The sequence below is a fragment of the Gordonia sp. G4 genome (genome assembly GCF_057770005.1).
The window spans coordinates 1,898,492-1,955,955 of the sequence record NZ_CM173442.1 but is presented as its reverse complement, the minus strand read 5'-3'; the positions used below and the strand labels follow the sequence as shown (position 1 = coordinate 1,955,955).

At 66.8% G+C, this 57,464-nt stretch carries 52 protein-coding genes and 3 tRNA genes (2 of these 55 running past the window's edge); 27 read left to right on the top strand and 28 right to left on the bottom strand.

What is annotated here, in order from left to right:
- Positions 1–1,464 carry the 3' portion of an RNA polymerase recycling motor ATPase HelR gene (gene helR, locus AC3B5T_RS08590; RefSeq protein WP_488358520.1) on the top strand. Its footprint begins 684 nt before the window's first position, so 1,464 of the gene's 2,148 nt are visible here — the last part of the coding sequence; its start codon lies off the left edge, out of view; the stop codon is at positions 1,462–1,464.
- 223 nt (positions 1,465–1,687) lie between these two features.
- On the opposite strand, the gene AC3B5T_RS08585 is transcribed toward helR, so the two are convergent.
- Positions 1,688–1,763, bottom strand: a tRNA-Arg gene (locus tag AC3B5T_RS08585).
- A 53-nt stretch (positions 1,764–1,816) separates the two neighbouring features.
- Positions 1,817–1,908, bottom strand: a tRNA-Ser gene (locus AC3B5T_RS08580).
- A 118-nt stretch (positions 1,909–2,026) separates the two neighbouring features.
- On the opposite strand from AC3B5T_RS08580, the gene hisC reads away from it, so the two are divergent.
- Positions 2,027–3,094, top strand: a complete 1,068-nt coding sequence (hisC, locus tag AC3B5T_RS08575) for a histidinol-phosphate transaminase (protein ID WP_488358519.1) — start codon at positions 2,027–2,029, stop codon at positions 3,092–3,094.
- A 31-nt stretch (positions 3,095–3,125) separates the two neighbouring features.
- Here hisC and AC3B5T_RS08570 read toward each other — a convergent pair whose 3' ends face one another.
- Positions 3,126–4,103 carry an alpha/beta hydrolase gene (locus AC3B5T_RS08570; protein WP_488358518.1) on the bottom strand — a complete coding sequence of 326 codons (978 nt, stop codon included), beginning with the start codon at positions 4,101–4,103 and terminating at the stop codon, positions 3,126–3,128.
- 190 nt (positions 4,104–4,293) lie between these two features.
- Here AC3B5T_RS08570 and AC3B5T_RS08565 point away from each other — a divergent pair, with 190 nt between their 5' ends.
- Positions 4,294–4,803 (top strand): acyl-CoA thioesterase, encoded by a 510-nt coding sequence (locus AC3B5T_RS08565; RefSeq protein WP_014925037.1) that lies wholly within the window; start codon positions 4,294–4,296, stop codon positions 4,801–4,803.
- Here AC3B5T_RS08565 and AC3B5T_RS08560 read toward each other — a convergent pair.
- Positions 4,777–6,024: a hypothetical protein gene (locus AC3B5T_RS08560; RefSeq protein ID WP_488358517.1), complete on the bottom strand. Its 1,248-nt coding sequence runs from the start codon at positions 6,022–6,024 to the stop codon at positions 4,777–4,779. The genes AC3B5T_RS08565 and AC3B5T_RS08560 overlap by 27 nt on opposite strands.
- A gap of 152 nt (positions 6,025–6,176) precedes the next feature.
- On the opposite strand from AC3B5T_RS08560, the gene AC3B5T_RS08555 reads away from it, so the two are divergent.
- From AC3B5T_RS08555 to AC3B5T_RS08545, 3 genes are all read left to right on the top strand, one after another.
- Positions 6,177–7,274: a magnesium transporter CorA family protein gene (locus AC3B5T_RS08555; RefSeq protein ID WP_488358516.1), complete on the top strand. Its 1,098-nt coding sequence runs from the start codon at positions 6,177–6,179 to the stop codon at positions 7,272–7,274.
- Between the two features lie 122 nt (positions 7,275–7,396).
- A complete protein-coding gene (locus AC3B5T_RS08550; RefSeq protein WP_055476095.1) occupies positions 7,397–8,365 on the top strand; it encodes an ABC transporter ATP-binding protein in 969 nt (322 codons plus the stop codon).
- Entirely contained in the window at positions 8,362–9,162 is an 801-nt protein-coding gene (locus AC3B5T_RS08545) for an ABC transporter permease subunit (RefSeq protein WP_055476096.1), read from the top strand. The genes AC3B5T_RS08550 and AC3B5T_RS08545 overlap by 4 nt, the downstream gene beginning before the upstream one ends.
- A gap of 15 nt (positions 9,163–9,177) precedes the next feature.
- On the opposite strand, the gene AC3B5T_RS08540 is transcribed toward AC3B5T_RS08545, so the two are convergent.
- The gene (locus AC3B5T_RS08540) at positions 9,178–9,852 is read right to left on the bottom strand and encodes a winged helix-turn-helix transcriptional regulator (protein WP_055476097.1); all 675 of its coding nucleotides are present in this window, start codon (positions 9,850–9,852) and stop codon (positions 9,178–9,180) included.
- Positions 9,853–10,113: 261 nt separating this feature from the next.
- On the opposite strand from AC3B5T_RS08540, the gene AC3B5T_RS08535 reads away from it, so the two are divergent.
- Positions 10,114–10,929, top strand: coding sequence for a class I SAM-dependent methyltransferase (locus tag AC3B5T_RS08535; protein ID WP_055476098.1), 816 nt, complete (start codon positions 10,114–10,116; stop codon positions 10,927–10,929).
- A gap of 266 nt (positions 10,930–11,195) precedes the next feature.
- Here the strand turns inward: AC3B5T_RS08535 and AC3B5T_RS08530 are convergent, their stop codons facing one another.
- Complete coding sequence (locus AC3B5T_RS08530; RefSeq protein ID WP_488358515.1) at positions 11,196–12,068, bottom strand: exodeoxyribonuclease III; 873 nt, start codon at positions 12,066–12,068, stop codon at positions 11,196–11,198.
- A 69-nt stretch (positions 12,069–12,137) separates the two neighbouring features.
- Positions 12,138–12,225 (bottom strand) — tRNA-Ser (locus AC3B5T_RS08525).
- 78 nt (positions 12,226–12,303) lie between these two features.
- Between AC3B5T_RS08525 and AC3B5T_RS08520 the strand changes: the two genes are divergently transcribed.
- Positions 12,304–13,275 (top strand): NAD(P)H-quinone oxidoreductase, encoded by a 972-nt coding sequence (locus AC3B5T_RS08520; protein ID WP_055476107.1) that lies wholly within the window; start codon positions 12,304–12,306, stop codon positions 13,273–13,275.
- Positions 13,276–13,286: 11 nt separating this feature from the next.
- On the opposite strand, the gene AC3B5T_RS08515 is transcribed toward AC3B5T_RS08520, so the two are convergent.
- Together AC3B5T_RS08515 and AC3B5T_RS08510 are read right to left on the bottom strand one after the other, a co-directional pair.
- Positions 13,287–13,709 (bottom strand): MarR family winged helix-turn-helix transcriptional regulator, encoded by a 423-nt coding sequence (locus tag AC3B5T_RS08515; RefSeq protein WP_055476100.1) that lies wholly within the window; start codon positions 13,707–13,709, stop codon positions 13,287–13,289.
- A 146-nt stretch (positions 13,710–13,855) separates the two neighbouring features.
- Positions 13,856–15,052, bottom strand: coding sequence for a cysteine desulfurase-like protein (locus AC3B5T_RS08510; RefSeq protein WP_044505679.1), 1,197 nt, complete (start codon positions 15,050–15,052; stop codon positions 13,856–13,858).
- Between the two features lie 60 nt (positions 15,053–15,112).
- On the opposite strand from AC3B5T_RS08510, the gene AC3B5T_RS08505 reads away from it, so the two are divergent.
- From AC3B5T_RS08505 to glfT1, 4 genes are all read left to right on the top strand, one after another.
- Positions 15,113–15,676, top strand: a complete 564-nt coding sequence (locus AC3B5T_RS08505; protein ID WP_035717639.1) for a bacterial proteasome activator family protein — start codon at positions 15,113–15,115, stop codon at positions 15,674–15,676.
- Positions 15,677–15,799: 123 nt separating this feature from the next.
- On the top strand, positions 15,800–16,663 hold the full coding sequence (gene wzm / locus AC3B5T_RS08500) for a galactan export ABC transporter permease subunit Wzm/RfbD (RefSeq protein ID WP_010843223.1): 864 nt from the start codon (positions 15,800–15,802) through the stop codon (positions 16,661–16,663).
- Between the two features lie 11 nt (positions 16,664–16,674).
- Positions 16,675–17,529 (top strand): galactan export ABC transporter ATP-binding subunit Wzt/RfbE, encoded by an 855-nt coding sequence (gene wzt, locus AC3B5T_RS08495; protein WP_010843222.1) that lies wholly within the window; start codon positions 16,675–16,677, stop codon positions 17,527–17,529.
- A complete protein-coding gene (gene glfT1, locus AC3B5T_RS08490) occupies positions 17,526–18,482 on the top strand; it encodes a galactofuranosyltransferase GlfT1 (RefSeq protein WP_055476101.1) in 957 nt (318 codons plus the stop codon). Before wzt ends, glfT1 begins: the two co-directional genes overlap by 4 nt.
- Before the next feature lie 469 nt (positions 18,483–18,951).
- Here the strand turns inward: glfT1 and AC3B5T_RS08485 are convergent, their stop codons facing one another.
- On the bottom strand, positions 18,952–20,037 hold the full coding sequence (locus tag AC3B5T_RS08485) for an IS110 family RNA-guided transposase (RefSeq protein ID WP_014924910.1): 1,086 nt from the start codon (positions 20,035–20,037) through the stop codon (positions 18,952–18,954).
- 241 nt (positions 20,038–20,278) lie between these two features.
- Between AC3B5T_RS08485 and AC3B5T_RS08480 the strand changes: the two genes are divergently transcribed.
- The gene (locus AC3B5T_RS08480) at positions 20,279–21,667 is read left to right on the top strand and encodes an IS1380 family transposase (protein WP_488357638.1); all 1,389 of its coding nucleotides are present in this window, start codon (positions 20,279–20,281) and stop codon (positions 21,665–21,667) included.
- A 208-nt stretch (positions 21,668–21,875) separates the two neighbouring features.
- Here AC3B5T_RS08480 and AC3B5T_RS08475 read toward each other — a convergent pair whose 3' ends face one another.
- On the bottom strand, positions 21,876–23,306 hold the full coding sequence (locus AC3B5T_RS08475; RefSeq protein WP_055476804.1) for a DHA2 family efflux MFS transporter permease subunit: 1,431 nt from the start codon (positions 23,304–23,306) through the stop codon (positions 21,876–21,878).
- Positions 23,294–24,118 (bottom strand): acyl-CoA thioesterase, encoded by an 825-nt coding sequence (locus AC3B5T_RS08470; protein WP_055476805.1) that lies wholly within the window; start codon positions 24,116–24,118, stop codon positions 23,294–23,296. Before AC3B5T_RS08470 ends, AC3B5T_RS08475 begins: the two co-directional genes overlap by 13 nt.
- 53 nt (positions 24,119–24,171) lie before the next feature.
- Here AC3B5T_RS08470 and AC3B5T_RS08465 point away from each other — a divergent pair, with 53 nt between their 5' ends.
- The 6 genes from AC3B5T_RS08465 to AC3B5T_RS08440 all read left to right on the top strand — a co-directional run bounded on the left by AC3B5T_RS08465 (position 24,172) and on the right by AC3B5T_RS08440 (position 31,587).
- A complete protein-coding gene (locus AC3B5T_RS08465; protein WP_055476806.1) occupies positions 24,172–24,645 on the top strand; it encodes a winged helix-turn-helix transcriptional regulator in 474 nt (157 codons plus the stop codon).
- Between the two features lie 103 nt (positions 24,646–24,748).
- Positions 24,749–25,627 (top strand): TIGR03619 family F420-dependent LLM class oxidoreductase, encoded by an 879-nt coding sequence (locus AC3B5T_RS08460; protein ID WP_055476831.1) that lies wholly within the window; start codon positions 24,749–24,751, stop codon positions 25,625–25,627.
- A 151-nt stretch (positions 25,628–25,778) separates the two neighbouring features.
- Complete coding sequence (locus AC3B5T_RS08455; RefSeq protein ID WP_055476807.1) at positions 25,779–27,344, top strand: ABC transporter substrate-binding protein; 1,566 nt, start codon at positions 25,779–25,781, stop codon at positions 27,342–27,344.
- Between the two features lies 1 nt (position 27,345).
- Positions 27,346–28,311, top strand: coding sequence for an ABC transporter permease (locus AC3B5T_RS08450; RefSeq protein WP_055476808.1), 966 nt, complete (start codon positions 27,346–27,348; stop codon positions 28,309–28,311).
- The gene (locus tag AC3B5T_RS08445) at positions 28,308–30,926 is read left to right on the top strand and encodes an ABC transporter ATP-binding protein/permease (protein WP_055476809.1); all 2,619 of its coding nucleotides are present in this window, start codon (positions 28,308–28,310) and stop codon (positions 30,924–30,926) included. The genes AC3B5T_RS08450 and AC3B5T_RS08445 overlap by 4 nt, the downstream gene beginning before the upstream one ends.
- Before the next feature lie 148 nt (positions 30,927–31,074).
- Entirely contained in the window at positions 31,075–31,587 is a 513-nt protein-coding gene (locus tag AC3B5T_RS08440) for a GtrA family protein (RefSeq protein WP_083888925.1), read from the top strand.
- A 69-nt stretch (positions 31,588–31,656) separates the two neighbouring features.
- Here the strand turns inward: AC3B5T_RS08440 and AC3B5T_RS08435 are convergent, their stop codons facing one another.
- On the bottom strand, positions 31,657–32,487 hold the full coding sequence (locus AC3B5T_RS08435) for an aldo/keto reductase (RefSeq protein WP_010843212.1): 831 nt from the start codon (positions 32,485–32,487) through the stop codon (positions 31,657–31,659).
- 61 nt (positions 32,488–32,548) lie between these two features.
- Here AC3B5T_RS08435 and AC3B5T_RS08430 point away from each other — a divergent pair, with 61 nt between their 5' ends.
- Positions 32,549–34,138 (top strand): phytoene desaturase family protein, encoded by a 1,590-nt coding sequence (locus tag AC3B5T_RS08430; protein WP_055476832.1) that lies wholly within the window; start codon positions 32,549–32,551, stop codon positions 34,136–34,138.
- 33 nt (positions 34,139–34,171) lie between these two features.
- Here the strand turns inward: AC3B5T_RS08430 and AC3B5T_RS08425 are convergent, their stop codons facing one another.
- The 9 genes from AC3B5T_RS08425 to AC3B5T_RS08385 form a co-directional block, all read right to left on the bottom strand.
- Positions 34,172–34,978, bottom strand: coding sequence for an ABC transporter ATP-binding protein (locus AC3B5T_RS08425; protein ID WP_231632797.1), 807 nt, complete (start codon positions 34,976–34,978; stop codon positions 34,172–34,174).
- Positions 34,979–35,012: 34 nt separating this feature from the next.
- On the bottom strand, positions 35,013–35,957 hold the full coding sequence (locus AC3B5T_RS08420; RefSeq protein ID WP_055476811.1) for an ATP-binding cassette domain-containing protein: 945 nt from the start codon (positions 35,955–35,957) through the stop codon (positions 35,013–35,015).
- A gap of 5 nt (positions 35,958–35,962) precedes the next feature.
- A complete protein-coding gene (locus AC3B5T_RS08415) occupies positions 35,963–36,844 on the bottom strand; it encodes an ABC transporter permease (RefSeq protein ID WP_014925010.1) in 882 nt (293 codons plus the stop codon).
- Position 36,845: 1 nt separating this feature from the next.
- On the bottom strand, positions 36,846–37,901 hold the full coding sequence (locus AC3B5T_RS08410; RefSeq protein WP_055476813.1) for an ABC transporter permease: 1,056 nt from the start codon (positions 37,899–37,901) through the stop codon (positions 36,846–36,848).
- A gap of 22 nt (positions 37,902–37,923) precedes the next feature.
- On the bottom strand, positions 37,924–38,961 hold the full coding sequence (locus AC3B5T_RS08405) for an LLM class flavin-dependent oxidoreductase (RefSeq protein ID WP_055476814.1): 1,038 nt from the start codon (positions 38,959–38,961) through the stop codon (positions 37,924–37,926).
- A gap of 50 nt (positions 38,962–39,011) precedes the next feature.
- Positions 39,012–40,550, bottom strand: coding sequence for an ABC transporter substrate-binding protein (locus tag AC3B5T_RS08400; protein WP_055476815.1), 1,539 nt, complete (start codon positions 40,548–40,550; stop codon positions 39,012–39,014).
- 58 nt (positions 40,551–40,608) lie between these two features.
- The gene (locus AC3B5T_RS08395) at positions 40,609–41,994 is read right to left on the bottom strand and encodes an LLM class flavin-dependent oxidoreductase (RefSeq protein ID WP_055476816.1); all 1,386 of its coding nucleotides are present in this window, start codon (positions 41,992–41,994) and stop codon (positions 40,609–40,611) included.
- A gap of 147 nt (positions 41,995–42,141) precedes the next feature.
- The gene (locus AC3B5T_RS08390; protein ID WP_055476817.1) at positions 42,142–43,506 is read right to left on the bottom strand and encodes an aminotransferase class I/II-fold pyridoxal phosphate-dependent enzyme; all 1,365 of its coding nucleotides are present in this window, start codon (positions 43,504–43,506) and stop codon (positions 42,142–42,144) included.
- Between the two features lie 49 nt (positions 43,507–43,555).
- Positions 43,556–44,254, bottom strand: a complete 699-nt coding sequence (locus AC3B5T_RS08385; protein WP_055476833.1) for an alpha/beta hydrolase — start codon at positions 44,252–44,254, stop codon at positions 43,556–43,558.
- Positions 44,255–44,429: 175 nt separating this feature from the next.
- Between AC3B5T_RS08385 and AC3B5T_RS08380 the strand changes: the two genes are divergently transcribed.
- Both AC3B5T_RS08380 and AC3B5T_RS08375 read left to right on the top strand, forming a co-directional pair.
- Positions 44,430–45,728 (top strand): O-acetylhomoserine aminocarboxypropyltransferase/cysteine synthase family protein, encoded by a 1,299-nt coding sequence (locus AC3B5T_RS08380; RefSeq protein ID WP_055476818.1) that lies wholly within the window; start codon positions 44,430–44,432, stop codon positions 45,726–45,728.
- Between the two features lies 1 nt (position 45,729).
- A complete protein-coding gene (locus AC3B5T_RS08375) occupies positions 45,730–46,797 on the top strand; it encodes an LLM class flavin-dependent oxidoreductase (protein ID WP_014925002.1) in 1,068 nt (355 codons plus the stop codon).
- Positions 46,798–46,827: 30 nt separating this feature from the next.
- Here the strand turns inward: AC3B5T_RS08375 and AC3B5T_RS08370 are convergent, their stop codons facing one another.
- From AC3B5T_RS08370 to AC3B5T_RS08355, 4 genes are all read right to left on the bottom strand, one after another.
- Entirely contained in the window at positions 46,828–47,727 is a 900-nt protein-coding gene (locus AC3B5T_RS08370; RefSeq protein WP_055476819.1) for an arginase family protein, read from the bottom strand.
- Positions 47,728–47,902: 175 nt separating this feature from the next.
- Positions 47,903–50,770 (bottom strand): MMPL/RND family transporter, encoded by a 2,868-nt coding sequence (locus AC3B5T_RS08365; protein ID WP_442902730.1) that lies wholly within the window; start codon positions 50,768–50,770, stop codon positions 47,903–47,905.
- A gap of 108 nt (positions 50,771–50,878) precedes the next feature.
- Complete coding sequence (locus AC3B5T_RS08360; protein ID WP_055476821.1) at positions 50,879–51,322, bottom strand: MmpS family transport accessory protein; 444 nt, start codon at positions 51,320–51,322, stop codon at positions 50,879–50,881.
- A gap of 210 nt (positions 51,323–51,532) precedes the next feature.
- A complete protein-coding gene (locus AC3B5T_RS08355; protein ID WP_010843208.1) occupies positions 51,533–52,279 on the bottom strand; it encodes a glucose 1-dehydrogenase in 747 nt (248 codons plus the stop codon).
- A 178-nt stretch (positions 52,280–52,457) separates the two neighbouring features.
- Here AC3B5T_RS08355 and AC3B5T_RS08350 point away from each other — a divergent pair, with 178 nt between their 5' ends.
- The gene (locus AC3B5T_RS08350) at positions 52,458–53,063 is read left to right on the top strand and encodes an acyl-CoA-like ligand-binding transcription factor (protein WP_055476822.1); all 606 of its coding nucleotides are present in this window, start codon (positions 52,458–52,460) and stop codon (positions 53,061–53,063) included.
- Positions 53,064–53,090: 27 nt separating this feature from the next.
- Here the strand turns inward: AC3B5T_RS08350 and AC3B5T_RS08345 are convergent, their stop codons facing one another.
- The gene (locus AC3B5T_RS08345; RefSeq protein ID WP_055476823.1) at positions 53,091–53,408 is read right to left on the bottom strand and encodes a hypothetical protein; all 318 of its coding nucleotides are present in this window, start codon (positions 53,406–53,408) and stop codon (positions 53,091–53,093) included.
- Between the two features lie 122 nt (positions 53,409–53,530).
- Between AC3B5T_RS08345 and AC3B5T_RS08340 the strand changes: the two genes are divergently transcribed.
- Positions 53,531–54,157, top strand: coding sequence for a TetR/AcrR family transcriptional regulator (locus AC3B5T_RS08340; protein ID WP_010843200.1), 627 nt, complete (start codon positions 53,531–53,533; stop codon positions 54,155–54,157).
- A 26-nt stretch (positions 54,158–54,183) separates the two neighbouring features.
- Here the strand turns inward: AC3B5T_RS08340 and AC3B5T_RS08335 are convergent, their stop codons facing one another.
- Positions 54,184–55,095 carry an AurF N-oxygenase family protein gene (locus AC3B5T_RS08335; protein ID WP_055476824.1) on the bottom strand — a complete coding sequence of 304 codons (912 nt, stop codon included), beginning with the start codon at positions 55,093–55,095 and terminating at the stop codon, positions 54,184–54,186.
- 549 nt (positions 55,096–55,644) lie between these two features.
- On the opposite strand from AC3B5T_RS08335, the gene AC3B5T_RS08330 reads away from it, so the two are divergent.
- The 3 genes from AC3B5T_RS08330 to dprE2 form a co-directional block, all read left to right on the top strand.
- Positions 55,645–55,767 (top strand): hypothetical protein, encoded by a 123-nt coding sequence (locus AC3B5T_RS08330; protein WP_269432852.1) that lies wholly within the window; start codon positions 55,645–55,647, stop codon positions 55,765–55,767.
- Between the two features lie 136 nt (positions 55,768–55,903).
- Positions 55,904–57,328: a decaprenylphosphoryl-beta-D-ribose oxidase gene (gene dprE1 / locus AC3B5T_RS08325; protein WP_055476825.1), complete on the top strand. Its 1,425-nt coding sequence runs from the start codon at positions 55,904–55,906 to the stop codon at positions 57,326–57,328.
- 81 nt (positions 57,329–57,409) lie between these two features.
- Positions 57,410–57,464, top strand: partial view of a decaprenylphospho-beta-D-erythro-pentofuranosid-2-ulose 2-reductase gene (gene dprE2 / locus AC3B5T_RS08320; protein ID WP_010843197.1) — the 5' portion only. The gene runs 707 nt beyond the window's last position; 55 of the gene's 762 nt are visible here — the first part of the coding sequence; the start codon lies at positions 57,410–57,412; the stop codon falls past the right edge of the window.

Below are 57,464 nucleotides of genomic sequence, written 5' to 3'. Positions count from 1 at the left end.
CATCGTGCCGCCTACCTCGTCTACGCCGATCCGCGCCTTGCGGGCAATCGCGGCGGGCTGCTCGTCGTCGGACCCCACCGGCCCTACCTCTCCTATGTCGCCGATGTGCTGCCGAGTCTCGGCGAGGAGAGTGTCCAGACATGCACTCTCACCGATTTCGTCGTCGAAGGTGGTTCGGCGACAACCGAAACCGACGTCGACGTGGCGCGATTGAAGTCATCGGTTCGGATGGTCGAGGCGGTCGAACCGGCGGTGAGATTCTACGAGCAACCGCCCACGACGCCCTTGGTGGTCGAGACTCCGTGGGCGGAGACGACTCTGACACCGACCGATTGGGCGGACGCCTTCGACGTGCCGGAACACGGTACAGCGCACAACGATGCCCGCGACGAGGTGTGGGAGGAACTGGTGTCCATCATCGCCTCGCGACACGACGACGACGTGCCCCACCACGCGCTGCGTCGTGCGTTGGCGGCGAACGCCGAACTCGTGACGGCATTCTCGCGCGCGTGGCCGGTGCTCGACGCCGCCGAGATCGTCGGTGACCTGTGGTCGGTGCCGGCCTTCCTCCGCATGTGCGCGCCGTGGCTGTCCCCCGCCGAGGTACGCGTGCTCCAGCGCGCCACCCCGCACGCCTGGACCGATGCAGACCTGCCGGTCCTCGACCGCGCACATCGGCGGATCGGGGATCCGGCGGCGGCGGCCCGACGTCGCAGGCAGCGCACGGCCATGACGGCCGAGCGCGAGAAGATCGACCAGGTGGTCGACGACCTGATCGCCGCGGAGGTCCACGACGACGGCGAGGGACTGATGGCGATGCTGCGGCACGAGAACCTGCGTGACAACCTCGGGGACGAGATCGTCGGTGAGACCGCCGGGCCGCTGGCCGGGCCGTTCGCGCACATCGTCGTCGACGAGGCCCAGGAACTGACCGACGCCCAGTGGCAGATGCTGATCGATCGCTGTCCGTCGAAGAGTTTCACCGTCGTCGGAGACCGCGCGCAGGCCCGGCGCGGGTTCACCGAATCGTGGGAAGAGCGGCTTCGTCGCGTCGGGTTGGGTGACGTCACCGAGGCGGGACTCACGATCAACTACCGGACCCCGGAGGAGATCATGGATGCGGCCGCACCCGTCATCCGCGCGGCGCTTCCCGATGCGAATGTCCCGACTTCGGTTCGGCGGTCGGGCATTCCGGTGACCTTCGGCGTTCGCGCCGACCTCGACACGGTGATCGCCGATTGGACGTCGGCACATCGGGACGGGATCGCATGCGTGATCGGCGAACGGGACTTCGCGGGGACCGAGCGCGTGCGGTCGCTGACCCCCACGCTCGCCAAGGGACTCGAATTCGATCTCGTGGTGCTCGTCGATCCGGACTCGTTCGGCCCCGGGACCGAAGGTGCCGTCGACCGCTACGTGTCGATGACACGGGCGACACAGCAGCTGGTCATCCTCCGCGCGTAGTCGCCCCCGCACCGATTGGGGTAGTGCCGTACTCGTGTCGACGCCACGGACGCCGGCGAGGATGGATGGCATCACGGCAGATCATCGGAACCGACGGGGCCACTCCGATCGCCGCCCGATGGTCGTCGTGACCCAGAACGTGTGCACCGGCACCTCGTCCACCCACCCAGGGTTCCGGCGTGCACAGAAGAGGCCCGCCACCGGGATCGGTGACGGGCCTCTGTGGTGCGCCCGTAGGGATTCGAACCCCAAACCTTCTGATCCGTAGTCAGATGCTCTATCCGTTGAGCTACGGGCGCGTGATATTCAGTTGTCGTGCTCTTCAGTTGTACCGCGGTCGGCCGACTGCGGTTGGCGGAGGCGAGAGGATTTGAACCTCCGGTCCCGTTTTAGCGAGACAACTCATTAGCAGTGAGTCCCATTCGGCCGCTCTGGCACGCCTCCTCGGCGGAGTCCTTTCGAACTGCCGAGTCGAAAGGTTACACACCCTTCGCGGCCACAAGCAAACCGGTTGGTCAGAGCCGGTTTCCGCCCCTACGCGACCGCGGCCTACATTGGTCGGGTGAGCCTGCGAATCCGCCCCGATCTGGACGACCTTCCCGTGTACGTGCCGGGCAAGACGTTTCCCGGAGCGGTGAAGCTCGCGAGCAACGAGGTCACCGAGGGTCCGCTGCCGAGCGTCATCGACGCCATCGCCGCCGCCGCTGCAGCCGTGAACCGCTACCCCGACAACGGGATGGTCGAGCTGACCGCGGCGCTGGCCAAGAGCCTCGGCGTCACCGAAGACGAGATCCAGGTCGGGTGCGGGTCGGTCATCCTCTGCCAGAACCTCATCCTCGTCACCAGCGGACCGGGCGACGAGGTGGTCTTCGGGTGGCGGTCCTTCGAGACCTACCCCCTCGCGACCCGCGTCGCGGGCGCGACACCGGTCCAGGTCCCGCTCACCGGCGAGCTGACCTACGATCTGCGCGCGATGGCCGACGCGGTCACCGACCGTACGCGGCTGATCTTCGTGTGCAACCCGAACAACCCGACCGGGACCGTGGTCGAGGCGGCCGACCTCCGTGACTTCCTGCAGCGCGTGCCGTCGGATGTCGTCGTCGCACTCGACGAGGCGTACTTCGAGTACCTGCGCCTGCCGTCGAACCAGGCGTACGACGCGCTCGAACTCCGGCGCGAGTTCCCCAACCTGGTGGTGCTGCGCACCTTCTCCAAGGCGTACGGACTGGCCGGCCTGCGCGTGGGCTATGCGATCGCCGACCCGGAGGTCATCACGGCTCTGGGAAAGGTCCACGTCCCGTTCTCGGTCAGCAGCGTCGCGCAGGCCGCGGCACTGGCCAGCCTCGATGCCGGCGACCAGCTACTGGTCCGCACGGACGCGGTCGTCGCCGAACGCGCCCGCGTCACCACCCGACTGCGCGAGGCCGGATACCGGGTGCCCGACTCGCAGGCCAACTTCGTGTGGCTCGACCTGGGCGCGGCGTCGTCGGAGTTCGCACGCGCCTGCGTCGACGCCGGGGTGGTGGTCCGCCCCTTCGCCGGTGACGGCGTGCGGGTGACCGTCACCAACGCCGACGAGGTCGATGTGTTCCTGCGGTTCGCCGAGAGCTGGGACGGGCCCCGGAGCTGACCCTCGGGGTCGGCCCGCGGCCGCGGCCGAACTAGAGCCCGCGACCGATGGTCGGCCAGAGGACCGCGAGGTCGCGCTCCCAGTACGCCCAGGTGTGGGTTCCGATGAGGCGGAATCCGTCGGTGTAGGGCACCCCCGCGGCGCGCAGCGTGATGGCGAACTCGAGCGAGCACCGGTAGGCGCCCAGTTCGAGCGCCGACGACGACGCGGTCACGACCTCGCGCGGACCTTCGTCCGGCTCGATCTGCCGCTGCAGGTCGAGAGGTCCGATGGCACCCGACCCGGCCGAGATGAAGATGTTCTTGCCCCGCAGCCGGTCCAGATGGAGGCTCGGATCGTGCGCGCGCCAGCCCGCCGAACCGAACGGGCCCCACATGTTGGTGGCGTCACCGCCGTCACGGCCGACGGTGGTCCGGACATACGCCTCGTTGACCGGTCCGGACACCGGCGGGCAGCCGCTGAGCGAGGCGACCCCGGTGTACATCTCGGGATGGCGGATGGCCAGCGAGAAGGCGGCCTGCCCGCCCATCGACAAGCCGATGACCGCATTGCGTCCGTTGCCGTCGAATCTGTCGTCGATCAGCGGGGGCAGCTCTTTGGTGAGGAAGGTCTCCCACATCGGCTTGCCGAGCGCCGCGTCTTTCTTCTGCCAGTCGGTGTAGAACGTGCCCTTGCCGCCGGTGGGGAGCACGACGTTGACGTTCTTGTCGGCGAAGAAGCGACCGGCCCGGCCCTTGGTGATCCAGTCGCTGACCTCGCCCTCGGCACCCGCGCCGTCGAGCATGTAGACCGTCGAGCGCGGCGTCGAGCCGCCGACCGGGGTGAGCACCGACAGCTTGATCCGCTCGTTCATCGCCGGCGAGAACACCCAGATGTCGGTACGCAGTGCACTCAGCTTCTCGGACTTGGCGATCCGCGCGACCTGTCTGGGAGCAGCGTCGGCGATGGCCGGGGTCGACAGAATCCCCACCATCAGGCACACCAGGCCCGCGATCAACCGCCTCGACATCTCGCCAACTCCCTCGCCGACAGTCCCCCCGAGCGCACCCGGACCCGTCGTGTCACCACGTGCGCGTCCGCGCCGGTCGGAATCCGAGCGGCGCGGACATCTAGACTCACAGACTACCCGGCGTACAGCGGAGTGGAAGGTCGTGACCACGGCATCTCACGGACACCGGGACCGCCGAGGAAAGTCGACGATGCCCAGTTCACGTTCTGTTCACCATCAACTCCCCGGACCGGACGAGACAGCGCCGGCCGAGGGACTCGGCCCGAAGGACTTCGCCTTCGTCGCCGAAGTCGGGGTGCGGTGGTCGGACATGGACGCCTTCGGCCACATCAACCACGCACGGATGGTCACGCTGATGGAAGAGGCGCGCATCGCGTGGCTGTTGAGCGCCGGCGAGGACTACGCCCCCCTGATCACGAGCGCGATGATCGTGCACGTCGACATCCGGTATCAGGCCCAGCTGCGCCACGACGATTCTCCGTTGCGAATCGGGATGTGGATCAAAGGTTTTCGCTCCGTGGACTTCACCATCGGATACGAGATCCGCGGCGCCGGAGCCGAACCCGCCGGCCGGCCGGCGTGCGTGGCGAGCACCCAGATGGCCGTCGTCGACATCGAGAAGCACACCTTGCGGCGGCTGACGCCCTCCGAGAAGAGCTACCTCAGCGCCGCCTCACGACGGCTCGTAGCGGGCGGGTAGCTCCCGCGGCACCGCCGGCGAGATTCGGGCAATGTTGCCCTGCAACACATCTCGATAGATCCGCAACTGCTCCTCGCCGCTGCGGACCTGCTCGGTGAGACGTTTGGCGTTGTCGACGGAGATCTCCCGGTCTCCCGACCTCGCGATCAGCGCGTCGATGCGATCGTCCAGGGTGGCCGCCTTGTTGTACTCGGCGAGAACCTGGAGTTCGACGGCCGCGGACTCGACGACGTGCGCCACCTCGCCGAGCGCCTGGACGCGGTCGATGAGCTCGGTCCACACCGGCCGCAGCGTCGTCTCCCGCTGATCGATCTGCGCGGCGAAGGTGCGGTCGAAGCCGCCGTTTCGCTTGGCCCGGTCGAGATCGATGCGCACGGCTCGCAGCGCGATGACGTCGGCGGCGATCTCGGCGACCTCGGCGTGCAGGTTCACCTGGGTGCGCTGGACCTCGAAATGATCGGAGCGCCACGCGGGGTTGCCGAGGATGCGGTCGTAGTAATGACCGGTGATGAACAACAGCGTCTCGTAGCCGTCGACGAAGGCCGCGGCGCGCGGCGCTCCGGCCGGGGAGGCACCGCCCGGCGCCTCGCGCACGCCGGACAGGAACTGGTCAGCCCACTGCCCCGCCTGCGAGTTGCCCGACTTCGCGGCCACCTGGCCGACCACACCGGCGATCCGGTCGAAGGCGGCGGTTCCGGCGCGACGGACGTAGCTCGACGTGTTGACGTTGGGGGTCGGGGTGCACAGCAGACCGGCGAACAGGCGGTCTCGTTCCTCGATCTCGAGATAGACGTTCTCCCGACGCTCGCGCCGGATGGCCCTGGTTCCGGAGGCGAACACGCCCTTGGCGGCGACGATCTGTTTCCGGGCGTCCTCGCGGCGCCGCTGCAGGCCGTTGAGCCGGTTGCGCATCACGGCGCCGACCACGCCGGGCACGACCGGACTCGACAGCTGGTGTTCGATCTGGACGATCGCGCGCTGCAGGCGGCGGAGGTCGCCGAAACCCGCGGACATCGGCGGCATCGGCCGGCCGGTGGAGATCCGGCGCACCACGATCGCCCGACCACCCGGGGTGAGATATCCGGACGCGATGAGCAGCGCCGCGGTGTCCGACAGCTCACGACGTTCACCCGGCACCGCCGAACGATCGCACCACTCGCGGATCTGTTCGCTCGTGCGCGCGGGCATCAACCGATGTCCGCGGGGATTGCTGTCGACCATGTCGTCGCCGCCTTACCTGGAGAATCGGTGCCCGCGCCCGTCCACAGACACCGATTTCGATGCTACCCGCGGACGACGACCATCCGGTGTGGCCGACATCGCGACTGCCTGTCGCACCGCCGGAACACGCCCGGCGGTGTCACGATGGCCACATGACTGTGCCCTCTGACGCGTCGGAACCTCGCGGCGTCGAACGCATCCGCGGTCAGATCTGGCGGAACGGGGAGCCGGTGGACGGCTTCGACCTCGGGGAGATATCCACCTGTCTCGAGGATTCGGACAAGCTGATCTGGGCGGATATCGAATGTCCGACGCACGAGACGCTGTCCCGGCTCGCCGCCGAACTCGATCTCGATCCGTTCGCGATCGAGGACACCGTCGCGGCGGCCGAACGCGTGAAGACCGTCACCTACACCGGGCACACCTTCGTGATGGTCTACGCGGTCTCACTGCACGACGGCGACACACCGTCCGACGACCAGGACGACCAGGACGACCAGGACCGCGGTTCCACGGCGACCGAATTCCGCTCCTCCGCGAACGGTCGGGCGCGGATGTTCGACCTGCACCGCATCTCGGTCTTCGTCAAACACAACGCGCTCATCACCGTGCGACCGACCCCGGCACTCGACATCGATGAGGTCGTTCGCAGATGGTCGGACAGCGGGGCCATGCAGTACGGGATCGGCGCGCTCGTACACGGCTTGCTCGACGTCGTCGTCGACGGGCATTTCGACGCCGTGCAGCGCCTGGACGACGAGATCGAAGATCTCGAGGCCCTGCTCTTCGACGAGCGGATCCCCGGTCGCGAATTGCAGCGCCGAACCTACGACCTGCGCAAGGACCTCGTCGTCCTACGACGGGTCGTCCTGCCGATGCGTGAGGTGATCGCCGGTATCCAGCGACGGCGGTTCGACAACCAGGCGCCACCCGAGCTCGACCCGCATTTCTCCGATCTCTACGACCACGCACTGCGTGCGTCGGAGTGGACGGAGTCGTTGCGGGACATGATCACCACCGTCTTCGAGACCAACCTGACCCTCGCCGACGCCCGGTTGAACACGGTCATGAAGAAGCTGACCGCGTGGGCCGCGATCATCGCCGTGCCGACCGCCATCACCGGCTTCTACGGACAGAACGTGCCGTTCCCCGGTTTCGAGAAGGCGGCCGGCTTCATCACCAGCGTCACCCTGATCCTCATCCTGGTTGTGGGACTGTACGTTTCGTTCCGCCGGCGCGATTGGCTCTGACGACACGCGGGGCATCCGGAATATATTGCGCCGCAACGTGTTCGAGGCTACGGCGGCGATCCCCGGAAGGCACCTGCTGACATTGATAGCGTGAGTACGCACATCACCTACGGAAGGCACCGATGGAGTCACCCGCGATCACGATCGACGGTCTCACCAAGCGGTTCGGCAGCCTGACCGCGGTCGACGATCTGTCGTTCACCGTCGCCCCCGGCCGTGTCACCGGATTCCTCGGACCGAACGGCTCGGGCAAGACCACCACGCTGCGCATGCTCCTGGGACTGGTCGAGCCGACGGCAGGCCGCGCACTCATCGGCGACCGCCCGTTCCGGCAGATCCCCCAGCCGGCCCAGCACGTCGGCGCCGCCCTGGAGGCGTCGAGCTTCCATCCCGGACGCACCGGCCTCGGGCATCTGAAGGCACTCGCCCCGCAGGTCGGGGTCCCGACGTCGCGGTGCCGGGAGGTGCTCGACTTCGTCGGACTGTCCCAGGCCGCGGACCGCCGGGTGGGCGGCTACTCGATGGGTATGCGACAGCGGCTCGGTCTGGCCACCGCACTGCTCGGCGACCCGCAGATCATCCTGCTCGACGAACCGGCCAATGGCCTCGACCCGCAGGGCATCGTGTGGCTACGCGGCCTGCTCCGTTCCCTCGCCCACGAGGGACGGACGGTGCTTGTCTCCAGCCATGTCCTCGCCGAGGTGCGGAGCACCGTCGACGACGTCGTGGTGATCGGCAACGGCAAACTGGTTCGGGCGTCGACGCTGTCCGACTTCGAGGCCCTGGCCGAACACGCGGTCGTGGTGCGAACCCCGTCACGTGCGTCGTTCGTCGCGCTCGCGGGCGAACGCGGGTGGCACCTAGAGGACACACACGATGGTTTCCGGATTCCCGGGGTGAGCGCTGCCACGGTCGGCAGCGCGGCCTTCGGCGCGGGCATCGAACTCCACCAGCTCGCCGATGTCGGCGCCGATCTCGAGGCGGTCTTCCTGCACCTCACGAAGTCGTCGGACGCACCCACCAGTCATTTCCCGAGCGGTCCACCCGGTCCCCCGACCGCCGGCCCGACTTCGCCGGAGGTGATCCGATGAGGGCCGCGCTGATCGCCGAGTACCGCAAGTTCACCTCCACCAGGATGTGGTGGGTACTGCTCATCGCCATGGTCGTCTACCTGGGTTTCATCGGTGCGGCACTGGCCTTCTCGATGACCACCGAGAACGCCGTGCAACAACCGACGACTCTGGTCGGCGCCGACCTGGCACGCTCGATCTACGCGCTCACGAGTCCGATCGGCTACGTGTTTGCGCTGGTGATCGGCAGCCTCGCCGTGACCGGGGAATTCCGGCACAAGACCATCACCGCGAGCCTGCTCGTCGAACCACGACGCGGAATCCTGTTGGTGGCCAAGCTGATCGCCGGAATTCCGATGGGCCTGCTCTACGGCGTCCTCGGCACGCTGGCGGTCGTCGCGACTGCCGCGCCGATCCTCGCGACGGTCGGGGACGGCGCATTCCTCGACGACAGCTCCACCCTCGAGGTGATCGGCCTGTCGATGCTGGTGATGGTGCTGTGGACAGCGATGGGCGTGGCGTTCGGCGCGGTGGTGTCCAATCAGGTCGCCGCCATCGTCATCCTGCTGGCTTTCACCCAACTCGTCGAACCCATCGCACGCATCGCCCTGGCGACGTTCGACGCCACCTCGTCGGTGTCGAAGTTCCTGCCCGGGTCCGCGGCCGACGCCCTCGTCGGATCGAGCTTCTTCGCGACGATGGGCGGCGGCAGCGACGACCTGCTCCCGCAATGGGCCGGCGCGCTGGTCATGCTCGCCTACATCGCGGCGTTCGCGGTGATCGGTCGCTACACGACATTCCGCCGGGACATCGCCTGAGCCGGGTCAGCGCTCTCACGCCGGCCGCGGAACCGCCGACGAGATGCTCTGCCCGATCCACGACGGCACGTCGCGGGCCACATCCGCCGGGCCGTGGATCTCGACCCGGTCGGCGGCAAGCGCGAGCCGCCAGTCGATGTCACCGCGCCAGATCTCGGTGAGAGTGCGCAGATCGGTCGCCACGGTGGCATCGAGTTCATAACCGGGGTCGAAGTCGCACACCTGCGCCTCACCACCGGCGACGACCAGCCACCAGGTACCCGCCTTGCCGATGACATCACGAAAGACGAACTGCACCATGGTGCGTCGGCGCGGCCACCGATCGATCGGGACGGTGCGGTGCATGTCCCACATGAGTAGATGCGGGTCGAGGTCGGCATCGCCGAGTTCACCGATCCAGCGGACACCCCACACGCTCAACGCCTCCACGACGGTCGTGAGCTCCTCCCCCATCGGCGTCAGTGTGTACACCGAACGACCGTCGACTTCACTGCGGTTGATCACCCCGGCGCGTTCCAGCGTGCGCAACCTCTTGGTGAGCAGCGCCGGTGACATCTTCGGCACACCGCGCCGCAACTCGTTGAAATGTCTACTGCCCAAGAGGAGTTCGCGGACGATGAGGATCGTCCACCGCTCGTCGAGCAACTCCATCGCCTTGGCCACCGGGCAGAACTGTCCATACGATGTCATCGCAGCCTCCCCACTGCTGGTCGAGCCGGCCCCGAGCGAAGCGAGGCGCCGTCTCAATGCTGGTTGAGCCGGCCCCGAGCGAAGCGAGGCGCGGTGTCGAAACCTCCTCGATCCAGTACACACCCGACGTCGGCCGATGACCAGTACAGAAAGTGAACTGCCGCCGGTACAGATCTTGGTCTGGAGGGCGAACCGGACTTCGTCGGATGCTCGTTGTGTCCGATCGCGGACATCCACCCGACGACTCGAGGGATTCTCATCATGACCACGACGCAACCCGCCCCGTTCGACGCCGAGATCAAGGCCCGCCACCGCAAACTGTGGGCCTCCGGCGACTATCCGGCCGTCGCCGACCTGATCGCCCCGCTGGGGCGTCGCCTCGTCGACGCTCTGCACATCACTGCCGGGGACAAGGTCCTCGACGTCGCCGCCGGCGCGGGGAATGTGGCCGTACCCGCGGCCGAAGCCGGCGGGCACGTCGTCGCCAGCGACCTCACACCCGAACTCCTGGCCGTGGGCGAAGCCCGACACCGCGATCTGCCGATCACGTGGCGTACCGCCGACGCCGAAGATCTCCCGTTCGACGACAACGACTTCGACATCGCGACGTCCTGTGTGGGCGTCATGTTCGCCCCGAATCACCAGAGGTGTGCCGACGAGCTCGTCCGCGTCGTGCGCCCCGGCGGACGGATCGGCCTGATCAACTGGACGCCAACGGGATTCATCGGCGAACTGTTCGCGGTCATGAAGCCCTACGCCCCGCCACCACCGCCCGGTGCGCAGCCGGGCCCGCTCTGGGGCGACGCCGACCACGTGCGGTCGCTGTTCGGTTCCGGTGTCACCGGACACGAGTTCGTCACCGAGACCGTCGAGATCAGCGAGTTCGACGACGGCGCGGCGTTCCGCGAGTTCTTCAAGGCCCACTACGGACCGACCATCATGGCGTACCGCAACATCGGCGACGATCCCGCGCGCGCCGGCGAACTCGACGCCGCGATCGCCACCCACGCCGACCGCTATCTCACCGACGGACGGATGGAGTGGGAGTACCTCCGAGCGGTGCTGACGGTCACGTAAGGCGCCCCCCCACCGCTGGTTGAGCCAGCGCCGCACCCACTGCTGGTTGAGCCGGCACCGAGCGCAGCCGCCGGGCCGAGCAAGCGACGAAGGAGCGCGTCGAGGTCGAGGCGCCGAGTCGAAGCCACTCGCCGAGCCACCCCACCGCTGGTTGAGCCAGCGCCGCACCCACTGCTGGTTGAGCCGGCACCGAGCGCTAGCGAGGCGCCGAGTCGAAGCCACTAGCCCCAACCGCCCGGCGTGTTATCCGCCGGGAGCGCCCGGACTCAGAGCTCGGCGTACTCGACAACCAGCGGGGCGTGATCGGACAGCCGAAGGTTTGGCGACGCCTCCTTGTCGACGGCCACCGCCCGCGCCCGCCGGGCAAGTGCGGGCGTGGCGAGTTGGTGGTCGATGCGCCACCCGACGTCCTTGACGAACGACTCCCCCGCCCAGCTCCACCAGGTGAGCGGCCCGGGGCGGTCGACGTGCAGCGCGCGGACGACGTCCACCAGCCGGCGTGGACCGGTGATCTCGCCGAACCAGGCGCGTTCCTCGGGCAGGAAGCCCTCCATCTTGCGGGCCGCGCGCCAGTTGGTGACGTCGTGCTCGAGGTGCGCAACATTGAGGTCACCGAGGAGGAGGAACTCCCGGCCGGCACGGCGAGCGGCGAGCCGGTTGCGCGCCAGCTCACGGGTGGACCCGGCCAGGAACCGTTGCTTGCGTGCGTGTTTGGCGCCCCCGTCGGGTGCTTCACGCAGCGAACCGGGGCGCTGCAACTCGGCCGGGAGCCCGCCCTTGGGCAGATAGATGTTGGCGACGGTCAGCGGACGATCGGCCAGGTCGACCTCGATGTAGCGGCCTTCGTGAGCGAAGGCGGGCAGTCCGCGGGCCTTCGGCGGATGGGTCGGCCAGGTGCGCACCGCGGCCGGCTCGCGTCGGGTGAGCACTGCGACGCCGTTTCGTCCCGCGATGGTGCCGACGTCGATCGAGGCGTGATAACCGTCGAAGTCGCCGACGTCGTCGATGCCACACCGGAGTTCCTGCAGTCCGACCACGTCGGGCTGCCGTCCGGCAAGCCAGGCGTCGAAGCCCCGACGACGCGCAGCCCGGATCCCGTTGACGTTGAACGACGCAACGGTGAAACCACCGGTGCCCATGTCCCCTGCCTTCCGTGGTCTCGGCGGTTCACGAAAAAGCCCCCACCCGGCGTGACAGGTGGGGGTCTCTGGCGGAAGCGGAGGGATTTGAACCCCCGGTGGTTTTACCCACGCTCGCTTTCAAGGCGAGTGCATTCGGCCGCTCTGCCACGCTTCCCTGACGAGCAAGGTTACACACCGGGCGTCGAACCGGACCTCACCTGGCACTCGCGTGCGCTGTGACACCATCGAAGAGGTGAAAGCCATCGTCGTCGAATCCGAGAACCTGTCCCTCTCCGATGTGCCCGACCCGACTCCCGCAAGCGGCGAGGTCGTGATCGATGTGGTCGCGGCCGGCGTGAACCGCGCCGACATCCTGCAGCGAGCGGGCAACTATCCCCCACCGCCCGGGGCGTCGGACACCCTCGGCCTGGAGGTCTCGGGACGGATCTCGGCGCTCGGCGACGGGGTGAGCGGCTGGTCGGAGGGCGACGAGGTGTGCGCGCTGCTCGCGGGCGGCGGTTACGCGGAGAAGGTGGCGGTTCCGGCCGAGCAGCTGCTGGCGGTGCCCAAGGGCGTCGACCTGGTGTCGGCCGCGGCACTGCCGGAGGTGGCCTGCACCGTGTCGTCGAACATCTTCGACACCGCCCACCTGACCACCGGCGAACTCCTGCTCATCCATGGCGGCTCCAGCGGCATCGGCACCCACGCCACCCAGATCGCCCATGCGATGGGCGCACGGGTCGCGGTGACCGCCCGCACCCAGGACAAGCTCGAGCGCTGCCGCGAGTTCGGCGCCGACATCCTCATCGATTACTCGAGCCAGGACTTCGCCGAGGTTCTCAAAGACGCCGGAGGAGCCGACGTCATCCTCGACATCATCGGCGCCAAGTACTTGAAGTCGAATCTGAAGGCGCTCCGCACCGACGGGCGCCTGGTGATCATCGGCATGCAGGGCGGCACGACGACCGAGATCAACCTCGGGCATCTGCTGGCCAAGCGCCTGTCCGTGATGGGCACGACGCTGCGCGCCCGGCCCGTGCACGGCCCCGGCGGCAAGGCCGAGGTCGTGGCGTCGACGCTGACCCGGACCTGGCCGCTGATCGAAGCCGGGACCGTCGTCCCCGTCGTCGACCGCGTGTTCCCACTCGCCGACGCCGCCGCCGCGCACGACCATCTCAACAGCGGTGACATGATCGGAAAGGTTCTGCTCAGCGTCGGGGACTGATCGGGTGCGCCTCAGTCGGACGCGGGTGGTTCCGCGACGCGGACGGCCTCCCCGATCTTGCCGAACGCGACACCGAGCGCCGTGAACTCCTCCGGCGTCAGCGCGTCGACGACGAAGCGCCGGATCACCTGGTCGCGGACGCTCACGTGGTCGGCGAGTGCGCGCCGGCCCTGATCGGTCAGCCGTACCAGTCGATGCCGACCGTCGGCCTTCGACTCGAAACGGTCGATGTGTCCGTCGTCGCTGAGGCGGCCGATCATGCGGGACACCGTGCTGATGCGCATGTGCACGGCGTCGGCGACCTCGCTGACGCCCAACTGCCGGTTGGTCCATACGGCCTCGAGGACGCGTAGGTCGGATACCGAGAGTCCCCGTTTCGCGAACTCGTCGTTGACGCGGGCGAATAGGGCCCAACCGCCGTTGACGAGATTCATCCAGGTCTCGGCCTCCGCAGTGGTGAGTGACCGGGGCGGGCCCTTTTCTGGACCATCAATCGTTTTTGCCGACACAGCATGACAACATACATTGTCGTTAACTCAAACAACACCATAGTGAATATCGCCACGGTGGCGGTGAACTCTCAGGCCAGTGATCCCAGCGTGCGCACCAGGTGATCCACCTCATACGGCGTCGAGTACGGGGCGAGCCCCACTGTCACGGCACCGCCGAAGTCGGGTGCGCCCATGCGTACCAGCGCGCGGTTGGGGAGGTCGGCGAGGGCGCAGACACCGTTGTCGGCCAGGCGTCGGACCACTTTGTCGGCACCCACCGACTCGACGGTGAAGCTCGCCAGCGGAATCCGATTCTCCTCGCTGCCGACCAGGTTCACATGGTTGAGCTGGGACAGCGTCGTCACCAGGTAGTAGGTGAGACGCTGGAGGTATTCGTAGACGCCGTCCATCGACGTGACGAGGCGGCGGCGGCGCTTGCCGATCCCGGCCTCGTCCAGCCCGGCGAGATGTTCCACCGATGCGACGAGCCCCGCGAGCATCGCGCCCTGGTGGGGTTCGGGTTCGAGCCGGGCGGGTCCGCGCGCGGCCGGGTCCATCGCCATCAGCTTCAACCGCTCGATCAGGTGCGGTTCACGAAAAGCCATGGCCGCCATCCGCGGACCACCCCAGCGCTCGGCCGAGACGACCAGCACGTCGGCACCCAGGTCGTGGATGTCCAGGCTGAGATAGGGCGCCGCGTTCGTGGCGTCGACCACCAGCAGGGCTCCCGCTTCGCGGACCAGGGGCGCGATCTCGCTGATGTCGGTGATCGCGCCCGTCGTCGACGACGCGAGGGTCACCGCGACGACCTCGGTGTCGGGCGTGACGAGATCCCCGAACTGCCACGCCGGGAGCCCTCCGGTCTCGACGTCGACCTCGGCCCAGCGGACGCGGCCGCCATAACGATCCGCGGCGCGGAGCCACGGCACGATGTTCGGTTCGTCGTCCTGTCGTGTGACGACGACGTCGCCCCGCAACCACGCGTGCGGCGCCAGCGCCTCCGCGAGGCCGGACAGCAGCGCGTATCGCGACGGCCCCAGGACCACTCCCGCGGCGTCACCGCCGACGAGGTCGGCGATCGCCCGACGTGCACCGTCGACCACCTCGGCACTCGCCCGAGCCGACGGATAGACGCCGCCCGGGGCAGCGGACAGAGAACGAAAACTGGTGGTCACCGCGGTCGCGACCGAGTCGGGAATCTGCATCCCGGCCTGCGGGTCGAGGTGGATCCACCCGTCGCCGAGCGATGGAATCAATCCACGCACATAGGCGACGTCGAAAGGCATGGCCACGAGGATAGACGTCGGCCATCGGCGGTTTTGCGGTGTCCGGGCACAATGGAGCGCATGGCTATCGAAGGCACTCCAGGACCTGGCCCGACCTCAGGACCATTCGGCTCGGCCGGGGACTCCGACAACGTGATCGTCGTCGGGGCCGGCTCCCACCCGCAGGGCGGTGACGACGACGCGTCGGAATCGACCAGCCTCGCCGACATGGTCGAGCAGCCGGCAAAGGTCATGCGCATCGGCACGATGATCAAGCAGCTGCTCGAGGAGGTGCGCGCCGCTCCGCTCGACGACGCGTCACGCAACCGGCTCCGGGAGATCCACGAATCGTCGATCCGGGAGCTCGAAGAAGGTCTCGCCCCGGAACTACGCGAAGAACTCGAACGGTTGGCACTGCCCTTCTCCGACGACGCGACCCCGTCGGACGCGGAACTGAGGATCGCCCAGGCGCAGCTCGTCGGCTGGCTGGAGGGCCTGTTCCACGGCATCCAGACCGCGCTGTTCGCCCAGCAGATGGCCGCGCGCGCTCAGCTCGAGCAGATGCGCCAGGGTGCGCTCCCGCCCGGGATGCCGGCCGCGGGCGGCGGACCGGGCCACTCCCCGGGACCCGGGCAGTACCTCTGAGATCGGCGGGCGGGGGCGGTGGCTTCGACACGGCTCCTCGCTTCGCTCGTCACCTGCCAGCAGCGGGGCACCTGCTCAACCAGCGGGGAGCAACGGATGTGCGGACGGGTACGCTGACTCCTCGTGTCAGCGGTAGTAGACGACGACGCGATCCCCGCGCGTCCACAGGGTTCCGATTCGCGCAGCTTCGCGCGCGCGGTCAAGGACCTCCGCGACGGGTTCGCAAGCCGTGAGCTGTGGTTCCATCTCGGCTGGCAGGACATCAAGCAGCGTTACCGCCGTTCGGTGCTGGGACCGCTGTGGATCGTCATCGCGACCGGTGTGACCGCCATCGCGATGGGCCTGCTGTACGGCGAACTGTTCGGCATGGACATCACCGTGTTCCTGCCGTACGTGGCACTCGGTTTCATCTTCTGGAACTTCATCCAGAGTTCGATCCTCGAGGGCTCGGAGGTCTTCTCGAAGAACGAGGGCCTGATCAAACAGCTCCCTGCCCCGGTGAGCGTGCACGTCTACCGGGTGGTGTGGCGAGCGCTGATCATCTTCGCGCACAACGTCGTCATCATCGTCATCCTGTTCCTGATCTTCCCGCCGCCGCTCAACTGGACGGTGTCGCTGATCATCCCGGCCCTCGCGCTGTACGTGCTCAACTCGGTCTGGGTGACGATCGTCTTCGGGATCCTGTCGACCCGTTTCCGCGACATCGGCCAGCTCCTCACCACCGCGGTGCAGCTGGTGTTCTTCATGACACCGATCATCTGGACGACGCAGAGCCTCGGCAACGCGACCGGCGAGGCGTCGTCGAGGCTGAAGCTCGTCGAGCTGAATCCGATGTTCCACTATCTCGAGATCGCGCGCGGGCCGCTGCTGGGCGAGCCGGTGGAGTTCTACCACTGGGCCGTCGTCTTGGGCTGCACCGCCGTGGGCTGGGTGCTGGCCATGCTGGTGTTGCGCAACTACCGGGCCCGCGTGGCCTACTGGGTGTAGGGACGGATTCGATGGCCAGAAACAACGATCTCGGCGACGAGCGGGTCCGTGTGGACACGTGGGACGCGTGCGTGGACTTCCCTATCTTCGACGCCAAGACGCGTTCGCTCAAGAAGTCGGTGATCGGCGCGGCGGGCGGCGTGATCGGCTCCACGGAGTCGAACGTCGTGGTCGTCGAGGCCCTCAAGGACATCAACCTGCACCTCAAACACGGCGACCGTGTCGGCCTGGTCGGCCACAATGGCGCCGGCAAGTCGACGCTGCTGCGCCTGCTGTCGGGCATCTACGAGCCCACCCGCGGCGCCTGTCGTGTGCACGGCCGCGTCGCGCCGGTCTTCGACCTCGGCATCGGCATGGATCCGGAGATCTCCGGCTACGAGAACATCATCATCCGCGGCATGTTCCTGGGCATGACCCGCAAGGAGATGCTCAAGAAGATCGACGACATCGCGGAGTTCACGGAGCTCGGCGACTATCTGCAGATGCCGTTGCGCACCTATTCCACCGGCATGCGCGTGCGCATCGCACTCGGTGTGGTGACCTCCATCGATCCGGAAATCCTCATCCTCGACGAGGGTATCGGCGCCGTCGACGCCGACTTCATGCGCAAGGCACGCGGCCGTCTCCAGGCACTCGTCGAACGGTCCGGAATCCTGGTCTTCGCCAGCCATTCCAACGAGTTCCTGGCTCAGCTGTGCGACCGTGCCCTGTGGATCGACCACGGCCAGATCCGCATGGAAGGCGGGATCGAAGAGGTCGTCGGCGCATATGAGGGTCCCGATGCCGCCGCGCACGTCCGCAGGGTGATCGCCGACCTCGAGAAGTCCGATCGTCGAGACACGAACACCGCTGGACCGGCCGAGTGAGCGACGGCATCGGTGCTCCCACGGTGATCGCGGTGGTGGTCACCCACCGTCGCGTCGAGCTGCTGGCCGAGTCGCTGGCCGTCGTCGCCGGCCAGGACCGGCCCGTCGATCACCTGGTCGTCGTCGACAACGCGAACGAACCCGAGGTCGCCGCACTCGTTGCCGCACAACCTGTTCCGACGACCTACCTCGGCTCACAGCGCAACCTCGGCGGCGCCGGCGGTTTCGCCCTGGGCATGCTGCACGCACTCGCCCTCGGTGCCGACTGGGTCTGGTGCGCCGACGACGACGGACGCCCCGACGGTCCGACGGTGCTCTCGACGCTGCTCGACTGCGCCGAACGGCATCAGCTCGACGAGGTGTCTCCGGTCGTCGCCAATCTTGACGATCCGGACACCCTCGCCTTCCCGCTACGACGTGGACTCGTGTGGAGGCGGAAGCGGTCGGAGCTGTTTTCCGACGCCGGGAGCGAAGCGAGCGGGTCACATGTCACCGACGGCGAGACCCAAGACGATGACTTGCTGCCGGGTATCGCCTCACTGTTCAACGGTGCGCTGTTCTCGGCGCATTGCCTTGAACAGGTGGGGGTTCCGGACCTGCGACTGTTCTTCCGCGGCGACGAGGTCGAGGTGCACCGCCGCCTGGTGCGCTCGGGCGTCAAGTTCGGTACGTGCCTGCGCGCCGGCTACCTCCACCCGGACGGATCGGCGGAGTTCCGGCCGATCCTGGGCGGGCGCATGCACACGCAGTACCCCGACAACGCGACCAAACGCTTCTTCACCTACCGCAACCGCGGCTACCTGATGAGTCAGCCCGGACTCCGTAGGCTGCTGCCCCAGGAGTACGCCCGGTTCGGCTGGTTCTTCCTTGTGCAGCAACGTGATCCGAAGGGCTTCGCCGAGTGGGTACGCCTCCGCGGCCTCGGACGCCGGGAGCGGTTCACCCGCCCCTGAGCAGACCTCCCCTGCCCCCCTGAGAGGTGCGATGCGAGCAGACCCCTCCTGCCCCCTGAGGTGCGATGCGAGCAGACCTCCCCTGCCCCCTGAGGTGCGAGCGAAGCGAGCCTCGAAGGGCTCGGAACGTGCGTCACCAGGCCCTTCGAGGCTCGTCGCTGATATGTAGTGCTGCTTTGTCAAGTTCCATGGCGAGTTGGCCTCCTTGCTAGGGGGCTGTAGTGGGGGTTGGCCACCCGCCGCGGTGTGTGGTGGTCGTTACTCGCGACGGTGTTGTCGGACTGATATACGCGGGTTGGTTACCGCTCAACGGTGTTCGACAGGAGATGAAAACGCTGACCGACGGGTCTATGTAAGCGTGCGTACCGTGCACCCAGAGGTGCTGGCGCACATAGCGACGCCGTGGATTCGTTCCCTGTTCACCACAGCGCAGTCGCGGCGGGTGGCCAAGATTGTGTGTCAGTGCTGGTTAGTCGTCGAGCACCGCCAGCGACCAGCACCAGCCGGCGAGCTCACGAGCGATCGCGGTGTTGGCCACGCAGGGATGTTTGCTGCGGCGGTCGAATTGTTGCCAACGCTTGTGTAGCCGTCGGTTGCCGGCATGGCCACGGGCGCGGGCCGAGGGTGAGGCGGCCTCCCACCGACGGCGCATGGTCTGTCCGGGCGTGCCGTAGGGCCGCCGGTGTTGCCAGGCCGCCTCGACCAGCAACCGCCGCACGTGGGCGTTCCCGGCCTTGGTGATCGATCCCTGACTGCGGGTACCGCCGGTCGAGTATTCCGAGGGCACCAACCCGGCGTAGGGGCCGATCGTGGCGCCACTGAACCTCGACCAGTCGCCGATCTCGACGGCCAGAGCGAACGCGGTCAGCGTCGACACACCCCGCAGACATGACAATCGGGTGACCACAGCCCGCCACGGATCGGTGGCCGCGGTCTGTTCGATCAGCTCATCGAGGCGGTCTCGGCGTGCGGTCACGCTCAACACCGCGTCCAGGTCGTTGTCGAAGGCGGCTTGCAACAGCGGCAGCTCGAAACGTTGACGCTGCAGCCACTGTTGATGAACACCGGTCCAGGGTTTCCCGCCGGAGTAGACGATCCCCTGGCGCAGAAGCAGTTTGGACAATCGATGCCGCGCCCGCATCAGGTCGCTGCGAGCGTCCTCGCGGGCGCGGACCAGATCACGGGCCGCTTCGGTACCCTCCTCGGGCACACCGACCGCGACTACCTCGCCCAGGCGCAGCAACTTCGCCAGGTGCGCAGCGTCTCGGGCATCGGTCTTGACGCGGTCCCCGGCTGGCCGTTGCAGCTTCGAGGGCGCGGCAACCACACACTCCATCCCGGCCGCAGTGATCGCCCGAGCCAATCCGAAACCCGTCGGACCGGCCTCGTAGGCAACCCGCACAGGCGGAGCCAAGCTGTGAAGCCAGCTCACGATGGTCGCCGCATCGGGAACCAACGTCTCCCGAATCACGTTGCCGCTGTCCTCATCGATGGCGTGAGCGACCACCGAACGTGCGTGAACATCCAATCCGACACTTGTACCCTGAACAATCACCGGAGGCCTCCTGATCTGCAATGTGGTGCTACCGCCGAGTGTGAACTCAGCAGCAGCAACCCACGATGTGTTTGCAGCTTGAGGCCTTCGGCCCCAAGGCCCTCATACCGTCTATCGCTCCTCGCACCTCAGCCTGGATCCGTGGATGAGTTTGGGGTGTCGATGACAAGAAAATGCCCTTTGAGCTGGGATGATTGGTGGTGTTGAGACAACAAAACAATCCAGTCAAAAGGCACTTTCAGTGAAAGTATCGCATAAGTTCACTACCGAGTCCGCTGTCTTCGATGACGACAATCTGGTGTCGCATGCCGGGCTAGTACCGGTGATGCGACTGGCCCACTCGACGGGGTTGGCCTCCCAGCTGGCTGAGCGAGTCGATTTGGGCACCACCCAAGTCGCCTCTGCCGGGGCCAACCTGGACGCGAAGCTGTTGACCGTCATCGCCGGATTCTGTTGCGGCGCCGACAGTATCGACGACCTCAACCTCGTCCGCGCCGGTGGGCACACCCGCCTGTTCGACCGCGTGTACGCCCCGGCCACGATCGGACAGACCCTGCGCGAGTTCACCACCGGTCATGTGCGACAACTCAACGCCGTGATGACCCGGACCTTACCGGCGATGTGCGCGCGGGCAGGGTTGTTACCCACCGACGGCGCCCGAGTGTTTGTCGATATCGACTCGCTGCTGCGCCCGGTCTACGGCTATCAGAAACAGGGCGGCTCCTACGGCCACGCCAAGATCGCCGGACGTGAACTCCTGCGCCGGGGCCTGTCGCCATTGATCGCCACCGTCTGCGCGCCCGGGCATCCACCTGTGATCGCCAACGCGTGGCTGCGCGCCGGGCGCGCCGCCTCCGGTGCCGGGGCAGCAAAAATGATCGCCGAAACCATCACCACCGCACGCCGCGCCGGAGCCGCCGGCGAGATCACGGTGCGCGGGGATTCGGCCTACGGCTCGGCCGAGGTGATGGCGACCTGCGAGCGTGCGGGAGCCACGTTCTCGCTGGTCCTGCGGACCAACACCGCGATCGCCCGCGCGATCACGGCCATCAAAGACGATGCCTGGACACCGGTGCACTATCCCGGCGCGGTCACCGACCCCGACACCGGCGAACTGATCTCTGATGCCGAAGTCGCCGAAACCACCTACACCGTGAAACCCCAGTCGCCTCACCCGATCACCGCCCGACTCATCGTGCGCCGCGTCAAAGCCCACCACCCCGCCAACACCGACACCCTGATGCCCGCCTGGCGGTACCACGCATTTTTCACCAACACCACCGACGACACCGTCACCGCCGACATCAACCACCGCGGCCACGCCATCATCGAAACCGTGTTCGCCGACCTCATCGACGGACCACTGGCACATCTGCCCTCCGGAGTGTTCGGTGCCAACGCAGCCTGGCTGGCCCTGGCCGCCATCAGCCACAACCTCCTGCGCGCCCTCGCCGCGCTCAGCGCGGCACCGGCACTGCGCGCCGCACGCGGGGCGACGCTGCGCCGAACACTCATCGCCGTGCCCGCCCGACTGGCCCGACCAGCACGAACACCCGTCCTGCACCTACCCCGCCACTGGCCAGCACAACACGCCTTCACCGCGTTGTGGACCGCAGTGAACACCACCTGACACCCAAACTCCACACTGCCCAACCACGACCAGGAACCCCAGTGAAAAAGCTGACACAAGGTCAGCGAATACCCGACGCCCACACCACAATCAGACACTCAGCCATCACCAACCACACCCCCGGATAACCATCCACGGATCCAGGCTCAGGGAGCAGAGATGGGACCCTTCTTTCGGATCACGGAGCAGTGGGGTCGGTTCTTTCGGATCATGGGGCGGTGGGTTGATGTCGCGGGGTCATGCCCAGCGCCGAGATCGCGCCCACCACAGCGGTTCCGGTCAGGACCCACCACGCAGTCACGAAGGCGTCGTGCACATCGTCGTAGACGACCGAGGTACCGATGATCGCGACGAGGAGGCTGACGCCCAGTGACATGCCGATCTGGCGGCTCATGTTGACCACTGCGCTGCCGGTTGCCGCCTGATCGGCAGGCAGGTCGGCCGTGGCCGACGACAAGATGGACGGCAGCGCGAATCCAACGCCGATGCCGCCGATCAGCCAGCCCGGCAGGAACTCGGTCACGAAATCCGGTGTGGCGTCGACCGACAACGCCACGAGTGCGATCCCGATCGCGAACAGCGCGCACCCGATCGCGACCAGGACCCCCACCGAGATCCGCGCGCTGAGCCGGTGGGACACCGCCGCGAAGATCGGCACCATGAGCGGTCCGGTCGAGACCGCCAGACCTGTCTCGATCGGCGAGAAGTCCCAGACCTGTTGCAACCAGAGGATGTTGGCGAGAAGGGCACCGGCGAACGGGATCGAGAACAGCACCATCGTCACGTTCGCCATCGAGAACGCGCGGACGCGCAGCAGGGCGGGTGAGATCACGGGTTCGGAATGGTGTGCCGAACTGACGACGAAACCGGCCAACGAGACCGCTGAGACCACCCAGGCCCCCGTGATGCGGATGTCCGTCCATCCCCATTCGCTGCCCTGCACCAGTCCCAGGGTGAGGGCGCCCACGGCGATCACCAACAGCGCCGCGCCGAGCGCGTCGGGGAAGCCACGCGCGGATTCGTTCCGTGAGCGCGACAGGACCAGTGCGCCTGCGATCAGCGCAGCGACGCCCACCGGGATGTTCACCAGGAAGACCCAGCGCCACGACGCCTCGACGAGCAAGCCACCCACTGCCGGACCGAAGGCAGCGGCGAGCGCCCCCGTCGCCGCCCAGATCCGAACGGACCGGGCACGACGCTCCGGCGGTATCGTGGAGACCACCAGGCCCAGGCTGGCCGGGGTGAGTATCGCCGCCCCGAGGGCCTGGACCGCACGAAACCCGACGAGCCACCAGACCCCCTGCGCCGCAGCGCATGCGGCACTGGCCGCGGTGAAGATCGCGAGTCCGAGGAGGAAGCCGCCCTTGCGGCCATAGCGATCGACGATCCGCCCGGCCGGAACCAGCAGCGCCGCATACAGAATGGCGTAGGCGTTGAGAATCCACGACATCTGCGACAGGGTCGCGTCGGGGAAATCCGCACCGATGTCGTCGAAGGCGACGTTCACGATGAAGACGTCGAGGCTGGCCATGAATGCGGCCCCGGACAGGATGAGCAGGACGACGCCGGGACGAGCGAGACCGGCGCCCGGAGCCTGCGTATTCGACGCTTCGGGTGTGGCGGTCATCAGGCCGGCCATCCGATGACGCGTCGGCTCTGGCGTGCGGACGCCAGGAGCCGGCCGCCGCGGTCGCGCAGGGTGGTGTCGTCGACCGACCACCCGCCGGAGGTCGAGGTGTTTCGCGTGTGGACGAGCACCGGCGCCGGCGTGGGATCGTCCAACGGTGCGGTCACGTGCATGGAGAAGGCGACCGTCGGAAGTGCCAGTGGTGCGGTGAGAGTCGGGAACACCGCGGGCGGCAGGCAGTCGGCCAAGAGCGCGAGGTATGCCGCATCGACGGCCATCGGCGTCCGCGTGGTGATCCAGGCGCGCATCCACGCTTCGCTCGCGCCGGTGAGAGGCAGCGGACCGTCGACCGGCCGCAGGTCCAGTTGCGCACCCATCGGGACTATCTCCGGCGGAATCATGAAGGCGTCCAATCCTTCCGGACCGGGGACGCCCGAGATCCGGTCGATGACGTCCGCGGACCCTGATTCTCCGACACGCCCCGCGGTGATCGCCGCCGTCGCGATCTCGACACCGGCCTGCGTGACCTCGACGTCGACGACCCGCGTGTGTCGACCCACCTCCCGAACCGACGGGGTCAGGATCAGCTCCCCGCCGCCGGGCTTGCCCACGAATCGCAGATCCAGCGCGCGCACCGACCCCTCCGGTGCCGCCTCGGCGGCGACCCTCACGGCCAGGGCGGCGATGGCGCCGCCGTGCGGACCCGACCATCCCCACCAGGTCGGATCGATGGTCGCCGACCATCGGCCGTCCCCGGTCGGGCTCGCGCCGAAGCTGTCCGACAGACCGTCGTCGGCCGCGTCCTGCCTGCTGAGTTGCTTCACGCAACTCATGCAAGCAGGTTGAGTTGCATCACGCAACCCACTACGCTCGACTCATGCGCCGCGCCTCGTTCGCCGACATGAACTGCTCGATCGCCCAGACGCTGGAGATCGTCGGTGAATGGTGGACGTTGCTCATCGTCCGGGACGCGATGTTCGGCGTGACGCGGTTCGATGAGTTCTCGTCACGGCTCGGCATCGCACGCAACGTGCTGGCCCAGCGGCTCGACACGCTCGTGGAGCACGGCGTCCTGAAGAAGGTGCCGTACCAGGACAATCCGGTGCGCCACGACTACCGCCTCACCGACAAGGGACGGGACCTGTGGACGGTTCTGGCCGCGCTGCGTCAGTGGGGCGACAAGTGGACCGCGACGGACGGCGCCCCGGTGGTCTCGACCCACTCGTGCGGACACACGATGACCGTCGAGCCCACGTGCTCGGGGTGTGGGGAGCTGATCGCGGCCGGCGAACTGCGCGTTCACCCCGGCCCCGGCGCAACTGCCACGAATCCGGTGGCAGCACTCCGGTAAGGCGCTCCCGAGTCTCCTGCCTGCGACAACGCGGAACCTTCCGTTCCGCAATTAGAACGTGTTCTACTGTGATGGGAGTTCCACTGCCGTCCCGAGGAGCATGATGCGGTTCACCTTCGCCGAGGCCATGACCGACCCGTCGTACTACGCGCCGCTCGCGCAGGCCGCCGAGGCGGCCGGGTACGCCGGCTTCACCATTCCCGATTCGCTGGCGTATCCGGAGGAGTCGGACGCGAAGTACCCGTACACCCCGGACGGCAATCGCGAGTTCCTGGACGGGAAGGCGTTCATCGAGACGTTCATCCAGGCGGCGGCGCTCGGCGCGGTCACCTCGACCATCCGCTTCACCCCCTTCGTGGTGAAACTCCCGGTCCGCCCGCCGGCGCTGGTCGCCAAGCAGGCTAGCTCAGTGGCCTATCTGACGAACAACCGGTTCGCGATGGGTGTCGGCACGAGCCCCTGGCCCGAGGACTACGACTTCATGGGCGTGGACTTCAAGCGTCGCGGTAAGCGGATGGACGAGTGCATGGACATCATTCGCGGACTCACCACCGGCGAGTACTTCGAGTTCCACGGCGAGTTCTACGACATCCCGAAGATCAAGATGACCCCCGCACCCACCGAACCCATCCCGCTGCTGGTGGGCGGGCACGCCGACGCCGCGCTGCGTCGTGCGGTCATCCGCGGCGACGGGTGGATGCACGGCGGCGGCCCGCCCGAGGAACTCGAGACGCTGCTGGACCGGATCGAGGAGATCCGCAAGGCCGAGGGAAAGACGAACGATCCATTCGAGATTCACGTGATCTCGATGGACGCCTATACCGTCGATGGTTGTAAGCGCCTGGAAGACAAGGGGATCACCGACGTGATCGTCGGCTTCCGGTTACCGTACGTCATGGGCGAGGACACCGAGCCGCTGCAGACCAAGATCGACCATCTGAACTGGTACGCGGAGAACGTGATCGCCAAGGTCAACGGCTGAGATAGGGATCCGCCCACCGCCCCCGGAGCAACGCACCGGCCCGACGCGACACCGCGTCCGCTGTTGCACCACCCCTCGCCCTGCGGCAGACTGCACGGACGGACAAGTGTGCAAACCCCGGTGAGTGAACACCTCGGGCGGGAGGACAGCGATGACCGATTCGGCCGACGGGTCGATGTCGTCGTCGCTGAGCAGGCGAGGGTTCTTCCGCGTCGCCGGAACCGCCTTCCTCGGCGCGTCGGCACTGGCGGCGTGCGGTGGTGGATCGTCGGACAACGCCAACACCATCAAGGCGGCCATCGCCGGGGAACCCGACCAGCTCGATCCGCAGAAGTCGAGCTCCTACTTCACCTTCGAGGTACTCGAGAACGTGTTCGACACGCTCGTCGAACCCGACGATCAGCTGCAGATGCGCCCAGCCCTGGCGGAGAGCTGGGAGATCAGCACCGACGGCCGGCAATGGGATTTCACGCTGCGCAACGGGGTCACGTTCCACAACGGCGACCCGTTCACCGCGGCCGACGTCGAATACTCCTTCCGCCGGATCATCGACGAAGAGCTCTCCAACGCATACAAACTCGAGGCCATCGAGTCGATCACCGCACTCGACGAACGCCGGGTCAGATTCACCGTCAACGCACCGACGCCCAACCTCCTCACCAGCATCGGCGGGTTCAAGGGGTTGGCCATCGTCAACCGGCGCAACGTCGAATCGGGTGAGATAGCCACCAAACCCGTGGGGACAGGTCCGTTCTCCTTCGTCTCGCGGTCGCCCGGTGCGTCCATCGTGCTCGCGTCCAATCCCGATTACTGGGGTGGCGCGCCCGCCGTCGACGGAGTCCACTTCAGCTTCATCTCGCAGGGCACCACCGCGGTGTCGGCACTGAGATCCGGCGAGATCGACTGGACCGACGCCATTCCCGCACAGCAGCTGAGCATCCTGCGCCGCGACGACACACTCGACGTCGGCACCGTGGTCGCCAACGACTACTGGTACGTCACGATGAACTTCGACGCCACGCCGTTCGCGGACACCCGGGTGCGCCAAGCGGTTGCGTACGCCATCGACCGGAAGTCGATCGCCCAGGTCGTCGGATACGGCACCGCGACGCCCAACGAGCTGGCGATCCCGTCGACGAGTCCCTGGTTCGCCCCCTACGACCGCTACACCGCAGGACTCGACCGCGACGCGGCTGTCGCGAAATCCAAGGAACTGCTCAGGCAGGCCGGCATCCGTGGGCTCGACATGCGACTGATGGTGACCACCGAGTACCCCGAGACGGTGACGGCGGCGCAGGTGATCGCGTCGAACCTCGGTGACGTCGGGATCGACGTGGCGATCGAACAACTGGACTTCGGGGCGTGGCTCGACCGCCAGGCGGCCGGCGACTTCGACGCCTTGCTGCTCGGCTGGCTCGGCAACATCGACCCGGAGGACTTCTATTACGCCCAGCACCATTCCGAGGGCACCTCGAACGCGCAGAAGTACTCGAACCCCAGGGTCGACGCGCTCTTGGACAGCGGCCGCACCGAACTCGACATCGAGGCCCGCAAGAGGATCTATGCCGACGCCGCGAGCATCATCGCCGACGACGTGAGCTACCTGTACCTCTACAACCCCTCGTCGACGCAGGCCTTCGTGAAACAGCTCCAGGGATACGTCGTCCGCTCCGACAAGGCCATCCGGTTCCGCGACGCCCGGCTGGAGAGGAGCTGAGATGACCGCACTGCACTCGCCGCTGCTGCGCTTCATCCTCGTGCGGTTGCTCTACACGGTCGCCGTGCTGCTCGGCGTGATCGTCGCGGTGTTCTTCCTGATGCAGATCGTCCCGGGCGATCCCGTGCGGATCGCGCTGGGCACCCGCTACACGCCGGAATCCTATGAGGCCCTTCGCAGCGCCTCGGGTCTGGACCAACCGCTCGCGACCCAGCTCGTCGACTACGTCGGAAGCGCCTTCACCGGCGACCTGGGAGTCAGTTTCCGCAACAGCGAGCCGGTGACCACCATGTTGTTCGACCGGCTGCCGGCCACCATCACGCTGGCGTCCGCCGCCATCGCCGTCGCGCTGCTCATCGCACTGCCACTCGGTTTCGTGGCCGCGTTGCGCGAGGGACGCCTCGCCGACAACGTGATTCGGGTCGTGAGCCAGTTCGGCATCTCCGTCCCGGACTTCTGGATGGGCATCCTGCTGATCGGCCTCTTCTCCACCGCGCTCGGCTGGTTGCCGTCGGCCGGATACCAACCCTTCGCCGATGACCCGCTCGGCTGGCTGGAACACCTGGTGCTGCCGGCGATCACGGTCGGGGTGGTCACCGGGGCGATCATGACCCGGTACGTGCGGTCGTCGGTGCTCGACGTGGTGAACGCACCGTTCGTGACAACCGCGAAGTCGAAAGGGTTGAGCACCAAGCGGGTTCTGCTCGATCACGTCGGCCGCAACGCGCTCGTGCCGGTGCTGACGATCTCCGGTATCCAGTTCGCGGGTCTACTCGGCGGTGTCATCGTCGTCGAGGTCGTGTTCGCCTGGCCCGGACTGGGTCTGCTGGTCTACGACTCGGTCGCCGCCCGCGACTACCCGGTGCTGCAGGGCGCGATCCTGCTCATCGCGGTGATCTTCCTGATCGTCAACCTCGTCGTCGACATCCTCTATGCCGTCATCGATCCCAGGATTCGACTGTCATGACCCTCACCGCACCCGACCCTCCCGAGCCCGGCGCCGGCACCACCGCCGAGCCGAGCGGTGGCGCGTCGACCGATTCGGCGTGGCGATTGCTGCTGCGCAACCGCACGTCGGTGATCGGGTTGATCATCATCGCGGTCGTCCTCGTGTGCGCGGTGTTCGGTCCGCTCATCGCGCCATACGGCGCCAACGAGATCGACGTCCCGAACGCGCTGCAGGCACCCAGCTGGTCGCATCTCTTCGGCACCGACGACCTGGGTCGCGACGTCTTCTCGCGAGTGGTGCTCGCCGCATCCGTGAGCATGCGCGTCGCCGTCATCGCGGTGGCGATCTCGCTCACCGTGGGCGTGATCATGGGTATGGTCGCGGGATTCGCCGGCGGGGTGCTCGACACCGCGCTGATGCGGATCGTCGACGTGGTGTTCTCGTTCCCGGTGCTGCTGCTCGCGCTCGCGATCGTGGCGATCCTGGGGCCGGGGGTGACCTCGGCCATGATCGCGATCGGCGTCGTGTACATCCCGATCTTCGCGAGGGTGGCGCGTGCCGACACCCTGCGGGTCCGGCAGACCCAATACGTCCAGGCGTCACGAACCATGGGCGTGCGGACGCCGGCCATCCTGACGCGCCATGTGCTGCCGAACATCTCGGGTCCGGTGATCGTCCAGACGTCGATCTCGCTCGCGTTCGCGATCCTGTCGGAGGCGGCGCTGTCGTTCCTCGGTCTGGGCGTGCAACCACCGGATCCGTCGTGGGGCCGGATGCTCTTCGACGCACAGGGATTCATCACCACGGCGTGGTGGATGGGCGTCTTCCCCGGTCTCGCGATCCTGGTGACGGTCTTCGCGTTCAACCTCATCGGCGACGGCGTCCGCGATGTGCTCGACCCGCGCCAGCGCACGCTGCTGCGCAACCGGGGGTACGAGCGCAGGTCGCCCACGGCGACAACACCGTCGGCCGGGAAACGCGTCGACTCCGACGGCTCGGTACTGCGGGTGGAGGACCTCGTCGTCGGAGTCGGTCCGCGAGAGATCGTGCACGGCATCAGCTTTTCCGTCGCACCGGGCGAGACGCTCGGGATCGTCGGGGAGAGCGGGTCGGGCAAGTCGCTCAGCGTGCTGTCGGCCACCGGACTGTTCGACGCGCCGAGCGCCTACGTCCGCGGATCGGCGGTCCTCGGAGACACCGAGATCGTCGGCGCCACGCCAGCGAAACTTCGGGCTCTGCACGGTTCGCGCGTCGGTTTCGTCTTCCAGGACCCGTCGTCGAGCCTCAATCCCCTGCTCACCGTCGAGCAGCAGCTGACCGAGGGGCCGCGTCGGCATCTCGGGCTCACACGGGGCGAGGCACGCGAACGCGCCCTGACGCTGCTGCGCGATGTGAACCTGCCCGACCCCGAAAGCCGGTTGCGCGCTTACCCCCATCAGTTGTCCGGCGGCCAGCGACAGCGCGTCATGATCGCGATCGCACTGGCCTGCGATCCCGAACTGCTCATCGCCGATGAGGCCACCACCGCACTCGACGTGACCACGCAGGCACAGATCATCGACCTCGTCGCGAAGCTGCAGCGCGAGCGCGGGATGGCGGTCGTGTGGATCAGTCACGATCTCGGCGTGATCGGGCGGATCGCCGACCGTGTGATGGTCCTGCGTTCGGGGCGGATCGTCGAGAGCAGCGACGTCACCACACTCTTCGACGACCCGCAGGACGACTACAGCCGCACGCTGCTGGACTCCCGCCCCCTGTTGAGCAAGGTGTCCGAGCGCCGCGGAGCCCCGGCCCTCGCCAAGCGCATCGACGACGACCCGCTGCTCCGTGTCACCGGGCTCGGCGTCGACTATGTGGTCCGCGGCCCCTCGGGACGCCACGTGGTACACGCCGTCGACGGAGTGGACCTGCAAGTCTCCCGGGGCCGCACGCTCGGCATCGTCGGCGAATCGGGTTCGGGCAAGTCGACGATCGCGGGAGTCATCACCGGACTCATCACCTCCGGCCAGGGCACGACGGTGCGGGGCAGCGTGACGGTCGCTGTCGACGGCCGCGACGTGGAGGCCGTCGGAGTCGGCGGCGGCGACGAAGCCCTGCTCCGACGCCGGGTCGCGATGGTCTTCCAGGACCCGGCCGCCTCACTCGATCCGCGGATGACGGTCGCCGCGTCGATCGCGGAGCCGCTCCGGACGCACGGCCTCGCCGACGGCCGGGACGGAACGCGGAGTCGTGCCGAGGAGTTGCTCGCCGACGTCAGCCTCGACGCGTCGTTCCTCGACCGCTATCCCCACGAGATGTCCGGGGGCCAGCGGCAGCGTGTGAGTATCGCCCGTGCGTTGGCCTCCGACCCCGAGGTGCTGATCCTCGACGAGTCGACGGCGTCGCTCGACGTGTCGGTGCAGGCCAGCGTGCTCGACCTGCTCGCCGAGCTCCAGCGTCAGAAGGGGCTGACCTACCTGTTCATCGCCCACGATCTCGCCGTCGTGGAGCAGATCAGCGACACCGTCGCAGTGATGCAGGACGGGAAGGTCGTCGAAACCGGACCGGCATCGGAGATCCTGCACGACCCGGCGACCGACTACACACGCAAGCTGCTCGCGGCCATCCCGCCGGAGGTCCCGCAACGGGCGTGACCCGTCGACCGTGCGTCCGATCCCGTCGACTGGGCGTCGTTTTTCGTCGACTGTGCGTCGGATTCCGTCGACTGTGCGTCTCGAGCTCGCGTCCGGCTCCCCTCGCGCCCGTCGGCGCTCCGCGAACGTCGTCGGCTAGGGTGTCAGCGTGTCTCGACCCGACCCTGGTGACCACGTCCGCGATGACGACGAACCGAGCCACGACGACTTCGCCACGCGGCATGCGCCGATGCCGATCGAGCTGCCCTTCGACGACGAAGAGGCGTCGACGAACGTCGGCCTGAAGACCCAGCTCGTGCGCTTCGTCATCACCGGCGGGTTCTCCGGGCTCCTGGACTTCGGACTGACGATCCTCTTGCAATACGGCCTGGACATGCCGTTCTGGCCGGCCAAGTCCGCGGGTTTCATCCTCGGCACCACCGTCGCGTACCTGCTGAACCGTCGATGGACGTTCAGGGCCGAACCGAGCATGGCGAGGTTCGTGTCGGTCATCGCGCTCTATCTGGTGACCTACTTCGTCAACGTCGGCATCTACACCGCCCTGTCGCATGCGTGGCAGGAGACGCTGCTCTACAGCTTCGCGGCCTACGTCATCGCACAAGGCACCGCGACGGTCATCAACTTCGTCGTCCAGCGGATGGTCATCTTCAAGATTCGCTGACCCGGGAGCGCCCAGTCGACGAAAAACGACGCACAGTCGACGGAAAACGACGCACGGTCGACGAGCGGGTCAGAACTCCTCGTCGACGTCGGAGTCGCGCGCGGCATGCTCGCCGCGATCGAGGGTGGCGAGTTCGGCCAGGTCGGCGGGGTCGAGAGCGAAATCGAAGAGGTCGGCGTTCTCGACCTGCCGGCCGGTGTGCGAAGACTTGGGGACGACACTGATGCCGTTCTGCACCGACCATCGAAGCGCGATCTGGGTAGGCGACTTGCCGTACTTGCGGGCGATCCGGAGGATGACCGGATCGGCGAGCAGCCCTTCCTTGCGGCCGGTCGGATGCCAGGCCTGGGCGTGAATGCCCTTGTCGGCCATGAACTCCCGAAGCTCGGTTCGTGCCAGGGCGGGTGAGCACTGGATCTGGTTGAGGACCGGCCACCGTCCCGTCTCGTCGAAGAGCATCTGCAGGTGGTGCTCCTTGAAGTTCGACACCCCCGGGGTGCGGACATAGCCCTCGTCGGCGAGCGTCAGCAGCGCCTTCCACGAATCGACGGTGCGCCCGAGACTCGGGCAGGGCCAGTGGATGAGGTAGACGTCGATGTGCGCGACACCCAGACGCCGTGCGCTCTCCTTCGCGGCGTTGATCGCCTCGTCGAAACCCTGATCGCCGCCCCCGAGCTTGGTCTGCACCACGATCTCCTCGCGGGGTACACCGGTTCCGTGCAGGCCCATCCCCACGCTCAGCTCATTGCTGTACCTGGGCGCGGTGTCGACGAGCCGGTACCCGGACTTGATCGCCGACCCGACGGCAGTGACACCCGGGCGGCCGAGCATGTTGTAGGTGCCGAGCCCCACCAGGGGGATCGAGGTTCCGTTGCTGAGCTCGACCGAGGGGATGTCCACCGAATCAGGATATGTCGACAACCACGTCCTGCGTCGTCTGTCGATCTGGAACCCTGGTCGGATGGGCACCGAAGACTCGTCGTACGACGACATCGTGGTCGGCGCCGGTCACAACGGGCTGACCGCGGCGGCGTATCTCGCCCGGGCCGGACGCCGCGTGCTGGTCGTGGAGAAGGCCGACCACGTCGGCGGCGCCACCGTGTCCGCGACGCCGTTCGCCGGTCTTCCCGCGCGGTTGTCGCGGTATTCGTACCTGGTCTCGCTGATGCCGCGCGAGATCATCGCCGACCTCGACCTCGACATCTCGCTCATCCGCCGGCGCTACTCGTCCTACACCCCGCTGCCGTCCGACCCGGCGCGCGCGATCCTGGTAAACAACCTCGACGACGCCGCGACGGCCGCGTCGTTCCGGCAGGTGACCGGCTCCGACATCGGCTTCACCGCATGGCAGTCGTTCTACCGCAGGCTCGGCGTGATCGCCGACCGCGTGTTCCCGACCATGATCCAGCCGCTGCGCACCGCCGCCGAGATGCACGACCTCGTCGTCGGCCCAGACGGGTTCGCCACCGACACCTCGACCGCCGAACTGTGGGAGGCGCTCACCACGCTGCCGCTCGGCACGCTCCTGCGCCAGTACTTCGACGACGACCTGGTCCGCGGGATCGCCGCCACCGACGGACTCATCGGCACCTTCGCCGACCTCGACGATCCGATGCTGCGGCAGAACATCTGCTTCCTGTACCACGTCATCGGCGGCGGATCCGGGGACTGGGACGTCCCGGTCGGCGGGATGGGCGCGGTGTCCGGCGCTCTCTATCAGGCCGCGACCTCGGCAGGCGCCGACATCGTGACGGGAGTCGAGATCACGGGCGTCGATCCCGGAGACGGCACCGTCGAGACGACCGGCGGCACCTTCCGCGGCTCGATGCTCTACGCGGCGTGCGCGCCACAGGTGTTCAACACCTTCCTCGACGGGACGCCGATCCCCTGCGAGCCCGAGGTGCGAGGATCGCAGCTCAAGATCAACCTCCTGCTCGACCGGTTACCACGACTCCGCGACGGGTCGGTCCCGCCGGCGGCGGCGTTCGCCGGGACCTTCCACATCAACCAGACCGCCTCACAACTACACGATGCGTGGCGGCAGGCCGATCGCGGTGAAGTGCCCGCTCTCCCACCGTGCGAGATCTACTGCCACACACTCACCGACCCGTCGATCCTCGGCCCGGAGCTCGCGGGCAAACACACGCTCACACTGTTCGGCCTGCACATGCCGCCCGAGGTGTTCGACGAACCCGGAGCCGTCGAGCACGCCGTCGGCGCGACCTTCGCTTCTCTCAATTCTTTACTGGGCGAACCGATTCAATCTGTCATCGCCCACGATCTGAACGGCCGGCCGTGCATCGAGGCGAAGACGCCGCAGGACCTGGAGGAGGCCGTCGGACTACCCGGCGGGCACATCTTCCACCGGCCGTTGCAGTGGCCGTGGGCCGAGACGGCGTCGGAGGTCGGCCGCTGGGGCGTGGAGACACCTCATCCGCGAGTGCTGTTGTGCGGCGCGGGCGCTCGTCGCGGCGGCGGGGTCAGCGGCATCCCGGGACGCAATGCCGCTGCCGCGGTGCTGGGTGCGGACGCACTCGAATTGCCCAGGTAGGCAGCCCCGGCACGAGCTTCTCTTCGATCGGGGTCAGACGGCGCCGTCGTGCTCGGCGACCAGCTGCCGAAGCCGCTCGCGTTCCAGCCGATCGGTGGCCCCGCCTCGCAGGGTCGGTGCGGACTTGACGAGGAGTCGGCTGTACGGGTGATCGGGCCGACGGAGCACCTCGTCGGTGGCTCCGTCTTCCACGATCGAACCGCGATAGAGAACGAGGAGACGGTCGGTCACGCCGGCCACCGACCCGAGATCGTGAGAGATGAACAGCAGCGTGGTGCCGCTGTCACGCAGCGAGGCGAGGATCTCGATCACATTGACCCGATTTGCCGAATCGAGAGCGCTGACCGGCTCGTCGAGGATGATCAACCGCGGATCGGTGATGAGCGCACGTGCGACCGCGACCCGTTGTCGCTGGCCGCCGGAGATCTCGGCGGGGAACCGGCCGAGGACATCGGAGTCGAGCGAGACGCTCGCGAGTCTTGCCGCGACCTTGGCCTCGATCTCGTCACGGCGGTATCGGCCACTGATCTCGAGGGGTTCGGCGAGCGACTGGGCTATCGTCCGCTCCGGATCGAGGCTGCGGAGCGGGTCCTGGAACACGTACTGCACGATGCCGTCTCGGCGAAACATCCGCCAGCGCGCCCGGTCGAAGGATGTCACCTCGTTTCCGTCGATGTGTATCTCTCCGGCGTCGACGTCGACGAGGCCGAGGACGGCTCGGGCGATGGTGGACTTGCCCGAACCGGTCTCGCCGACCAGACCGAGAGCCTCGCCCGGGGCGATCGTGAAGCTGACGTCGCGGAGCACCTGCTGGCGACGATGTCCGCGACCGTAGCTCACCCCCAGGTCCCTGACGTCGAGAAGCGGTGTCCGGTCAGACGACATGTGCGGCCCCCGTCTGTGCGATCTCCGTCGTGTACTTGCCGATGCCGTAGCGTTCGTGCTCGTCGACGAGCATCCGGGTGTAGTCGTGGCTCGGGCGATGGAGGACGTCAGACGTGCGACCACGATCGACGACGAGACCGTCACGGAAGACGATCACCTGGTCTGCGACCTGGGACACCACCGCCAGGTCGTGCGATACGACGATGAGCGAGAGGTTGTGTCGTTCCACGAGATCGGCGATGAGGTCGAGGACCTCGGCCTGAACGGTCACATCGAGGGCTGTCGTCGCTTCGTCGGCGATCAGGATGCGAGGCTCGAGCGAGACCGCGATGGCGAGGGCGACCCGTTGCAGCATCCCGCCCGAGAGCTCATGCGGGTATTGGCGAGAAACCCACTCGGGCTCCCGGATTCGCACCTCGTCGAGCAATTCGAGCGCTCGACGGCCGGCGGCCCGACGTCCGAGTCCACGTTTGACCCGCAGGACTTCCGCGATCTGCTTCCCGATCGAGATGGACGGGTTCAGATACGACCCCGGGTCCTGGAAGACGGCGGTGATCCCGGCGCCGCGCAGACGGTTCCAGTCCGTCACGCTGTGACCGGAGATGTCCTCACCGAACAGTTCGATCGTTCCTCCGGTGATCGACAGGCCATTCGGCAACAGACCGAGTACCGCTCGTAGGCTGATCGACTTTCCACTGCCGGACTCGCCGACGATGCCGAGAGTCTCACCCCGTCGGAGTTCGAAATCGACTCCGCCGACGAGCACGGAGCCACTCAGCTCGTCGGCAATGCGGAGCCCGTTCACACGCAGGATGGTCTCCGGAGTGGTGGAATCGGTTGTCTCGGAATCTGTCTCGGGCTTCCGGACCGAAGTCGCCTGGGCCGCGCTTGTCTGGGCTGCGGTTGTCTGGGGCAAGGTTGTCTGGGTCGACATCGCGGTCAGGCTCCCTGTGTCGTGGCGGATGGCGCCGTGGTCGCGTCCCGGCGACGCGGACGAGTGAGTAGCTGACGGCCGGAGACGCCTCGGACATCGCGGATGACGTCGGCCAGAACGTTGAACGCCCAGACGACGATGATGATGGGAATCGCCGGGATCAACGGGGCGTAGGGACGGAAGGTGAGGTACCCCAGGTCCGAAGCGAGCATTCCGCCCCAGGTCGGGGCGGGCGGCTGGACACCGATGCCGAGGAAGCTCAGCGCCGCGACGGTGATGAGTCCGATGCCGAGGGTGCTCGCGAACACGACCGCGACGGCCGGGAGAACCTTCTTGGCCACATGTTTCCGCACGATCCAGGACACGTCGGCGCCGGCGATCCGGGCTGCTTCGACGTACTGAGAATGTGCCACCGCGAGCGTCGCGGCGCGGGCGACACGGTAGAAGGCGGGCGCGGTGAGCACACCGACGACGATCATCGCCTGCGTGACAGCGTTACCGAGCAATGCGGTCACCGCAACGGCGAAGACGAGGAACGGTAGTGCGACCAGGGTGTCGACGAGGCGGAGCGTCGACCATTCGAACACCCGGCCCGAGTAGACCGACAACACGCCGGGCACGGCGCCGATCACGAGTCCGATCACCGCGACCTGGACAGCGCTGAGCAGACTCAACGGGGTTCCGGCCAGCAGTCGGCTGAGGGTGTCGCGACCGAGGTAGTCGGTTCCGAACCAATGCTGGGCCGAGGGACCGGCGAGAATGTCCGGCGAGCCCTCCAACGGGTCGTACGGCGCCAGCAGCGGGCCGAAGACGACGAGGAAGAAGGCGATGCCGATGACGATCAGGGCAACGCGGCCGCTGCGGACCGCCCAGATGTCGCGAATCATGTCAGAGACCTCTCGTCGACGCGGGCACCAGTCGGTTCAGGAGGATGTTGACGATCAGGTTGAACCCGACCACCAACACGATCGAGATGACCAGGACGCCTTGGACCGCGGGCACGTCGCCCCGTTGTGCCGCGTCGGCCGCGAACCTGCCGTACCCCGCGATACCGAAGATGGCCTCGGTGACGACCGCACCACCGAGCAGCGCGGGGAACTTGAGTCCGAGGAGCGCCAGAGTCGGGCCGATACCGTTCCGGAGGGCGTGAACGAAGAAGATGCGTCGGGATCCGAGCCCACGAACCTGTGCGCCGATGATGTAGTTCTGGTCATAGGCGTCGACGAGGCCGACTCGTGTCTGGCGCGCGACCTCGGCCACGGTGTCGACGCTGAGGGCGATCGCGGGCAGGGTGGCGAACCAGAGCCAGGACCCGAAGCCCTCGGACATCGGCGTGTATCCGGCTGCGGGGAACCATCCGAGACCGACGGCGAAGATGGACACGAGAAGGATGCCCACGATGAACGGCGGCATGGTGGAGATCAGGGTGGAGAAGGCGGTGATCGACCGGTCGAGGAGCGAGGTCGGTCGAGAGGCCGCCAAACCGCCGAGCAGCAGCCCCACCACCACTCCGATGACAAGTGCCAAGCCCGCGATGGACAGGCTGATGAGCGCGCGGTCGAAGAGGATCTCCGACACCGGGAACCCGTTGTGCCAACTGTTGCCGAGATCTCCGCGCAGGACCGACCCGAACCAGTCGAAGTACTGGATCAGGAAGGGACGGTCGAGTCCCCACTCGCGTTCGATCTGGGCGACGAGTTCGGGCGTGGCATTGTCACCCGCCTGGAGATAGGCCGGACTGAGGCCGCTGATCGCCTGCAGCGAGAACGTGATGAAGGTGGCGATGACGAAGACCGGAATGAAGATCCCGATCGAACGCAGGACAGTGGCCCCGATACGTCGTGCGGTCGCCGTTCGCGAACTCCGACGCCGTGGCCGGACACTGCTCGTAGTCGGGGCTACGGGTTCTCGGTTGCGAGGCTCGCTCACCTGTGCGATGACCATGGCTTCTCCTCGGTGACCGGGTTCAGCCGACCGCGACCGGCGCGTCAGCGTGCGCCAGGCCGGCCTCGGGGTACGGCGCCGCCGGCAGCTGGGGATGAATCGCCTCGGCGATCACCGCCAGACTCTCGCGATAGTGGTGATCGGACAGGCCCAGCGGCACGCTGAAGAGGTAGTCGGTCGCCGCGTTCGCCGCCGAGTCCGCGGCGAGTTCGGCGACGATCTCGTCCGGGGTGCCGTGCAGGATGTAGAAGTCGCGCATGAGGTCTGCGGGCGACGAGCCGGGGGTGGCCCACGGCAGTGCCGTCGGGTAGCGCTCGAGGTAGTCGGCGAACAGGCGTCTCGCGTCCTCCTTGCTCTCCGCAGGAAGAACCGAACGGGACACCCCGATCCGGGGTGCGCGGTCGGACGGAAGCTCATTCACATACGCCTCGACGAGGAGCGCTTGCACCTCGCCGGTGGGTCCGCCCTGCGCAAACCGGTGGAGTTGCAGGCCATCTCCGGATCGCCCGATGTCACGCGCGGTGTCCGGCTTCGACGTCGCCTGCCACAGTCGTTGCGGTAGCTTCCCTGCGGGCGGATAGAAGCCGAAAGCCTGCCCCTCCGAGACGTGTTCGAGGTGGAAAGCGTCCCTCAGCCGCGTGAGCGCGTCGTGATACAGACTCTCGCGCTGCGCCTCGTCCAGGTCGTACACGTTGTACGCGGCGGTGGAGAACCCGCCTCCATTGCCCTTACCGACACCGAGTTCGAGCCGATCCCCACTCAGTGTGTTGACGACCGCAGCCGACTCGGCAAGTCGCAGTGGATGATCGAATGCCAACGGGATGACCGCGGTACCGAGGCGCAGCCGCTGTGTGCGCTGCGACAGAGCACTGAGCAGGACCAGCGAAGAGGGAAGACCGATGTTGGAGAACCGGCCCTCGGCGACCCAGTACGTCTGGTAACCGAGCGATTCCGCTCTCACCGCGTTCGTGAGCAGCACGTCATAACCCGCGGCGGCGTCCGTCTCGGTGAGCGGCACCTCGAACAGGGCGAGTCCGGGGCGAACAGGAAGGAGAGACATGGCATGTCCTTGTCGGTGATGATCGTGCCGAGCGGTGGTGAGGGTCTCGATCAGCTGTTGGCGCCGACGGTGATTCCGCGCCAGTTCAGGAACCCCTCGCGGTTGTCGAAATCGGACGACAGGCCCGACGACGTCGCCCAGGTGGTGGCCGATGCATACAGCGGGATCGTGGAACCTTCGAGGAACCCGGCGACCGACGCCGCACGCGCCTTGTCTAGGTAGTCAGGAGCATCGATCGGCGTTGCACGCATCGCGGTGAGGGCCGACTGGAATGAAGCGGGAGAGTACGGCGAACTGAGGTTGAGAACCCCGTCGACGTCGTAATGTTCGGTCAGCGTCTGCGCCTGTGAGTTGCGACCGACGTACCCGTAGGAGGCCAACGCCTGAGTCTTGCCGAAGTAGCCTTTCGACCAGTTGGGATTCTTGTTGATGGTGACCCGTACACCGATCGCTGCGAGTTGAGCCTGGATCAGTTCGAGCTGCGCGTCGGTGGAACCCGGATATGCATCCAGCGTGATGTCCAGACCACTGGGGTAACCCGCCTCGGCGAGCAGGCTCTTCGCTTTCGCGGGGTCGTACTGGAATTTGCCCTCGATCTCTTCGGCATACAGCGGATGCCCCTTGGGAAGCAGCTGATGCGCGACCTGACCTTCTCCCACGTTCACCTTGTCGACGAACTCCTGGGAGTTGATCGCCGACCGGAACGCTTCCACCACACGCGGGTCATCGAACGGCTCGAGACTGCGATTGACGCTCAGGAACTGGACCACCCAGTTCTTGGAGATGTCCCGAACGATGTCGAGACCGGCGTCTCGTGCTCGTTGGATCTGGGTCGGGTCGAGGGTGACGAAGTTGTAGACGCCGGTCTGCGACGAGGAGACCAGGCTCGTGGCGTCGTTTCCGAATCGGATCTCCATGCGGTCGATCTTGATGTTGTCGGCATCCCAGTAGTCCTGGAACTTCTCGAGGATGATGTGCGACTCGGGGACGAGTTCGACGACCCGGAACGGGCCAGCACCGACGGGATTGCTGGTGTTGAGGGCCTCGGCGTCCTTCTCACTGGCGACCTTGCTCGTGATAAGTCCGGCGCGGATGCTGAACAGGTAGGGAATCTGGTAATCAACGCTTTTCAGGTTGACGGTGAAGTTCAGATCGTCGTCCACCACGACGTTCTCGATGTTGCGGTACGACCCGGCGAGCGCGCTGTTCTCCTGGTTGATCGCACGGTCGATGTAGTACTTGACCGCTTCCGCGTTCACCGGACTGCCGTCGTGGAAGGTCAGTCCCGGGCGGAGGGTGAAGGTCACCGCGGTCCCGTCCGCGTTGTACTTCCAGCTCTCGGCGAGAGCCGGAGCGGGATTCCCGTTCTCGTCCTGGGTCAGCAAGGGTTCGTAGATGGGCGTCAGATTCACGGTGGCGCCGGTCGCACCGGTGACGATCGGGTCCCAGTCGCCCGGCGGCGGGCCGGATTGTCCCCACTTGACGACGTTGCCGGCGGAGGCGCCGGTCGGCGACCCGCAAGCCGCGAGCGCCAGTAAGGAGACGGCAAGGAGTGCTACGAGCGCCTTGCGGCGACGGGAGAGCTTCATCGGATGGCTTTCGTTGGGAGAGGTGTTCGTGGAGTGGGATGTTCGGGGAGTTCGGCGTTCAGACGGGCGCGGGAACGGCGGCATCAATCGGCGTGGGCTCCGCCGCGTTCTCGGAACGCGCACGGGTGTAACGGTTCTCGATGAACGGTAGCCCCAAGTTGCCACGCAGGGTGTCGTGCTCGTAATCGCTCCGGACCACACCCCGCTCGCGGAGTATCGGCAGGACCTCGCCGACGAAGCGACGGAACTGAGCTGGATGACCGATGTGGATGTTGATGCCGTCCAGAGCACGGCCGTCGAGCCAACGCTGCAGTTCGTTCGCCACGGTCTCGGCGCTACCGGTGAACGGAGACTTCGTGGGCGCGTTCAGCGTCTCCACCGTCTGCCGCAGGGTGAAGCCGTTCGCCGACGCGAGCTCGGTGATCTTCTTCGCCTGTGTGTAGAAGCTTCGTTCGGCGTCGGCGAGGGCTTCTTGCGGGAAGGGAGCGTCGAGGTCGTACCGGCTGAAGTCGTGCCACCCGAAGGGTCGGCCCAGCTCTCGGAGTGAGCGCTGGAAATCGTTGTCTGCCAGCTGAGTCTCGCGCCCTATCTCTCGGGCTTCATCATCGGTGTCACCTACGGTGATGAACGCCCCGGGGAGGACGACAAGCTCCTCCGGCGACCGCCCGTACGCCGCTGCGCGCGACTTGATGTTGGAGTAGAACGCGACGCCCGCTTCGAAATTCGGTGCGTGCGTGAAGATCCCTTCGCCGAACCGAGCACCCAGGTCACGTCCCTGATCGGAGTCACCAGCCTGGAAGATCACCGGCTGTCCCTGGGCGGATCGGGAGATGTTGAGCGGACCCGTCACCGAGAAGTACTCACCGCGATGGTTGAGCGTGTGCTGCTTCGACGGATCGAGGAAACGCTTCGTGGCCCGGTCGCGGACGAACGCGTCGTCCTCGTACGAATCCCAGAGAGCCTGGACGACCTCGAGGTGTTCGGCGGCGCGCCCGTAGCGCGTGGCGTAGTCGTAGTGCTCGTCCAGCCCGTAGTTTCCTGCCGTGCCACCGTCACCACTCGTCACCACATTCCAGCCGGCGCGTCCCCGGCTGATCAGGTCGAGTGATGCGAACCGGCGAGCCACGTTGAAGGGCTGATTGTACGAAGTGGTCAGAGTGCCGACGAGCCCGATGTTGTTGGTGGACACCGCGAGAGCGGAGAGAAGGGTGAGGGGCTCGAGCCGGTTCAGGTAGTGCGGTGGGGAATCGGCGGTAATGAACTGGCTGTCGACGATGAACACCAGATCGAACTTCGCCTCTTCGGCGAGGCGCGCGTATTCGATGTACCAATCGATGTCGACGCTCGCGTCGCCCGGGATCTCCGGGTCGAGCCAGGTGTACGGGTGGCCGGGACCGCCGGTCGGAGTGAGGACTGCGCCCAGCTTCAGCTGCCGTCTCGACATGATCGTGCTCCTTCATATGGCTACGGGCGCGTGCACCCACAAGGTCTGTTTCACAGGATATTCAGAGAACCGACGGACGCCGAGTATTAAATTCCGCTTGCTCCGAACACATTTCGAATGTTGATCAGATGACCGAACAAAACAGTGTCAATCGAAGAACTCCCGCGATGACTCTGTGATGGCCACCGCCACGAGGTCCGCGAGTTGCCGGATGCTCTCGGCGTCGTCGGGTAGCTGGGTCGCCGAGATGCGCAACATGTGGCGGTCGCGAACATTCACGAACGACCGGGATCCGGAACCGACCGAGATCCCCTGCCGGGCAAGAGCAACGAGCCCCGCCGTCTCGTCCTCCACAGGCACCCACACCACCAGACTCCGCGGTCCCGCGAAAGCCTCGATGCCCCGCTCGCGCAGCGCGGCCAGCAGTTGTGCACGCCGGGACGCGTATCGCTCGCGCGCTCGGGCGACGGCTCGCTCGGCGTCGTCACTCGCGATCAGATAGGCCAGCGTGTTCTGCAAGATCCTGCTGTTGGACCCGACGCCGTGACTGCGCTTCTTCATCGCGGCGTCGATCAGGTGCCGCGAACCTCCGAGCACCGAGGTTCGGACGTCGATGCCATAAGCCTTGCAGTAGCTCCGAATTCGGACGACCCGGTCCGGGAACACGCCACCGAGAGACGGGAGCGGTTCTGATTCCAGCGGCCCGATCGAATCGTCCTCGATGATCCAGACAGCAGGATGACGCTCCAGGACCCGCGCGAGCTCGCCGGCCCGCTCATCTGTGACGACGTGGTCGACGCCGAACGGGGCACCTGGCTGGAACACGAAGGCGGATGCTCCCGCCCGAAGTGCGGCGTCGAGTTCGTCCGCGCGAGGCCCGTGCGCGTCGGTACCGATGCCGATTGCGTTCAGGCCCAGGTCACGGATCGTGTCCAGCACTCCTGGTCCGAGTGGCTCGTCCACGGCGATGGTGGATCCGGCGGGCGCCGCAGCCTCGATCGCGAGTAACAGCGCCTCGGTGCCGCCGCCGGCGGTGGCCCAGGCCTGCGGTTCGAAGGGCCAGGTCGGCGACGCCGCGGCTCGCAGACGTTCGGTCATGATCTCGCGGCCGAATACATTCAGGGTCTCGGCGCCGAGACTCGCGACCAGCGCGTCGGACAAGGACGGCTGCAGTGCCAGGTCCGGGGCATTCTGAGCGAGGTCGACACCGCGCCACTCGCGAAATCCCCGCTCGGGAACGCTGTCCTCCGGAGGGAGTACCACGGTGCCACCACGACGCCGGGTCTGAACGATCCCCTGTTCCTGGAGTTTTCCCCACGCCTGCAAGATCGAACCGACGCTGAGGTCACTGACCTTCGCCAACGTACGGACGGTCGGCAGTCTGGACCCCGGGGGGAGTTCGCCCGAGTGAACGAGATCAGCGACCGCATCCGCCAATTCACCACGGCGGTCGGCCACCCGCGCCAACAGCCATGACGGGTCGACGATCTCCGGGTCCGTGACTACCGTCACTCCACTTCTCCCCTCACCGCTGTCCGCGGACTCGGTCCTGACTTCGCGACTACGAGGCGAGGGTCCGGACGGGCTCCCGACGGAGCAGGTCCTGGCCTCCGGGTTCGCGCAATCGCTCGAGGAACTGGACGATCTCCGCGGCGACGCTGCGGTGGGTCACGTCGTTGAGGATGTCGTGGCGACCACCGCGGACCAGGGTGAGACGTACGTCGGGCAGCGCGGTCGAGGCCGCGAGCACCGGGTCGACCGGGCTCACCGTGTCGGCGTCGCCGTGCACGAGCAGCACCGGGGACGTCACGCGCGCGAGCGACTCGGAGGTCGCGACGGACGTCGCCTCCTGCAGCGCCCCTCGGTCTATCGCATCGGGTTTCCCCAGTACGCCACGATGGACCGGACACGCGGACCGCGCGTCGAGCTCCGCGTCCCACTCGCTCGGGAGGGCCGGCGGACCGTCGACGAGTAGCCCTGCCAGGACGATCCCCGTGAGAGCCGGATACTCGGGCGCGATGTCGAGCGCAGTCACCGCGCCACTGTCTGATCCGACGACGACCAGGGGGCCCGGGATCTGCGAAGACGACAGCGCGCGGGCCACGGACTCACGGGCATTCTCCACGACCGTGACGCGGTATCCATCGAAAGCGATCCGCCGCGCGAACCGCCCATACACGTCGGCGTGCTCACCACGTCCGGCGATGACCACCACCGAACCTCGTGCGTTGGCGTCGGGTTCCAGCCACTCGGTGCTCACGGTGTGTCCCTCGTTCCGGTCGATCTCGGACTGCTGATGACGCAACCCTGACCGATGCGGGGGCGAGCGAACAACAATATGGATCACGCCGAGCAGAACTGGTGTGTTCGTCGAACATTCAGTGTTTTGTTTCGAACAATCCCCACAGCGACGTAAAGAAGGATCGAGAACACTCATGCCCCAGTCCCCAGGGTTCGCGACCCGCCAGGTTCGCTCGGGATACACGCCGGGTACCGCACAGAACACGGTGATCCCACCGATCTACCAGTCGGTCGCCTACGACTTCGGTGACTTCGCCCAGGCACGCGACATCTTCTCGCTACGTCGGACGGGAAACCTGTACAGCCGCACCGGCAACCCGACCCAAACGGTCTTCGAACAGCGCATCGCCGATCTCGACGGAGGGGTTGCGGCGCTGGCGACCGCGTCCGGGCAGTCGGCGGTGGCGGTGGCCCTGCTCACGCTCGCCAAGACGGGTGAGCATATCGTCGCCGCGCGTCAGTTGTACGGCGGCACCGTCGATCTCCTCACCGACACCTTCGCGGACTTCGGCATCGAGGTGACCCTCGTCGACCAGGACGACCTCAACGGGTGGCGCGACGCCGCCCGGCCGGAGACCCGAGCGTTCTTCGCCGAGACCATCGGCAACCCGGTGGCTTCGGTGCTGGACGTCGACGCCGTGGCGCGGATCGCCCATGAAGTCGGGGTGCCGTTCGTGGTCGACAACACCATCGCTACTCCATATCTTCTTCGCCCCAAAGAGTTCGGCGCCGACATCGCCGTATATTCGGCGACCAAGTTCATCGGGGGCCACGGGACCTCACTCGGGGGCGTGGTGGTCGACCTCGGGACTTTCGACTTCGGGGCGGAACCGCAGCGGTGGCCGCAGTTCACCGAACCCTATCCGCGGATCGGTGACCTCGTTCTGTGGGACACGTTCGGACGCGACCGCAGCGCATTCCTCGTCTACGCGAAGACGAAACTCGTCCACGACCTCGGACCCGCCCTCTCGCCGTTCAACTCCTTCCAGCTCCTGCAGGGCGTAGAGACGCTGGACCTCCGCCTCGAGAGGCAGGTGTCGACGGCACTGACCGTCGCGCGGTTCCTCGATTCACACCCCGCGGTCACTCAGGTCCACCACCCGGGCCTTGCCGGCAACCCGTGGCACGCTGCTGCGCAACGTTATCTGCCCCGAGGCGCCGGGTCGGTGTTCTCCTTCGACCTCGTCGGCGACGAGCGCGAAGTGGAGAAGTTCATCAATTCGCTGCAGGTGTTCTCGATCGTCGCGAACATCGGCGACGTCCGCTCGCTGGTGGTGCACCCGGCCACCACCACCCACAGCCACTTCGACGACGAGCGCCTGGCGTCGGCCGGGTTCAGCAGAAGCACGATTCGACTGTCGATAGGGCTGGAGAGTCCCGACGACCTGGTCGACGATCTGCGCTCATCTCTCGACACGATCACGAAGGACTGACATGCATTTCGGTTACTGGACTCCGATCTATGGCGGCTTCCTGCGCAACGTCGGCGACGAGGCCATGCCCGCCACGTGGGACTACGTGAAGCGACTGTCACAGCTCGCGGATCGTCTCGGCTATCACACGACGCTCGTCCCCGAGCTGTATCTCAACGACCGGAAGGGTATTCACGCGCCCAGCCTCGAAGCGTGGTCGTTGTCGTCGGCGATCCTCGCCGTCACCGAGCGCCTTCGGGTGATGACGGCGGTGCGGGCCGGCTTCCACCTCCCGGCCGTCACCGCGAAAGAGTCCGCGACCATCACCGACATCGCAGGTGGTGCATCGTCGGATCCGGCACGCTTCGCCCTCAACGTCGTCGCGGCGTGGTGGGAGGAGGAGGCCAAGCAGTATGGTGGCGCTTTCACCCGGCATGACGAGCGTTACCGGCAGGCACAAGAGTTCGTCGACATCCTGCGTGGACTGTGGAATCACACTCCGTTCTCCTATGCGGGTGAACACTTCTCGGTCCACGATTCGATCCTGTCGCCGAAACCCGTCGCTCAGCCGCCGATCTTCGCCGGCGGGGAGAGCGAGGGCGGCCGCGAGTCGATTGCGACGTTCGCGGATTCCTATGTGCTACACGGCGGTACCGTCGACGAGGTCCGCGCCAAGATCGCCGACATGAACGACCGATCGCAGCGAATCCACCAGCGCGACATGGCCGAGTTCGGGATGTCGGCCTATGTGATCGTTCGCGACACCGAGGCGGAGGCACGGGCCGAACTCGACCGCATCACCACCATCGATCCTCGGTCACCGGGATACGCGTCATTCGAAGAGTTCGCGCGCAACTCCGAGCTCGACGTCGAGCTCACCAAGCGCGAGTACTCGGTCGGAACCCGCGGCCTCCGCCCGGAACTGGTGGGCACCCCCGAGGTGGTGGCCGAGAAGATCCGCGCCTACCAGGACGCCGGCCTCACACTCCTGCTGATCCAATGTTCACCCGCCCACGACGAGCTCGAACGCATTGCGCAGCAGGTGTTTCCCCTCGTCCCTGAGGTCAGGACCGAGGTGGTCTCGGTCTGACCGGTTGACGTTCTCGTGCGTCGGGGCTGCCTAGGTGAAGGTCAGTGCCGACACGAGCGCCGCAACGAGCCGGGGTACCGCGGTGTGATCCGCTGACGCGTGCGCGGGGTCCAGCTGCCCGATCGACATCCCCAGACAATCAGGGTCGCGCAGGAGCGTGACCAGGGCCTGTTCGAGGACCGCAATCGTCGGTCCACTGTTCCGTCCGTTCACGTTCTCGGCGATCGGCGCGTCCAGGAAATCGAGCACGTCGACGTCGAGGTGCACCACGAACGGTCCGGGGGCGAGCATGCTTCGCGCGCCGCGGGCCGCGTCTTCAGGGTCGTCGCAGAGCCTCGTCTGATCGACGATCGCAAGTCCCAGCGCAGTGGCCTGTTCGCGTTCCCACCCGGTTGTCTCCCGGGTCACATCCACCCCGAGATAGGCCAGGTCCGACGGGTGCAGTATCGGCGTGCGGTTCGTGAGGCCGACCAATTCGGGCGCAGCCCCCTCGAGGGCCAACGCGTGCGCCATGCCCATCCAGCTCAGCGAACCCTCCGCTGTCGAGCGTGGCGTGTTGAGATCAAGATGCCGGTCCACGTAGACGATGCGGGGGCGCTCCCCGCACAATGCCATCGCGGCGCACATCCCGACCGCAACCGTGCAGCTTCCGCCGAGCACGAGCAGACGCTGCCCGGCTGCGAGCAGGTCGGCCGCAGCTGCGGAGAGCTCGATCAGTGCATCCGTCTCGTCGCTCAGGTTCTGCGCGAACGGACTCTCGCGGTCGGGAAACCACAACCGGGTTGTCAGATCCCCAGCATCGACGACCTCCGCGCCGGTGGCCGCCAACTGCTCGACGAGACCAGCATCTCGCAACGCAGCGGGCGCTCGCTCTACGCCCACACAGTAGGCACCAGCACTGCTCGGCGCGCCCAACACCGTGATCTTCACTGACCCTCCTCGCTCCTGTCGTCAGGCCTGCGCCCACCGCGTGCCCGTCGACGGGGACAGTGAAACCCGTCGCTGCACGCCGAGTCACGCGTCCAACGACGTTTCCGTCACCGGGCCTGTCGACCGATCCCGTGTTCGCTGACGTAGACCGTCATCTCTGCGAAGGCGCACTTCGTCAGACCCGTTGCGCGACTGGAGGAATCCCTTCCGCGACGCTTTCGTTCCCGATCGAGCGTCGCGGGGCCAGCGACACGAACGGCGTCGGCCACCAGAACCACCGGCCGGACAGCCGCGCGATCGCCGGCATGACCAGGGTTCGGACGATCAGCGTGTCGATGAGGAGTCCGATGGCAACGGTCGTGCCGATCTGCGCGACGTTGTGCGCGTAGCTGGCGAGCATCGCCAACATCGTGATCCCGAACGTCAGACCTGCTTGCGTGACAACACTTCCCGTTCCGACCATGGCGCGAATCAGCCCGGTGCCACCGCCGGCGCCGTACTCTTCTCGAAAACGGCTGACCAGCAACATGTTGTAGTCGGCACCCACGGCCACCAGGAAGGTGAACGCGATCGGCGCGACCGACCAGTGCAGCGGATTACCGATGAGGCCCTGCCACAGGAACACCGACACCCCCATCGCGGACAGATAGGAGAGTCCGACGGTTCCGATCACCGCGAGTGCGGCCACGAGGCTGCGCAGCAGGACCAGGACCACGCAGAACACGAATGCGAAGGCGGCGACGACGATCGCGATGAAGTCCTCGTGGGCGAACGACTCGATGTTGAGGAGCGTGCCGCCCGGTCCGCCGATGCTGACCGTGGATCCGGCCAGCGACGTGTTCTTGATCGCCGCCAACGAGGCGGGTATCACCTCCGCGCTGACGTCCATCGCGTCACGGCTGAAGCCCTCGCGCTGCGGGGTGACGATCATCCGCGTCGCCTTGCCGTCGTCGGAGAAGTAATACGGCATGCCGCTCTGGAAGAGCGGGCTCTCCAACGCCTGGCTGGGCAGGAAGAATCCACCGGCAGCGGGACTGCCCGCCGAGTACGCCCCGCTCACCTCGTCGAGGAAGTCGGTGATCTCGCCGACCTGCGGGAGCAGTGCACCCAGGGTGGTCCGCAACGGGCCGATGAGTTCACGGAGCTGCGTGACCGTGGCGCGAAGAACGGGGATCTGCCGCGCGGCGGTGGGCAGCGCTGCGCTCAGCGACCGGGTGCCGCCGGCGAGGTCGCGGACGGAATCTCTCAGCGCGGGAAGGTCATCGAGGACCGAGAGACCGGTCAGCGCGGTGCGGCAGGCGGCGACATCCTGGCACTGCGGGATCGAGTTCACGATCCCGCGCACCGGGGCGATCCCGGCCGTCAGGTCGTCGACCTTCGCCAGCGTCGACTCGCTCGTCCGCTGCAATTGCGTGGTGGCGTCGGACAACGCCCCCGCACCGGCCGCCCCTTGCCGCAGCGCCGCGTCGACTCCGTCGATGGCGGTGTCGAGATCGTCGATCGTCGCACCGATCGCGTCGAGGTCGGTGATGCGATCCCGCAGAAGCGACGTCATCTGGCCGAACCTGTTGCCGACGTACCCCGCCTGGGAGGTGAGGGTGCCTTGATCGAGGGTCTGGCCGAGCGGGCGGGTGATCCCCTGGACCGCGCTCACACCGTCGATCGAGGCGACGGCATCGGTCAGCTGCGCGAGGGCGATCAGATCCGCCGAATTGCGCATGTCGTGGTCGGATTCGACGATCAGGACGCTCGGCGCCATGATGTTCGGCGGCAGATGCCGATCTGCGGCAGCGAATCCCACGTTCGCGGGCGAATCCGCCGGCTGGGCGCGGCGTTCGTTGTAGCTCGGCGCGTAGATCGAGAGCGGGATGATCATCACCGCGAGAACGGCGAGTGCGGCCGCGAGGACCGGGCCCGGCCAGCGCGCAACGGTGGTGCCGATCCGACGCCACCGTCGCGGTGACGCCGACTCCCGTGGCTCCACGAAGCCCAGTCGCGTGGCCACTGCCAGAACCGCGGGTCCCAGGGTCAGCGCGGCTGCGAGCGTGATGAGAATGGCTATGGTGCACGGCAATCCCGACGTGCTGAACATGGCGAGGCGCGTCGCGGCCAGGCAGGCCATCGCACCGGCGACCGTCAGCGCCGACGCCACGACGATGTGCTGGACCCCTGCCAGCGCGTCGTAGTACGCGTCTTCACGGTCGCGTCCCTTGCGTCTCGCTTCCTGATACCGGCCGACGAGGAAGATCCCGTAGTTGGTGCCGGCGCCGAGGACGATCACCGCCGACAGCGCCGCGGCGAAGATCGAGACCTTGATGACCTCGTTCTCGGCCAAGAACGAAATGGTGGCGCGGGCCACGGCCAGCGCCAGTCCCACCCCGAGCAGCGGGACCAAGGCGGTGACGACGGATCGGTAGACCAGCAGCAACACGGCGCCGACCAGCAACGCGCACACCGAGACCAGCAGGATGATGGAGTCGTTGATCGCGACCATCTCGTCGTTGACCACCGCGGACGGCCCGGTGATGTGTACGTCGATTCCAGCTGGAGGCGTTGTCGCGGCGATGGTGTCGCGTGCGGACTGGGTCGACTCCATGGCCAGCGCGGTGCCCATGTTTCCGGCGAGGTTCACCAGGACGTAGGCGACGTGGCCGTCAGCACTCTGGGCCGCCGGAGCGAGGTCCGGGTTCGACCAGAGGTCCATCGCGGAGTTGACGTGTTCGGTGTCAGCGGTGAGCGTCGTCAGCAACTCGTTGTAGTACGTGCGAGCTTCCGGCCCCAAGGGGTCGTCGCCCTCCATCAGGACGTAGACGAAGTTGTTGCTGCCCCCGCCGCCGAAGTACTCCCCCATCTTGACCAGCGCCTGCACCGACGACGCCTCGTCCGGCAGGAACGACTGCGCGTGTTCGGTGACCGTTGACTCCAGTTGAGGCACAACGATGTTGAGACCGCCCGCGACGAGGAGCCAGACGACGATGACCGGTAGGGAACAGGCGTACAGGAAGCGGGCGAGGCGCGGACGTCCCGGACCGTGGTCACGCATCACGTCGAACCGAGCGGGACGCCTCACCTCTGCGGCGAGCCCCTTCCGCAGTTCGGTGATCCGCTCGCGCGTCGTGGCCATCTGTCGCTCCCCCGTCGTCCCGCGCACCTAGGCCACCGGGACCAGACAGTTGGCGACCGTGCTGCCATCGGTGCCCGAACCGTTCTGACGTACGCGCTCGAATCCGTTGACCCGCACCGCACATGACACCTCGCCGCGACCGGAGGACTGGGTCAGGACGCCGGCAGACGTCGTCAACTCCCGTGTCCGGAGCACCACACGCCACGGAACCGTCACCTTGTCCTCGACGACGCGGCCCCCGGGCTCGATGTAGGACACCCGCGCGGACGATCCCTCCGGCCCGGTCACCACGTACTCGATCGACTTGTCCCGGACGACGCCGGCCTGTGGCGCGGGCGGCGAATGCCCGATCGCCCGGTCGGGGATCACGCTCAACCGCAGTTTGCCCACGTAGAACGCCGACACCGCCATCACCGCGACGACCACCAGAACAATCCACCACGCGACACCGCGCCCACCGGACTTCATCATCGGACCCCCATCGACATCAGGCGTCGAGTGGGTCGACCTGGTGGTTTCCAGGTCGACCCACCGCTCAGCCTGCCAGTGGCAGGGACTCTATATGTGACATCGTCCGTTGGCAAGGTCTGGCGAGATCGGGCGCCCATGCAGGGGCCTCGAAACCAGCGGCGGCGCCGAACCCTCTCGAGAGAGCCGGCGCCGCGTCACAGATCGAACAGGTCAGGAGGCAGTCAATCCGCCGTCGATGACATGCTCCATGCCGCTGATGTACGAGGAGTCGTCAGAAGCGAGAAACAACACGAGGCTGGAGACCTCGTCGGGTTCGGCCATTCGACGAATGGGAACGGTAGCAGCGATACCGCCGCCTTCGGCGTCGGTGGCAGCCTCCATCATCGGCGTCTTGATGTACCCCGGATGCACCGAGTTGACGCGGATCTGTTCCGGCCCGAACTGGACGGCAACCTGCTTCGTCATGCCACGGGAGGCGAACTTGCTGCCCACGTAGCCGATGTTGGGCGCGCCGACGATCGAGACCATGCCGGCAGTGGAAGAGATGTTGACGATGGCACCGCCGCCCGCCTTGCGCATCGACGGGATCACGGTCTTCATGCCCCACACCTGCGAATGCTGATTCACAGCAATGACTTTCAGATACTCATCCGGGTCGATCTCGACGACGTCCTCGATGGGCCCCAAGATGCCCGCATTGTTCACCAGGATGTCCACCGGACCGAACGTGTCCTCCGCCTCGGCGACGACCGCGCGCCACTCGTCGAGCGAGGTGACGTCATGCTTGATGAAGTGCGCGCCGTCACCGAGTTCAGCCGCGAGCTTGCGGCCACCGTCATCGTTGATGTCGGTGAAAACGACCTTGGCACCCTCGGCAACGAACCGCCGTACATGAGCGGCCCCCATGCCCTGTGCAGCCCCGGTGATGATGGCGACCTTGCCATCCAACTTTCCCATTTCCAACACTCCTTCATCGCTCGGATGCATCGCGGACGCGATGCCGGGTCCCGCGTTGCAACGACCTGGGTGACATCTCGAGTGGTCGGTCGACGCAAGTAGTGGTACCGAGTACCACAATACGCCGGAGTCCAGCGCCGGAGCGAAGAATCGAGCGGTGACCGCATAAGTTGGAGCAATGGAGACCCGAAGACGCCCACCGGGACGCCCACCGGCGGCGTCGAAAGAAGATGTGGAGCAAGCAGCGGTCGCATTGATGATCGACCGTGGCTACGAGAACGTCAGCGTCGAGGACATCGCCGCTGCTGCAGGCATCGGGCGTACGACATTCTTCCGCTACTTCGGGTCGAAATCGGGGGTGATCTGGCTCGAGTTCGACTCGACGATCGAGCGACTGGCCGATGTCCTGGAAGCGTCGGCAGACGCGGACGACGTGCTCGGCTCCGTCCGTACCGCTGTCCTCGAATCGACGCGCCTTGCCGTTTTCAGCAGCGACGTGTGGTTGGAGCGCTTTCAGCTGTTGGACACCACTCCGGATCTCCACGCGGGCGCGCAGGCACGTTGGGAGCAATGGAGGTTGCCGATCGAGTCGTTTGTGGCGAACCGGGCCGGCGACCATGTGGACCACTACGTTCCGATGGTGGTTGCCGCCGCATGCCATGCCGTGTTCGTTGCGGAGCTCCGTCACTGGCGAAACCGGGACAGCGAGCGGATCGACCTCCTGACACGTTTGGATGCACACCTCGGGAACGTGCTCAGCCATCTAGACGGTTTGTTCGGCTGACCAGACCAGGGTGCACTGCCGAATCGCTCAATCCCCCTCGATCTTCTGCGAATTCGCCCACCGACGTCCGGGGTCGCCACCCCAGGCATCCCAGGCGACGCGTCCGGCCGTCGGGAAGCCGTCCTCGCCGTTCTTGAACCCGGTGGTGTCCCGGTCCACCTCATGGCGGGAAAAGTAGTTGCGCATCTTGCGGATCTGGTCGTCGTCGACATCCCTGCCCTCGGCCAGCTGGTGAGCCCGATGGCGGCCGGTGTCGGTGAACCCCTTGCCCGCCTTGCCGTCCTCGATCCACCGGACCGCGCGCTGGGCTGCTTCCTGGACATCCTTCGGTGGCTGGTGGCTCATCTGCGGCGCTCCTGTCGTAGAGATCTGTGCCCCACCCGCGTGCCCGTCCGCGCGAGCTGTGAAACCAGCGGTCGACTTCGACCACGCCGAGCATCGCGCGCAGATGAGCCATAATCGCGGGCATGCAGAAGCCGGCTTGCCCGATCCGACGCCGGACCACACCCGAGGTCCGGGAGGCGCTGCTCGTCGCGGCCGTCGCCGAACTCGACGAGGCGGGTCCGGAGAAGGCCAGCCTGCGCGCCATCGCCCGCCGGGTGGGGATCACCCATCAGTCGGTTGCTCACCACTTCGCCGATCGTCGGGCACTGTTCACCGCGGTCGCGGTACGCGGATTCGACAGCCTCCATGCGGAACACACCCGCGCTCTCGGGGAACTGTCCGACGATGCGCCACTGGGCGAGGCTGTTGCCACGCTCGGGCAGGTCTATGTCCGGTTCGCGCGTGACAACCGCGCCACGGCCGCGCTGATGATGGGGTCCCGCCTGGTGGACAACAAGGCCGCTGAGCTGGTCGCGGCCCGGGCGCGGGCGTGGGAACTGCACACGAGCACGGTTTCCGACGCCGCAGACGACGGATGGGGCGGCGGAGTGCCAGGGAACCTCATCGCCATCGCGACCTTCGCCATGGCGCACGGCCTGGCCTCGCTGGAGACCGACTTCGCCGACCAGCTGCCCGACGGCACCGGAATCGAGGACCTGCTCTCACTGGTCAATGCCGCGATCATCACTCCCCCGCAACAGGATTCCTGAGCGACGGGCCCACCGACGCCGAGCCGTCAGAGCATGTGGACCTTGCGATAGATCCGCGCAGCGGGCCGGGTGAGCAGACCGACGTCGTCGAGAAAGCCCATCAGATGTGCACAACCAGAACGCACCATCGACTGGAAATGGTGGTTGCGGCGCATCTCGCCGACGGCGCGACGATGGTCCAATCCGGCGTCGGCATAGGCCTGCGGGCGGACGAGACTCACGAGGATGTACGACACCGCCATCGCGGTGATCACCGAACTGAGCTGCCGCCGAATCCAACTCGCCTCACGCATGGAGTGCCGGACCTCCTCGCGGGCGAACCGCATGTGCCGCGACTCTTCGAGAACATGGATCTCGTTGACGGTGCGCACGAGCGGCAGCACCCGGTCGTCGCGCATGCACCCGCGTTGCAACACGTCCAGGACCTCCTCGGCGGCAAGGATTCCGGCGTAGGCGATCTCACCGCCGGCCACCCGCATGAACAGCTTGCCGAAACGACCCAGACGTGGGTGCGGCGTGTAACTGGTACCCGTCAGCTTGTGTGAGGTCTTCGCGAACATGATCGAGTGCCGGCATTCATCGGCGACCTCGGTCAGGGCGAACTGGAACTCCGGGCGGTGATAGTCACCGAGGTACTGGTCGCGGATCACCATTTCCTGCAGCATCATCTCGAACCAGATACCGATGCTCATGATCGACGCGGTCTCGTGGCGGGTGAGGCGGATCCGCTGCTGCTCGGTCATCTCTTCCCAGTACGCGGTTCCATAGAGCGTCGACCATTCCGGACTGCAGCCGTACTTCTCCGGATCGAGCGGCTCGTCCCAGTCGATCTCGGTCATCGCGTTACGCGACAGCCGCGCCGCGGACGCCAGGAGGCGCGCAGCGACCTCATCGACCCCGTCGTCGGGGCGGGTCACATCGTTGAGTGCTGCTTCCATTCGGACTCCTCGTCGTACGCCGGGATTCAACCCTGTGATGCATGCCACCACGGATAGTGCCATCAGTCAATGGTTCGTTCGACGATGGCACGGACCCCGGCGGCCGAACCGACGACCGCTCTGACACCCGGACACCGCGAGCAACCCCGCACCGACCTCTGCGACCGTCCTCCGCACCCGATCTCCGAGTGCTGGACTGGCGCACCATGTCTCGGCCGAACAATCAGCCGGCAACAGGTGGCGAACCGCCCGCCGGCGGTGCTATCCATGAATCAGTCGCATTGTGCACACGCAGACACACCTCTCACCGAAAGGAGCTCCCCGTGCCCACTGCAGACGAGACGATCATCTGGCCCGACCCGAGCCCGCTCCAAAAGTGGTGGACACAGGTGATGACGGCATCCGACATCGCGCGCGCACGCCCCCCGGCCGGGCAACCGACCAGGCCCCTCGCCGGCCGAGCTCAAGTTCACCGAGCCGCTCCGGCCTCGTGAGATCACACCCAGCACCACGCACCCCGCCCGACACGAAATCGTCCACGCCCGAGACATGACCCAGCACTCCACCGTCCCTCATCCGCCGCAACCAACACCCGGCCGCGACCTCTGGTGGGCCGTGACCTACGTCATCGCGATGGCCGCGATCGTCGTGGCCCTGACGACGTGGGCATGACGCAAGACAGCGACGTCACCCTCGTCAGGGGACCACCGGTCGAACGGATTCACCGGGCCGCTGCGGTCACGGAGCGGCAGCTCGGCTCGGGACGGACGGTCCGTGCAGGTCGGTCACCCAGGTACCCTCTTTAGCGATGTCTACTGAAGAGTTGCTGCCGATCACGACCCGCAAGCTGGTGGGCTGGTCTCGCACCACCCCGATCGAGGGTCACGTCCTGTCCACGCCGTACCCCGAGGTCATCGCCGAGGCGGTCGCCCGGGTGGCCGACGACAACGCGGATAAGCCGGATTACCTCAAACGCGGCGTCATCGCCCGCGGGCTCGGACGCTCCTACAACGAATCGGGCCAGAACAGCGGCGGACTCACGGTCGACATGACCCCGCTGACCAGGATCTATGCGATCGACGACGAGTCGGCCACGGTCGACGTCGACGCCGGCGTATCGCTGGACACGCTCATGCAGGCGGCACTCCCGCACGGCCTGTGGGTCCCGGTGCTCCCGGGCACCCGGCAGGTGACGGTGGGCGGCGCGATCGCGCACGACATCCACGGCAAGAACCACCACAGCCAGGGCAGCTTCGGCAATCACGTCCTCGAGATGCAGCTCCTCGTCGCGGACGGCCAGATCCTCACCCTCACCCCGGGCGGGTCGGCTGACGACCCGGCCGGCGAACTCTTCTGGGCGACCATCGGCGGCATCGGACTGACCGGCATCGTGCTGCGCGCGAAGATCCAGATGAAGCGCACCGAGAGCGCGTACTTCATCGCCGACACCGCCCGCACCGGCTCGCTGCAGGAAACCCTCGACCTGCACCTCCAGGACGGCTTCGAGGACGGGTACGAGTACGCCTCGGGCTGGTTCGACACGATCAGCGGACCGCCGAAGCTCGGCCGCGGCACCTTTTCGCGAGGCAACCTCGCCCGTGTCGACGAACTGCCGGAGAAGTACCGGGACAACCCGCTCTCGTTCAACAACAAGCCGCTGGTCCGGTTCCCGGACATCTTCCCGCGCGGGCTCGCGAACAAGCTCTCGTTCTCCGCGGTCGGCGAGGCCTACTACCGGATCGGACCGCCCAGCGAGGGCAAGGTCAAGAATCTCGCGCAGTTCTACCACATGCTCGACGTGTTCGGTGACTGGAACAACGCCTATGGACGCGGGGGCGGCTTCTGCCAGTACCAGTTCATCGTGCCCACCGGTAACGAGGGCGAATTCACCGCACTCATCGAGCACATCCAGGCGTCCGGCCACGTCAGCTTCCTCAACGTCATCAAACTCTTCGGCGAGGGCAACCGGGCACCGCTGAGCTTCCCGTTCAAAGGCTGGAACGTCTGCCTCGACTTCCCCGTCAAGGCCGGTCTCGCCGAGTTCCTCAACGACCTCGACCGCCGCGTCATGGCGATGGGCGGCCGCCTCTACACCGCCAAGGACTCGCGTACGTCGGCCGAGAGCTTCCACGCCATGTACCCGGAGATCGACGACTGGATCGCGACCCGTCGCCGTGTCGACCCCAACCGGGTGTTCATGTCGGACATGGGCCGGCGACTCGAACTCGCCTGAGCGGCGGACATTCTCGACGCACCCAGTTTCCGACGCGCTCATGCGCAACCGACCTGTACGTCACCGAAAGCGAGTACACACATGATCAACGCCGTGGGCGTCCCACAGTCCATCCTGGTCCTGGGAGGCAGCTCCG

Bases quoted from the DNA above. Each gene is read 5' to 3' on its own strand.
- AC3B5T_RS08550 (WP_055476095.1), top strand. From the start codon at position 7,397: ATGGAGTCACCCGCGATCACGATCGACGGTCTCACCAAGCGGTTCGGC.
- AC3B5T_RS08395 (WP_055476816.1), bottom strand. From the start codon at position 41,994: ATGTCGAGACGGCAGCTGAAGCTGGGCGCAGTCCTCACTCCGACCGGC.
- AC3B5T_RS08510 (WP_044505679.1), bottom strand. From the start codon at position 15,052: ATGCCTTTCGACGTCGCCTATGTGCGTGGATTGATTCCATCGCTCGGC.
- AC3B5T_RS08375 (WP_014925002.1), top strand. From the start codon at position 45,730: ATGCATTTCGGTTACTGGACTCCGATCTATGGCGGCTTCCTGCGCAAC.
- AC3B5T_RS08570 (WP_488358518.1), bottom strand. From the start codon at position 4,103: ATGTCGAGGCGGTTGATCGCGGGCCTGGTGTGCCTGATGGTGGGGATT.
- wzt (WP_010843222.1), top strand. From the start codon at position 16,675: ATGGCCAGAAACAACGATCTCGGCGACGAGCGGGTCCGTGTGGACACG.
- AC3B5T_RS08560 (WP_488358517.1), bottom strand. From the start codon at position 6,024: ATGGTCGACAGCAATCCCCGCGGACATCGGTTGATGCCCGCGCGCACG.
- AC3B5T_RS08445 (WP_055476809.1), top strand. From the start codon at position 28,308: ATGACCCTCACCGCACCCGACCCTCCCGAGCCCGGCGCCGGCACCACC.
- AC3B5T_RS08475 (WP_055476804.1), bottom strand. From the start codon at position 23,306: ATGGCCGGCCTGATGACCGCCACACCCGAAGCGTCGAATACGCAGGCT.
- AC3B5T_RS08455 (WP_055476807.1), top strand. From the start codon at position 25,779: ATGACCGATTCGGCCGACGGGTCGATGTCGTCGTCGCTGAGCAGGCGA.
- AC3B5T_RS08405 (WP_055476814.1), bottom strand. From the start codon at position 38,961: ATGTCTCTCCTTCCTGTTCGCCCCGGACTCGCCCTGTTCGAGGTGCCG.
- AC3B5T_RS08330 (WP_269432852.1), top strand. From the start codon at position 55,645: ATGACCCAGCACTCCACCGTCCCTCATCCGCCGCAACCAACACCCGGC.
- AC3B5T_RS08545 (WP_055476096.1), top strand. From the start codon at position 8,362: ATGAGGGCCGCGCTGATCGCCGAGTACCGCAAGTTCACCTCCACCAGG.
- AC3B5T_RS08565 (WP_014925037.1), top strand. From the start codon at position 4,294: ATGCCCAGTTCACGTTCTGTTCACCATCAACTCCCCGGACCGGACGAG.
- AC3B5T_RS08360 (WP_055476821.1), bottom strand. From the start codon at position 51,322: ATGATGAAGTCCGGTGGGCGCGGTGTCGCGTGGTGGATTGTTCTGGTG.
- AC3B5T_RS08460 (WP_055476831.1), top strand. From the start codon at position 24,749: ATGCGGTTCACCTTCGCCGAGGCCATGACCGACCCGTCGTACTACGCG.
- AC3B5T_RS08515 (WP_055476100.1), bottom strand. From the start codon at position 13,709: ATGAATCTCGTCAACGGCGGTTGGGCCCTATTCGCCCGCGTCAACGAC.
- AC3B5T_RS08430 (WP_055476832.1), top strand. From the start codon at position 32,549: ATGGGCACCGAAGACTCGTCGTACGACGACATCGTGGTCGGCGCCGGT.
- AC3B5T_RS08530 (WP_488358515.1), bottom strand. From the start codon at position 12,068: ATGGGCACCGGTGGTTTCACCGTTGCGTCGTTCAACGTCAACGGGATC.
- AC3B5T_RS08335 (WP_055476824.1), bottom strand. From the start codon at position 55,095: ATGGAAGCAGCACTCAACGATGTGACCCGCCCCGACGACGGGGTCGAT.
- AC3B5T_RS08410 (WP_055476813.1), bottom strand. From the start codon at position 37,901: ATGGTCATCGCACAGGTGAGCGAGCCTCGCAACCGAGAACCCGTAGCC.
- AC3B5T_RS08350 (WP_055476822.1), top strand. From the start codon at position 52,458: ATGGAGACCCGAAGACGCCCACCGGGACGCCCACCGGCGGCGTCGAAA.
- AC3B5T_RS08355 (WP_010843208.1), bottom strand. From the start codon at position 52,279: ATGGGAAAGTTGGATGGCAAGGTCGCCATCATCACCGGGGCTGCACAG.
- AC3B5T_RS08345 (WP_055476823.1), bottom strand. From the start codon at position 53,408: ATGAGCCACCAGCCACCGAAGGATGTCCAGGAAGCAGCCCAGCGCGCG.
- dprE1 (WP_055476825.1), top strand. From the start codon at position 55,904: ATGTCTACTGAAGAGTTGCTGCCGATCACGACCCGCAAGCTGGTGGGC.
- AC3B5T_RS08420 (WP_055476811.1), bottom strand. From the start codon at position 35,957: ATGTCGACCCAGACAACCTTGCCCCAGACAACCGCAGCCCAGACAAGC.
- AC3B5T_RS08540 (WP_055476097.1), bottom strand. From the start codon at position 9,852: ATGACATCGTATGGACAGTTCTGCCCGGTGGCCAAGGCGATGGAGTTG.
- AC3B5T_RS08555 (WP_488358516.1), top strand. From the start codon at position 6,177: ATGACTGTGCCCTCTGACGCGTCGGAACCTCGCGGCGTCGAACGCATC.
- AC3B5T_RS08380 (WP_055476818.1), top strand. From the start codon at position 44,430: ATGCCCCAGTCCCCAGGGTTCGCGACCCGCCAGGTTCGCTCGGGATAC.
- AC3B5T_RS08450 (WP_055476808.1), top strand. From the start codon at position 27,346: ATGACCGCACTGCACTCGCCGCTGCTGCGCTTCATCCTCGTGCGGTTG.
- AC3B5T_RS08535 (WP_055476098.1), top strand. From the start codon at position 10,114: ATGACCACGACGCAACCCGCCCCGTTCGACGCCGAGATCAAGGCCCGC.
- AC3B5T_RS08505 (WP_035717639.1), top strand. From the start codon at position 15,113: ATGGCTATCGAAGGCACTCCAGGACCTGGCCCGACCTCAGGACCATTC.
- AC3B5T_RS08400 (WP_055476815.1), bottom strand. From the start codon at position 40,550: ATGAAGCTCTCCCGTCGCCGCAAGGCGCTCGTAGCACTCCTTGCCGTC.
- AC3B5T_RS08415 (WP_014925010.1), bottom strand. From the start codon at position 36,844: ATGATTCGCGACATCTGGGCGGTCCGCAGCGGCCGCGTTGCCCTGATC.
- AC3B5T_RS08340 (WP_010843200.1), top strand. From the start codon at position 53,531: ATGCAGAAGCCGGCTTGCCCGATCCGACGCCGGACCACACCCGAGGTC.
- AC3B5T_RS08365 (WP_442902730.1), bottom strand. From the start codon at position 50,770: ATGCGTGACCACGGTCCGGGACGTCCGCGCCTCGCCCGCTTCCTGTAC.
- AC3B5T_RS08465 (WP_055476806.1), top strand. From the start codon at position 24,172: ATGCGCCGCGCCTCGTTCGCCGACATGAACTGCTCGATCGCCCAGACG.